Raw genomic sequence first — 56,445 nt, 5'->3', positions numbered from 1 at the left:
AAGAAGTTCAATACGACGGCCAGTCGGGTCGAGCGGGCGATTCGGCATGCGATTGAAGTGGCTTGGAGTCGGGGAAATATGGACTCTATCGGCAAGCTATTCGGTTATACGGTCAGCAACAGCAAAGCCAAGCCGACCAATTCGGAATTCATCGCCATGGTGGCGGACAGGCTGCGGATTGAGCATCATGTAAGTTAATTCTGATACAAACGTGTATGAACGTCTCTTATTCCTTGGCTGTACCTGAAGTCTGGCGAATAAGGGGCGTTTGTTTTTATGTTCTTCGATACGCAGAAAAAAACGGGGAGAGAGTGTTTCCTGAATGGTGTAGTTGCAAGCGGCAGGAAACACGCTCTTCCCCGCATTGAAATCGCTTGGAGAACATGATATTTTTATATTGTTGTTTTAAAGAATTGGAAAGCATAGAGGGGTGAATAGCAATGCGTATGCGAAAAGCGTATATGGTCATTTCCATTATCATCGCCATTTCCCTCGTATTATCCATGGTATTGCCGTTCCTGCAGTAGGATGGGGCCTTCCCTTCAATAGGAACGGAAAACCCGTTGATGCAGGTTCAGCTTGGCGTCAAGCTGCTGGCTAATCTCCACCACATCGGGGTGGGAGAAGTTTTTCTTTTCTCTGGCGAGTTTATACATATTTTCACGCAGCAGGGCAATTTCCTTCTGCAGTGCTTCTAATTGGCTGGTCAGCTTTGAGTCGTTGTGCTCTATACACATGGGTACTATTCTCTGCCCCTCCTTCGCCATGGTAACATTTTAAGAAGATTGAATCACTACTATCTGCTTACCATATATAGGGCTGAATAAAACAAAATATATAACATATTTCTTATTAATTTTTAGTGTATTGTTTTTTGCAATGAATTATGCCGTGATACATAAATTTTTCCTCGTTATAAAGCATGGTGAAGTCTTCATTATATATTTGCAGGCTCAATATAAATCATTGTAACAGTAGGAGGAAATAAGCCGATGGATATACTGAAAGGTAAAAATATTCTGATTATGGGTGTGGCTAATAAGCGAAGCATTGCCTGGGGAATTGCGCAATCGCTCCGTGAAGCTGGTGCCAATCTGATATTCACCTATCAAGGAGAACGGTTGAAATCCGGCGTGGAGGAACTGGCTTCTTCACTTGGCCAAGAACGCACGATTCTTGTCCCGTGCGATGTAACCAACGATGAAGATATCAAGCAAGCGTTTACTGTAATTAAGCAGGAAGTAGGCGTACTCCATGGTGTGGCACACTGCATCGCGTATGCAAAGTCGGAAGACTTAGAAGATGAGTTTGTTTCCACATCACGTGATGGCTTTGCGCTTGCGCACGATATTAGTGCATATTCGCTGGTTGCAGTCACCAATGTAGCCCGCAAATTAATGACAGAAGGCGGCAGCATTGTAACACTAACATATCTCGGAGGAGAACGCGTGATTCCGAATTATAATGTCATGGGCGTGGCAAAAGCCGCTCTGGAAATGAGCGTGCGTTATCTTGCATCCGATCTTGGACAGAATAACATTCGAGTCAACGCAATCTCTGCCGGTCCAATTCGTACGCTTGCAGCCAAAGGCATCCGAAATTTCAACGATTTAACAAAAGGCGTACCTGAGAAAGCGCCGCTTCGCCGGATGGTCGACCAACGGGAAGTAGGGGATGCGGCGCTCTTCTTGTTTAGTCATCTGTCGCGCGGCATTACCGGTGAAGTGATTCACGTGGATGCCGGATATAATATAATGGGGTAGTAAGCCTCATAATACGTAGCAGGCGTACTGTAGAGATTGAACAAAGGTTGTAGAACGAGGTAAGAAGACGGGATGCTCCGGCATACCGTCTTTTCACGTTCGATTCCAATACAAACAGGGGTGACAGTAATGGAAAAAGCAGATCTTCATTCACATACAACAGCGTCGGACGGCACGTTTACCGTCCGGCAGTTAATCGAGCGGGCCAAAGCAAAAGGACTGGCCGCACTTGGAATTACAGACCACGATACGGTAGCGGCGCTGGCAGAAGCGCTTGAAGAAGGAAAGCGCCAGCATATCGAAATCGTGCCGGGCGTGGAGATTAGTTCGGTGCACGAAGGCAAAGATGTACATGTGCTCGGATATTATATTGACATTCAGGATCAGGTGTTTCTTGAGCGGTTGGAAGAGTTGCGTGAAGTACGCGGCCGACGGAACAAAATGATAATTGCCAGATTGAACGAGCTCGGTATTGACATTACCTTAGAAGAAGTGGAAGAAAGAAAAAAAGAAAAAGCCGGCAATATCGGCCGACCGCATATGGCGGAATTGCTCATGGAAAAAGGCGTCGTCTCCTCCATGAAAGAGGCATTCGATAAATATCTGGGATCTACGGGAGCAGCCTACGTAAATCCGCCGCGCATTTCACCCCAGGAAGCAATTGATATCATTCAGGCGGCAGGCGGTGTGGCTGTGCTGGCCCATCCTGGATTATACAAAAATCCTAAATTGGTGAAAAGCTTAATTGAACACGGCTTGCAGGGCATCGAAGTGTATCATCCTGACAATGACGAAGATGACATGCGGCTGTACGGTGCACTAGCAGATGAGCATAACCTGGTAAAAACAGCGGGTTCAGATTTCCACGGCACGCGGAATGATGAAATTTTTCACGCCGACCTGGGCGCCCGCACGATCACAATGGACACGGTGTGCCGCCTTCGCGAACTGAGTAAGAAAGCATAATCCTTCTTGAACTATAAGAGAGAGACGGAAAAGGGAAGGAGTGAGCATAATGATGAAGCCTTTTCTTTTCAACCCAGCGAAAACAAGCGAATCATTAGCTCCTCCCTTTTCCTCTCTTATATTGTTTTTATCATGGCTATGTGCTCGATGTTGGCGTCTATGAATGTGTCGCCGTGCGGTTTGTAGCCGAGCCGTTCGTAAAAAGGCTGGGCCTGTAGTTGTGCATTCAGCTTTAGTGTGCCATAGCCGTTCTCTTTCGCTTCGGCTTCCAGCTTCTCCATCAGCAGACGTCCCAGGCCGTGGCCTCGGCACGAAGACAGTACGGCTACTCGTTCGATTTTTCCTATACCGGGTTTGTATTCACGCAGCCGACCGGCGCCTACCGCTTCTCCCTGTTCATTGGTGGCAAGTATGTGGATCGTAGAGGCATCTAAAGAGTCATGCTCGTCCACTTCCAGCTCTTCCGGCACGTTTTGTTCCTCAATAAAGACGCGGCGCCGGACGTTAAGCGCCCCCTCTTTCTCCGCTTCATTATGTACTCGTTTTACTTTATAGATAGGCATGTGTTTCAACTCCTGTTTCCATGGTTGATTTTTGTAGGATGTCCCCCGGTATATTTCTCATGGTACGGGTAAAACTTATAGCTAATCAAAGCATAAGGAGGGACTTAATGTGGCTATTTTTTATATTGTTATTCTATCTTTGCTTTCTCTTCTCCTGCTCTTTGGGGCAAGTTATCTGGTGGCAGTGATTTTAAACCGATTCAGCTCGGGTACGGAATGGAGTCCGAATCAGGAGTTGGCTCCAGCCGGAAAAGAGCCGGAATATGACCCCGAAGATCGGCCGTAGGGCCGATTTTTTTAATGTATAGGAAAGTATATTTCACTTTATCACTGTAAAGCGAAATATACTTTCCTTCCATTCGTAAACAAGGAAAAACTCGCGAGGCGTGTGCCGACCGTTGCTTTTTCCGTGTGGAGCGTGTGGCCTGAAGGGAGGGAAAGACCGGCAATTGTCTCCCTCTTCGAGGTACCCGGATGTTTTGCCGGTCCGACCGAAGGGCCACAAAGCGGCCGCTTGTCTTCTGTGTGGAAAAAGGACGAGCGGCAATGCCCGCGAGTTTTTTTTAACAATAAATGTTCACAAATCATATACATAATTATAGTTCATTTCTTCGGTGCTGTTGCACCGGATGATAATTTTACCATTATTGGAGATGAGTTGTGATATGATGAACTATATCTGATTCTTTTGTAGTGTTATCGGTTGGGGAAGGAGATAGTAAAGATGAAAAGACAAGTACACAGCAGAGAAGTAAAAAATGCAGCACTGCAGCGTCTTGCCGATAGGGGAGTCACCATCGAAGATATTGCGGATGTGGTATATTTGATGCAGGCGCCTTATAATGTAGGGCTAAAAATGTCCTCTTGCATTGAAAGCGTTCACGCCGTATTAGAAAAAAGGGAGATTCAACATGCGATTCTTGTCGGCACGGAGCTCGACATTCTTGCTGAGAAAGGAATGCTGACAGAGCCGTTGCAATCGATTATTGAGAGCGATGAAGGGTTATTCGGATGCGATGAAACGCTTGCACTTGGTTCCGTATTTGGTTATGGAAGCATTGCGGTAACGACATTTGGCCATCTGGATAAGCAGAAAATCGGTATTATTAAGCGTTTAGATACAAAGCGCGGCAACGGAATTCACACATTTCTCGACGATTTGGTGGCCAGTATTGCGGCGTCCGCATCCAGCCGGATGGCGCATCGTCTGCGCGATGAGGAAGAAGCGGAGCGCGATCGGCAAATGAGCGCCCAACAGAACAGTGAACAGGCAGGATAAGCCCCTGCTTTCTATTTAAAGAGATACTATGTGAAACTACACGTAACAAGTTCCGGAACATTCCGGAGCTTGTTTTTTTGTGCCGAAGAAATTTTTCGGGCGCCGCTTATATTGACCGACCAAGCCCACGGTGCATATAAGGGAAAAGTGGATCGGTTATCCAGCTAAACGCCAATTTGAATCCCGGCAATTTTCCAAATCGCAGAAAGCCATCAGTGAAGGGAAAAACAGAATTGATTGGAACGACTATTCTGTATATTTCGTGATTGGTGGGTCCGTCCTTCTGCTGTTCATTCTTCTGCTGGTTTTACTAGTAATGAGAAGGAGAAGCGAGAAAGCGGACAAATGAAGACATCGCAGAACCTCAGCGTAAAAGTAAGGAGGAGATATAAAAAACAATGATGGAGGAAAAACAAATTGTCCTGCAGCGCGTATAAGTAATAGTAGGCGAAGAATCGGAAAAGAGGTAGACGAATGAAGCGGAAAGTACTAATCCTGCTTACATCCCTGTTACTTTCCGGGGTAGCCATGGCATCCGGCGATGTCTACCGCGGAAAATACCCCGTAGCATCTGTCGAATTCAACGGCAATCCGCTGCAGGATATCAAGCCTCCTCCTCTTGTCATGGATGGTGCCACTGTTGTCCCGTTGCGTGCGATGGCAGAACGTCTGGGAGCATTTGTTGTCCGGGATGAAGAGACTGGAAAAACGAAGGTTACGAAGCCTAATATCAATATGATTGTCGCGGCTGCGGTTGAAGAGACGAACAAGAATAATTATCAGATCGTTTCTCCTTTTATGGTTGTGGATAAAGGCAGCAAAGTTTCGTTTGATGTTTTTGTTGATGTGGATAATGCTCCGAAAGCCGACTCCCTCGTGTTTAAAATTGTGATCCGCAACCCTTTTGGTACCGAAGAGTATGTAAGCTATCCTCAAAGTTATTCCACCGCTCGAAATGGCACAGCTTTTCTATACACGCATAATGTGAAGGGAATGCAGTTTAAAGAGGCGGGCGATTACAAAGTCCAGATGATTATGAAACAGGGAAGTGGCGGGGACTATCAAGTTGTGGGAGAGAACGCCATTCATTCCCGGTAGCACCTTTGCCATCCTCTATTCATATTCCTGCAAAAAGATGATATAATGGGGATATACTACAGGGTGTCGGTAGAAACCGCATACATTTTATTAAAGAAAGGAACGAGAGCAGCGGATGAAAGCAAAGCCTAAGAGGCGTACCTCGAAGACTGACGTAGAGGGACCGAATATACGTGTCGCATGGAATGATACACAGTCGCTCACAGCGTCCTGGGAGATTGATAATCATCACAAGGAGGCTATCGAGCAGCGGTTTGCAATTCCGGTTTCAGAATTGCCGTTTGTAATCCGGTTGTATGATGTAACAGACCGGATGATTAAGAATGATGGCCTTGATACGTATGTCGACTTTGACATCAATTTTCAGGCAGCAAATTGGCTTTTGTATGGAATTGAAAGTACCCGACAGTATTGTGTAGAATTAGGGGTGCGCATGATAGACGGTCGGTATTATTCGCTGAAACGATCCGATCGGATCCTTCCCTATGCGGGATAGGGGGAAGAAGGGCAGAGAAATCTGCTCTTTTTCTGTGAAAATCATGAGAAAAGAAGGAAGGGGAAGAGGAAATGAGATCCGGGGAAGAAAAAGGCGTTCGCCTTTTTCACCATTGAAATCCTCACCTCCTTCTTTCCTCTCTTTTTCTTCGTACCGCAAAAGTCAGCCGTCCCTACCCTCATTTTCATGCCGGGGTTGTGGCTGAGATGCCATGGTGGTTTTTTGTGAAAATCGTGAGGAAAGAAGGAGAGGGAAGAAAAGGGCCTTTGCCTTTTTCCACATTGAAATCATCCCCCCGTTCTTCTCCCTCCTTTTCTTTAATATGTAGGCGGATGTTTATTTTCGTGGGTTATAGTACATGACGCGTCCGTTAAAAAGGTGCAGCTCGGCTTTGTATTGTTTGGCTAAATATTTACAAAATTCATTGGCCTTGCCTTTATCGCCGTGTGTTGATTCAGGAGTCAGTGTAACCTGAATGTAATTTTCCTCTTCGATTGTTGTTACGGTTTGAGTCTGGCCCTCGTTCTCCGGGTCCGGTTGTTTCGTCTGCTTCTCTACTTGACGTGTGCCAACTCCCACCAGAATGTAACGATACAGCTTCTCGTCGGTTCCTTTAAGATAAAACCATTGTCCCTTTGCTTCCGGCTTTTCTTCAATCGTGTACGGAAAAGCGGAGTGGCGATAATCCCAGTCCAGCTGTTGACCGGTTTTGGCGGTCATTTCTGTATAGCGTTTGAACTGCTGTTTAACTTCGTCCAATGTAACCTGTTTTGTAGTTGACCCTTCAACAAATTTTATGTAGGCACTTCTACTCACTTCTATTCACTCCTACCCCGGATTCTAAAGACACTTACCTTTGAGTTTAGCATCGCATCCGGCCTTTGGCAACCGCCAAACCATGTGGATTTTCTGGCATTCTCCATAAAGATTGTGTTGACTAAATTTTTAGAAAAATATACTATTGTATAGTAGATAAAATAAATTTTGTTAAATTCGTTTCACGGAGGGGGAAGGAGAGACTGATTATGGACCTTCAGAATCAATCACAAACTTTACACGAGGTTCTTAATACCTTACGCGCCATTGCTGTCGTCAACAAAGAAGACTGGGAGACGGCCGCACGAAAGCTGGAACTGGATTCAGCGGTTCAGCTGAATATTTTATGGATCGTGTATTGCTATGAAGGAGTGCGTGTCACCCAGATTGCAGAATGGACGTTCTGGCACCCATCTTCTGTTGTTATTCATGTGAAGAAAATGATGGAGAAGAGGCTTGTCACGATCGAAAAAAGTGACAAAGACGGTCGGGTAGTAAATGTATACCTAACCGATAAAGGAAGAAACATTATTGAAGAAAGCAAAGTACAGGCACCTGATGTATTTCGCATCACGCGAGCGCTCGAGAGCTTAGAGGTGCGCTACGGTCGCAATGTGTCCGCACTCTTTTTCGAATGTTTGGACTTTTTGGCAGAAGAGCTGCACGGACCTGATAAAATTCACTGGCTTCGCGAGAGTGAGAATAAGGCAGAACGTGTAGCTACGATATGAATGACGTAAGAAAAGCGAAAAGGAGCGGGGATGTGAACCTTTTCGCTTTTATGCGTTAATCCGCGAAACTCCTCCTCAGGGCAGGAGTCTTCTTTTTGGTATAAGTATATTGTAAAGCGAGATATACTTACCTTCTATTGGAATCGAGCAAAAACGTGCGAGGCGTGTGCCGGCCGTTGCTTTTTCCGTGTGGAGCGTGTAGCCCGAAGGGAGGGAAAGACCGGCAACGCCCGCGCGTTTTTCTTATCATTTCTTTATTGGAAAGATGCTGATTTCGCGCTCAATTTTTTTGCCTTCCTCATTTGTGATGATAATCATAATCGCAGTGTTTTTGCCGATGCTGCCCTGGTCGATCCGGAAGAGCAGGGTTTCACTAGCTACAGAATTCGGCTCCGCTTTTACCCGGGATGGAAGTATGACGTCCCAGCTTTCTGGAACATTTTGATACGTAAGTGTAAAGGTGGCCGGTTTATCCTTAAGATTTTCTATCTGGAGGTTGTACGTGTAAATAATGCGGTTCTCGGCTGGTACACCTTGGAGGTTTTTGCCGATGCTGACCGCAAATCCCGTGTTGGTGAAGATAGAGAACAATAAGATTGAAGTCATGACGGTCATCAACAGCGTAAGTACAAGACCTGCGCCGCGGAACATATTTTTAATGCCGCCGGTGCGGGAGTTCTTGTCGGACAGAATCATTTGCAGCATGCCATATGGGCATGCGCTGCGACAGAAGCTATGACGCAGTCTGTTAATCATGACAAAGAAGAAAACGGTGGCCAGAATGTAAGCCCAAAACGACCAGGCGCCCGTATCAAACGTAATAATTTCTTCGAACAAGTCCTTTGGACTATAGAAATATGCAATCATGCTAAAGCCGATGAGCGGAGCAAAAATAAGCGATAAGCCAATGTCGATGGCATTGCGCAGACCGGCGTTATTGCGCAGCGTCTTGGAGTTTGTAATCTTGGTCAGATATACGGAAAAGGTGTTATGCGGACACATCCACCCGCAGAACTGGCGGCCGAACCACTGAGAAATAGAGACGAAAGTGAAAACAAGCACAAGGACGGTCAACAGCAAAATATATCCGTCATTAAACGAGAAGCTTTTAGTCAAAACATAAAAATGAAGATGAACTAAATCAATCCGGAAAATGTCGAGCAACGGTACGATAAAAAACAGAATAAGAATTGTCGCTTGCAATAGCATTCGCTTACTCATGGACTACACTCCTTTGGGGTTCTCTTCCTAAATTCTCTATAAAGTAAGTGATTACACTGAAATTGTCGCACAGGGGATCTCAGAAGTGAAGTGAATAATTTGTGATTTTTGACCCCTAAAAAAACTGTATTTTAGCGGTATTTCTTCATTATTTTAAACAAAAAACAGGGGAATTTCCCTATAGACAAAACCATGTGTCTCATTTCCTATTTCTTCAAAATGGAATTGTCAGTTCAAATTTTTATGATACAATAAAATAGACAGTAAATTCACGCAAATACAAAGGAGGTTTCTAAAATATGTTCGAGCGCCTTTATGAGACGTCAGAGACGACAAAAGTGAACTTTGTCGGCTTTGCATCTGAGAAAGCCCGCTATGATTTCGGGCTCGTTTACACGAATCAATTTTTTGGAAAGCCTCTGGTGATTTGCATGCAAACAGGGCGATCTTCTTTGCTCTGTGCCGAAGATGCGCAAAACATTGAGGTTCTGAAGCAGAAATTCGCCATTGCTGATGACGAGGAAGCGCATGAGCTTTCCTTGTTCCTGCAAGGTCATCTTCCACATACTGACCATGCATTAACGCAATATTAGTATTTGATTGTCCGGTGGAATGTACACCTCATTATGCAATAAAAACGCATACCCAGACCTTCGGGAGATTCTCCTGAAGGTCTTTTTGATGGGATGAAAGAAATAGTCGTGAAAAAGGGCGAAAATTTTTAGAAAAACCTGTTGACGCAATTAGTATGACATATTATATTAATGACATAACATATTAAAAGCATATTTGATTTATATACATCATTAATTGTTTGAATATATGAACGGAGGATGATAATATGGGTACTATCGTATGTCAACATTGTGAAGAAATTATTGAGCACTATGAGCATGAGAAAGTGGAAGTCCTGTATGCATCTTGCAGCGACTGTCCCACCTGCAAAGAAAGTAAATAATTGACACACACCGCACACCAAAAAAGGGTCTGACCCGAAAGTTCTTTTTTACTTTTAGGCCAGCCCCTTTTAACGTAAAGATGATCTTAAAACATGTTACGCTCGTACAAGTCAGAAACAGTGCGCCATTTGCTATTAATGAAAGCTTGAGAAAGATTGAAGCTTTGACTTATGCCTCGTCCTTCAATAGACATATACGCATCCTTCTTGGAACGCTGCCGAAGACGTTCCATTGTTTGTTGGTACGCTTTTTTATCCAACAAACCTAACTCCCCGGCTCTTTCTTCTACCTGAACAAACAGTTCGCTAGTTCCGTTTGAACGCTTCCAGTTTGCATCTGCTTCAGATGCTTGTTTAACGTTATCTGGATTTATGGGTTCTTTGGCATTTAACATTGCATCCTTAAAATCTTGATATTTTCCCTTATATCCATAGAAAGCGCGAAGAAAAAAGTAACCAGATCTCATTTCTAAATCGGAACGACCATTTAGGTATCCTGTACCCATTTTATACCTCCTTCCCTTAACTGTTTTTCTTACCATTAATAACATCGGATAAATCCAAGTGAATTTTTCGTATTCTTTGGATTTTTTTACTTAAATTTCTAAAAAATGTTATATAATGGTTTTTGTAATCCGTATTAAACCATTTTGGGGGAGGACAAAAAATGAAGAAAAAGTTCAAGCTTTCCATTCTTGCAACTTTAATGTGTTTCAGTATCTCTGGTATTGCCCAAGCTGCTACAAAAATAGAAAAAAAGATAACGCCGATAAGGAACTATCGATAATTGAATGTTTTGAAAAAGATGCAAAGAAGAAATATCCGAACTTGGACATTAAACAGGTAACGCCGGAGGAATCAACTAAAATCAAGGAAGAAATGCGTGCAAAAGCTGAAAAAGAAGTCAGAAAAGAAGTGCAGCCATCTGCTGTTAGTGCATTTGGCTCTGCACCGCCTGTTACAGCTCTATACATTAATCAAATTGCATGGGACGAGCCGAACGGCCATAAGTATATTTATGGCGACTTAACAGCTCCTGCTGTAACAGGATACACTGAAATTGGTGTTGTAGAAGAAGGGTTTGGTTCAGATACTCAATGGTTAGGTAATGAACAAATTACATATGGCAATCCAGACTACTCTTGGAATCAATATTCCATTGATTATGAAGGCGACCGTATTGTAGATGGATTCTTTCATGTAATAGGATTTAATTCCGATTTGAAAATCCCAAGTAAGCAAACGGTTCAATATCGTTTTGAATCGACTTCATACAACTATCCATGGAATACAGCGAAAACTTGGATTAATATTCCACATCAATAGATAGCACTTTAAATGTTATATCTATAAATCGTAAAGGCTGTACTTTTATATAGGAAGGGTACAGCCTTTGTGTTTTTATCCCAATTGTTCGATTTCGTTGTTTTGATGAAATAGTACAGGGGCTGTTTCACCTGCTTATGAAACAGCCCCTGTCTCCTTATTTAATCGCTTGTGTACGTTTGATAACTTTGATGGTTTGAAGCGATTCGTCCTCAGGACCTTGAACCGGGAGACCGGCTTCGATGTTTTTAAGAATGTAGTCAATATTGTCCTGCGTCATGACTTCACCTGGAAGCACAATTGGGATTCCAGGAGGATAGACCATGATGAATTCGGCCATAATTCGGCCTGCTGCTTCGCGAATCGGGATAATCTCAGTCTCCGAATAGAAGGCCTCGCGTGGCGAAAGTGAGAGCGCCGGAATTTTTGGCAGATGAACGGTCAGGGGCTTCATCGAATCCTTGCCCATCTGGATGCGGGCCAACTCACGAAGCGCCTGTACAAGGGTCGTCACTGTCAGAATCGAGTCGCCCGGCGTGATAATACACAGAATGTTGTATAAATCGCTCAGCTCGACTTCAATATTGTATTTTTCGCGCAGCCATACTTCCACCTGATGGCCGGTAAGTCCGATGCCGCGTACACGGATAATGAGCTTGGATAAATCCATATCATACGTGGCGGGGCTGCCGAGAATCTCTTTGCCTACACAGCGAAGGCCGGGGATATCGTTAATCTCATCCCGGGCGTATGCGGCCAGCTCCAGTACCTTGTCCATCATTTCTTTGCCGTGCTCTACCAGTTCGCGGCGTGCCGCATCCAGAGATGCCAGCAACAGATACGAAGTCGATGTGGTCGTCAGCATGCTGATAACCGATTTTACGCGATTGGCTGAGACCAGACCTTCACGCACATTCAGAACGGAGCTTTGTGTCATGGAGCCGCCCAGTTTGTGTACGCTGGTTGCTGCCATATCGGCACCGGCCTGCATCGCGGATAGCGGCATATCGTCATGGAAGTGAATGTGAACACCATGCGCTTCATCGACGAGTACCGGAATACCATACTCATGCACCAAATCCACAATTTCCTTCAAATTGGCGGCAACGCCGAAGTAAGTCGGATTGATGACAAGAACCGCTTTAGCGGTGGGATGCTGCTCCAGTGCCTTGCGTACTGATTCTGTCGTAACACCGTGTGCAATGCCTAAGTCAGGGTCCATAACCGGATGCACGAAAACCGGAATCGCACCGGCAAAGATAATTCCCGAAAGAATCGATTTATGCACGTTGCGGGGGACGATAATCTTCTCGCCCGGTCCTACAACAGACATAATCATTGTCATAATGGCTCCGCTCGTTCCCTGAACGGAGAAAAACGTATAATCGGCGCCGAAAGCTTCTGCAGCCAATTCCTGCGCTTCTTTAATTATGCCTTTTGGATGGTGCAGATCATCGAGCGGGGCGATATTGATTAAGTCGATAGACAGCGCATTCTGCCCGATAAAATCGCGGAACTCTGGAAGCATCCCGCTTCCTTTTTTGTGACCCGGGATGTGAAACTGAATCGGATTTCGCCGGGCGTGTTCCAACAGCCCCGTAAACAGGGGCGTTTTTGATTGGTCCATAAGAGCATTCCCCATTTCTGTATGTGGTGCCGCCTGCTGCGGTGCGATACATCATTACAAACATATTGAGTATATCAAAATGTCTTTCCGATTTAAATCATTCTCTTCCGGCAGAAACAAATTCTTGCGTATTTCTTAAATTTCTACTGTTCATAAAATTTAAAAAGGATTTTTATACAGGGAGCGCGAATAAACACTATAGGCTTATGAACAAAGGAGAGGGAGAGAATACATGAAAACGCGTGTAACCGAAATTTTTGGCATTCAATATCCAATCGTTCAGGGCGGCCTGGCTTACCTGGCGTATGCGGAGCTGGCCGCAGCCGTCTCCAATGCCGGAGGGTTAGGGCAGATTACCGCAATGACGCTCGGTACGCCGGAGAAAGTGAGAGAAGAAATCCGCAAAGTCCGCACATTGACCGACAAGCCGTTCGGCGTTAATTTTGCCATTGGACAGCACGGTCGGCCGTATGAAGAACTGCTGGAAGTGGCTATTGAAGAGAAGGTGCCTGCCATCTCCATCACCGGCGGTAATCCGAAACCGATTTTCGAGAGAATTAAAGGGGAAAATATCCGTACGCTCGTTCTGGTAGCCGGTGTAAGGCAAGCGCAAAAAGCGGAAGAGCTGGGTGCGGATGCGGTTATGGCAGTGGGACAGGAAGGAGGCGGCCATCTGGGACGAGAAGACATCGGCACGATGGTATTGATTCCGCGCGTGGTCGAGTCTGTTTCAATTCCGGTGCTGGCGAGCGGTGGCATCGGTAACGGACGCGGCTTATTAGCAGCGCTTGCACTTGGCGCTGAAGGTATCGAGATGGGAACCCGCTTCATTGCCACTCAAGAATGCGTACATGCAAGCGAAGCGTACAAGCAGGCGATTCTTGCCGGCAAAGAGACGGACACAGTCATCATTAAGCGTACGCTGGGAGCGCCAGGCCGCGTCTTGAAGACGGCTCACGCATTGAACATTATTGAGCGGGAGAAGGAAGGCGCGACATATGATGACTTGAAGGATATGATTAGCGGAAGAGCGAATCGGGAGTATATCTATAATGGCAGCGAAGCGACGGGGTACGGCTGGGCCGGTCAGGTCATTGGCCTGATTAATGATGTGCCAACAGTGCAAAAGCTGTTTGATGAGATGATTGCACAGGCGGAAGAAGAACGCAAACGGTTGGATGCGATTTTCGGCGCCAGGGTGCGCGGATAAGAGAGAAGGGTTGGGAGACGCATTCCCAACTCTTTTTTCCCTCCATTTGTAAGCAAGTTTTTCTTATTATGTCAGAGAAAGCCGATACAGCGGCAGCAGTGTTTCAATTGTACTCTTTGCACTATGTAAAAATTCGTTTCCGTCCTTAAGTATCGGATCGCCCGCCTTTATATGACGTCCAACAAGAAATTCAGCTTTTTTAACGTTACGGAAGCGATCAAGCATCCCTTCAAACTCTTTGCTGCTTACATCGCTTACCGCAACCGCCTCTTTTTTTGTATGGTCAAGCGAAATAACAAAGTCCTTCGGAATGAGCGCTTTTACACTGTCGATATTATCGATAAACTTTTGGGCAATCTCCTTTTTATATGGGAGTTCGTAAATGAACGCCAACCATATGAAAACGTGATCGTCAAAAAGTCCAACTTGAAAATGAGGGTGTGCTTTGTATCCGCGTTTGTTATGAGAAATGGCAAGCCACGAATCTTTCGGAGGGTTCACGGTGCGCCGCGCATGTTTGGCGATATGCAGAAACATTTCGTTTCCTAATGATAATGCAATGTCGTTCTTTAATTCTTCACCGATCGCTCTAAACTTCGGTTGAATCCGTTCCCGAATCGCTGCCATGCGAGCATCAAGGCCCTCGATTGTAAATATAGCAAAATCCTCTTGAGTAAAGCCGTCAAAATTCATAAGTACACATCCTTTCCTGCCAGCGTTTTGCATAGGAGCGGCCAAACTGTTCTCATCGTACCATATGCAGCATAAGATGTTAACAACCCGTATTAACAATAAAAACAAGTTGCTTTTATGCAGAATTTACGATATAATAACTTTAATAAAAATAATATTCTAAAAATTCCGTGAACGGAGGGGTGGCAATGCACGCGTTTGAACAAATTGAGTATAGCGATGTAGCTTTATGGTTTAATGAGAAACAGGTACAGGAACTGGTCGCACTACTCGTCGAAGCGGGCATGAGAGTCGCCTGGAAAGAAACAAAGAAATATTTTACCCTCTCCGTCGAGGCGGAACATGAAACACACTGGCTTACCTTCCGTAGAATCGGCGCGCGCTATCGCTTGCGCGACCGCCATTACAATATAGCCGACCCGCGGTTCGAGAAAGTTCTACAGCATTTCATTGAACAGGCGAAGGGGCACGCGATCGTTAAAGTATTTTCTGGCGGACAATTGGTTGTTCAGAAAATCCGTTACGGGGAGGCCGAACAAATTATCAAAATTTCCGGCGCCTCCAAAGAAGTCATATTTGAAAAGGAGTGCTCTGTTTCTATGGAAGAAGTGATGGCAGCGTTTCGCCGCCGCGACGCTGAAGAACGGATTCCGGTATTGACACTTGAGATTGACTACGAGCTTGCCGTACTGCACGAAGCAATGGATGCGGGAGATGCAGAGACCATTGCCAGATGTAAAGAGAAGCTTGCCGTGCTGCAGCAAGAAATGATTATGCTGGAAGTGTAGCAGAAAGCAGGAAACCGCTTTCCATTTGGAGAATATGTTAAGCATACTTCACTCGAAGTATGCTTTTTTACGTTTTGGTTGTCGCATACTAACAGGGAGTACATTTTGACTTGCGGAGGTAGACCATGAAAGTAAAAATCTCAACGGAAACGATTTCTTCCATTGCAGCCGATTGTCTCATCGTCACATACTGTGAAGATCAGGATACGGTGAAAGGATACGCAAAAACCGTCGATACAGCCCTTGAACACCGCATTTCACAGCTTATTGCGGAAAAAGAAATCCGGGGAACCTTCGGAGAAGTCACCCTACTGCACAACTGGGGTAAAATTCCCGCCAAGCGTACGATTGTGCTTGGGTTAGGCAAAGAAAAAGAGCTGACGGTCGCTAAAGTACGCGATGCTATCGGTATTGCCGCCCGCTATGCACAAAAACGTGGCATCAAAAACATAACGTTTGGCGTCTCGAACTATTACGTAGAAAAACGATTTTGGAATCCGGTCGATATTGTTCAGGGTGTCGTAGAAGGTGTGGAGCTTGGCACCTATACATTCGCGGGCTATAAAAAGCGCGACGAACAGCCTTCCAAAATCGAAGAATTTATTCTGGTCGTTAGTGATGATCTTGAACAAAGCGCCATTCAGGCCGGTCTCGAGCGGGCCGATGTGGCCGCGTACGCAACCAATCTCGCGCGCGATCTGGTCAATGAGCCGGGCAACAAGATGACGCCGGCTATTCTGGCGGAGCGGGCGCGCGAAGTGGCGCATCGCCGTAATATGGAAGTGAAAGTGTTAAACAAAGCGGAGCTTGAAGAGCTTGGGATGGGTGCGCTGCTAAGCGTAGGTCAGGCGAGCGCCAATGAGCCGAAGATGATCGTGATGAAATATAACGGCGCATCCGATAGCAAAGAGGTGCTGGGATACGTTGGAAAAGGAATTACGTTTGATACTGGAGGCATCCAGGTGAAGCCAGACGAAAATATGGGAGAGATGAAAACGGACATGGCCGGGGCGGCCGCCGTTATCGCCGCGATGGACGGTATCGGTGCGCTACAGCCACATGTTAACGTAATCGCCGTAATCCCGACGTGTGAAAACATGATTTCTGGCAATAACTTAAAACCGGCTGATGTCATTACTTCCTTCTCCGGAAAAACGATCGAGGTGGTACATACGGACGCGGAAGGACGCCTTATTCTGGCTGACGGCGTAGCGTATGCAAAGCATCTCGGCGCGACCAAGCTCGTCGATGTGGCGACGCTTACAGGCTCTGTTATCTCCGCCCTCGGATACGCGGCTACCGGCGTCATTACGAATAACGAAGAGTGGCTCGAAGACGTGAAAGCAGCGGCGCGTATCGCAGGAGAGAGGGTATGGCAGCTGCCGAATTTCGAGGAGTACCAGGAATACATTAAGAGTGAAATCGCAGACCTGAAAAATGACGCCGGACGTCCGGCCGGCTGCATTCAGGGAGGAATCTTCATCGGGGCATTCGCCGAGGATACCCCGTGGGTTCACCTTGATATCGCAGGTACGGCCACGACAGACAAGGACAAAGGGCATAATCCGGCCGGCGCTACCGGCGTAGCGGTGCGTACGTTGATTCAACTTGCGATCCGTTTCTGAGGAAAATAAGAAAAAGAAGCGGCTTATCGGTCGCTTCTTTTTTGATGCGTATCGTTTTCTTTTTTGAACTGCTCCAGCCCTTTTTTGAATAGTTCCAATAAGACATCATGCTGCGTTTTACTTTTAACATAACTGCGGATTACGTTAATTTCCTTCACTAATTCGGCATCCAGATGCAAGTTTACGGTCTTTCCTTTTTCTTCATTCAGGATTTCGAAGCCATTTGCAAGCGGTTTGAGAATTCCGTTTACTTTTACTTCGCTTGTAAGGAGCGCTTTGTCGGGAATCGTTAATTTTTCCCCCTCAATCACGATGGTCCTGTTGTCTTCCGTAAATTTTAAATTAAATCCGTCTACTGACCCTTTATTTGCATCCCTTATTTTTCTTGCAATTAAGATATTTTCGTTTGTGTTTTTGATTTCAATACTCACCATCGTTTTCCGCACCTTTCAATTGCTTCTCGTCAATATTGTCGATTATCGTGTAATCCTGTAGCTGAATTTTGTATAAAAATTGTCCGTTTTCCATACGAACATCTATTACCACAGCGGAGAAGGAAGCGTTTTCTGTAGAGTACAGAACTTCATCCAATACATTGTAATAAGGAGCGATGTATCCCCTGTTATATAAAAAAGAAAGTACTGTTGATTTTCTATACAGATTTCGCTTTTTCCCCTGTTTGGTTTTTAAGGCCCAGAAATGTTCACGCTCGTCAATGACTTCGCCGAGATACCCTTCGTCCGTCCAGCGTTTAATGGTTGACATATTGATGAGTTTTCCGGAGCGGTTTTCTACATAATCGATAATTTCTTTGGAGGACATATATTGTTTTCGGCGTTCTTGTTGATTTTTGTACTCGGTTAATTTTTCTTCAAGTTCTGCAAGCAGGTTCTGTTTTTCTTTGATTTCTTGCTTAAGGTTTTCGATACGAACTTCTAAGTCCATTTTACGGTATCCTTTCGCAAATGCCGATATTCTGGAAACCCAATGGTATTCCCTCTTTATTTTATCAAAGATTGCCTTTCCCTCAACCTCATTTCCTGTTTACCGGATAATAATCTGAACACCTATTAAAATATTTATAAAAGCAATCAAAAATGTTGATAAATTATTTTTGGTATAATATTATTAATATAAAGTTCTGAATATTTAGCCAAAATATGAACTTATTTTACAAGGAGGAGAGCATATTGAATCATCACGCCTCTATTTCCACCGAGAAGCTCAAAAGAAACTTTCAGGAAGTTGTTCCCGGTTTGCGAGAGAAAGATGCAATGGATGAAGCCACTCGTTGTCTTTATTGTTATGATGCTCCTTGTATTAAAGCTTGTCCTACCGGTATTAATATTCCTTCTTTTATTAAAAAGATTGCCTCCGGAAATATGAAAGGTTCTGCCCGCGTCATTATGGAGGCAAACCCGGTAGGTGCAAGCTGCGCAAGAGTTTGTCCCACTTCGGAGCTCTGTGAGGGAGCCTGTGTGCTGAATCACGCTTCTTCTCCAATTATGATCGGTCAGCTCCAGCGCTATGCCACGGATTGGGCGATGAAGAATCGTGTGACATTATTCGAAAAGGGAGAAAGCAATGGAAAAACCGCAGCTGTAATTGGAGGTGGACCAGCTGGACTGTCTGCGGCCAGGGAGTTGGCCCGGCTAGGCTATAAGGTGACGATATACGAATCAAAAGCGCAAGCGGGAGGGCTGAATACGTACGGCATTGTGTCGTTCCGTTTGCCGCAGCAGGTTGCCCTGTGGGAAGTTGAACAGGTAGAGAAGCTTGGCGTTACCATTCTTACCAATATAACTGTAGGAAAAGATATTCAGGTAGATGAAATTGTGAATGAGTATGACTACATTGTGTTAGCCGTAGGCCTTGGCAAAGTGCCTTCCCTCGGAATTGAAGGAGAAGAATTGGATGGCGTATACGATGCCATTCAGCTTGTTGAAGATACGAAAACCAGGCCTCTCGAGACACTTTCAGTCGGCAAGAGAGTGGTCGTTATCGGTGCGGGAAACACCGCAATTGATGCGGCTACGTGTTCACGTCGTCTTGGAGCAGAAAGAGTAACCATGATGTATCGCCGGACAGAGAATGAAATGACAGCTTACGATTTCGAGTACGAGTTTGCCAAGCAGGAGGGTGTCGAGTTCAGGTGGCTTGTAACGCCTAAGCGCATTATTGGGGACGAGAACGGAAGGGTAAAGGCACTTGAATGCGTACGCATGGAGCTTGGCCAGCCTGATGAGTCGGGACGTCCGCGCCCGATAACAGTCGAAGGATCGGAGTTTACAGTTGAAGTTGACAGTGTAATTAAGGCGATTGGACAGAATAAGTTGCTTCCTCTTATTGAAGCGATAGGCCTTGAACATGTTCAAGGAGTGGTTAAAGTCAACGATAATCATCAGACATCCAATCCGAAAGTCTTTGCGGCCGGTGATTGCATTTTCGGTCTGGGAAACGCCGAAGCCATGGTGGTTGATGCGGCGGAGCAGGGCAAGAAGGCTGCGTACGGAATTCATAATGTGTATCTGTCTACAAAAAAAGAAGCCACGGCATAAAACTACATTTGATTAAAATCAGGGGGTATCTTTATGGCTGATTTACGGATTAACCTTGGAGGAATTCAGGCGCCGAACCCGTTCTGGCTCGCTTCGGCCCCGCCGACCAATACCGGCTACCAGGTTGAAAGAGCATTCGAGGCAGGGTGGGGTGGGGCGGTCTGGAAAACGCTCGGCGACCCGATTATCAACGTAACTTCCCGTTTTGCTGGTTTAAAGTACAACGGACAAACGATCGGATTTAATAATGTTGAATTAATTACCGACCGTCCGCTGGAAGTGAATCTGAAGGAAATGAAAGAGGTAAAAAGAAAGTTTCCGAATCATGCGCTCGTTGCTTCATTGATGATGGAACCAAACCGTGAAAGGTGGCATGAATTGGTCAAAGCGGTGGAAGACGTCGGGGTGGACGGACTGGAGCTGAATTTTGGGTGTCCGCACGGCATGGCTGAGCGCGGTATGGGTTCAGCAGTCGGCCAGCACCCGGAGTTGGTACAGTTGCAGACCGAATGGGTGAAGGAAGTGGCGCAAACCCCGGTCATCGTGAAGCTGACGCCGAACATTACGGACATTCGGTATACGGCACGGGCAGCCAAGCAGGGCGGGGCGGATGCTATTAGCATGATTAATACGATTAATAGTCTTATGGGGGTCGATATCGATACGTGGAATCCTATTCCGCATATTGATGGAAAGGGGGCGCATGGCGGATATTGCGGTCCTGCGGTTAAGCCGATTGCGCTGAATATGGTGGCAGAATGCGCCCGTGACCCGCAGGTTAACCTTCCGATTTCCGGTATTGGCGGTATTTCGAACTGGCGCGATGCCGTCGAATTCATGCTGATGGGTTCGTCGGGTATCCAGGTATGTACTGCCGCTATGCTGTATGGTTTCAGAATTGTTGAGGATATGATTGAAGGGCTGAACAATTATCTAGATGAACGGGGCATCGAATCAGTCATGGAGATCGTCGGAAAATCAGTGCCGCGCTATTCCGAATGGGGAAATCTAAACCTTAACTACAAAGTGGTGGCCCGTATTGATGAAGAATCCTGTATCAACTGCAATCGATGCCATATCGCTTGCGAAGATACATCTCACCAATGCATTGATATTATACAGGCGGAGGATGGCCGCGAAAAACTGACCGTGCGGGAAGAGGATTGTGTAGGATGCAACTTGTGTTCGATAGTCTGTCCGATCGAAGACTGTATTACGATGATAGAGATACCGAGTAATCAGCCGCCGCTTACATGGAGAGAGCACACAGCCTTAATGAATTCGGCGCAATAGAAAAGGGGGAGTAGCGAATGGCAAAAGTAATTAAAGGGGGAACTGTCGTTACCGGTTCGGACATTTATGAAGCAGATATTTTAATTAAGGGGGAAAAAGTTGTTTCGATCGCCAGCAATATCGAAACATATGGAGCCGAAATCATCGATGCGAAGGGATGCTATGTGTTTCCAGGAGGAGTTGATCCGCATACTCACTTAGATATGCCATTCGGTGGAACGGTAACGGCGGACGACTTTGAAACGGGGACGCGCGCCGCTGCTTTTGGCGGCACGACTACGATTATCGACTTTTGTTTGACGCAAAAAGGAAAACCGTTAAAAAATGCGGTGAATGCCTGGCATAAGAAAGCGGAACAAAAGGCCGTCATCGATTATGGCTTCCACCTTATGATTAGTGAAATGAACGATAATGTGCTAAGCGAACTGCCGGCCATTATTCAGGAAGAGGGGATTACTTCCTTAAAGCTGTTTATGGCCTATAAAAATGTATTTCAGGTCGATGACGGAACGCTTTTTCAAACGCTCACAAAAGCGAAGGAACTGGGTGCACTGGTACAGGTTCATGCGGAAAACGGGGATGTCATCGAGTTACTGGTGCAAAAAGCGCTGGAACAAGGGAATACGTCTCCTTATTACCATGCGGTAACCCGTCCACCGGAAGTGGAGGCGGAGGCGACGGGAAGAGCCATTGCGATGGCCGCGCTTGCCGATGCTCCGATTTATGTCGTACACGTATCGTGTGCGGCCGCAGCAAATAAAATCAAGGAGGCACGGGATCAAGGGCTAAAAGTGTGGGGGGAAACATGCCAGCAATATCTTGTCCTTGATGTGACAGACTTACAAAAGCCCGAATTCGAAGGCGCGAAATACGTCTGGTCGCCACCGCTCAGAGAGAAGTGGAATCAGGAAGAACTGTGGGCGGCTTTGCGCAACGGAAGTTTGCAGACGGTAGGTTCGGATCAGTGCTCTTTTAACTTCGAAGGCCAAAAGGATCTCGGAAAGCACGACTTTACCAAGATTCCGAACGGAGGGCCGCTTATTGAAGACCGTTTCTCCATTTTATATTCGGAAGGCGTGCACAAGGGAAGAATCGGATTAAATACCTTTGTAAACACGGTATCCACCAATGCCGCAAAATTGTTCGGTCTCTTTCCGAAGAAAGGAACGATTGCCGTGGGAAGCGATGCCGATATCGTTGTCTTTGACCCGAAGGTGGAACGTACGCTTTCCGCCTCTACCCACCATATGAATGTAGACTATAACCCTTTCGAAGGAATGAAAGTGGTAGGTGAGCCGGTCGTTGTCCTTTCCAGGGGAGAAATCATTGTCAAAGACAAACAGTTCCACGGTCAAAAGGGTAGAGGACAATACGTAAGCAGACAACAATTCAAGCAATATTAACGATATTCCATATCAGGCGATTCAAGGAGGGGTTATCATGTCTAAAGAGGTTGTCATCGGTCTGATTCAAGCGAGTCATGATGTACACGGGAATGAACCGGTGGAAGTGCATAAAGAAAAGGCGGTTGAGAAGCATCTGGCGCTTATTGATGAAGCGGTAGCCAAGGGAGCGCAAATCATCTGCTTGCAGGAGATTTTCTACGGGCCTTACTTTTGTGCCGAACAGACAACAAAATGGTATGCATCTGCAGAGCCTATTCCGGATGGGCCTACGACGAAGCTGTTTCAAGAAATCGCGAAGAAAAACGACGTGGTCATCGTACTGCCCATTTATGAAAAGGCGGCAGAAGGCGTCTATTACAATACAGCCGCCGTCATTGATGCCGATGGAAAGTACCTTGGGAAATATCGCAAGAAGCATATTCCCCATGTGGCGGCAGGTGAGGGGGGAACAGGCTTCTGGGAAAAATATTATTTTAAGCCGGGCAATGAAGATTATCCGGTATTTAACACGAAATACGCAAAAATCGGTATCTATATTTGCTATGATAGGCACTTCCCTGAAGGAGCTCGTCTCCTTGGATTAAATGGAGCGGAAGTTGTTTTTAACCCTTCCGCAACCGTAGCGGGCACATCGGAATATTTGTGGAGACTGGAGCAGCCCGCACATGCGGTTGCTAACGGATTTTATGTTGCGGCCATTAACCGCGTCGGTTTTGAAGCACCATGGAATATGGGAGAGTTCTACGGGCAGAGCTATCTGGTCAATCCGCGTGGGGAGTTTGTGGCAATGGGAAGCCGGGACAAAGATGAAGTAATTATCGGGATAATGGATCGCAATGTTATTCACCAGGTGCGAGATCAATGGCAATTTTACCGTGATAGGCGTCCGGAAACCTATACCAATCTTACCGCTCAAATATAATATAGAGGGACTAGAGGGAAGCGGTTTCCGCTTCCTTTTATTTATTTGAAAATAAAATAATTTCGTAAAATACTGAATTGAGATGAGGGGAATTTTGTGTTATAGTTTTTTCAGATTTTTTATAATTGTATAGTGGGAGCTTGTTTTGAGAGAGTTCATCATCTTCTGCGTAAAGAGAGATACAGACAGGTAGGAGGAATGAATGTGAGGTGTTCTTACTCTGATACGAAGGAGGAGAACAAGGAATGGAAGAACGTGTAGTTGCCTATAGGGGAATCTGTCTGTCGGAAGCTATGGAAGTCATTAGGAACCAGAGGTACTTTGCCGCAGAAGAAAGGAAGTTTTGTAATAACATTGAGATTAAGGCGGTATTCGGGCCGGGTGTATATCTCGTCAGCGATTATACGGTTGCTGCGGAGTACGCATATTGCCATGCGGAAGCAAATGGCGATAAAGGAAGTGTGGTCCGCCAGTTGCTTTGTCTGCAAAATCCGTTGTGGCTGGATGGTCATTTCGGCGAAAAGGAGGTACGAACCCTCGCGCTGGCATGGAAATATCCAGACGGAACGCCGGATGAGGAGATCTTGACGCAGGATAGCACCGAGCTAAACCGCCGGACCGGAAACGTAATCCGGGAGTATGTTATGGAACTTGGCCATGATGGAATTGTCTACAAAATCGACGATAACCTAACGTATTATATCGCTTATTGTCCGGATGAACAGATTAGTGCTGTACAATTAGATTTTGTTTACGAGATCGAAGAACTTCAGGCCTGTACGTTTTCTGATTTGCGGATTCGGTACCGGAGAGATGCCGAAGAAACGCAAGTCTAAGAATAAAAAGCCTCCCTGGACGCATTTCAGCGAACCGGGGAGGCTTTATGTTTCGTGTTATTTTACGACCGCTTCTGTGTTAGCGGCGGGAGAAGAAACAGAAGTTTCATTTGTAAATTGAGTAATGGCCTCGTATTCCTCTTTGCTTAGCACACTCTTGTCATTTCTCATGAGATACACATACGCGAAAATGGAAATGAACAGACCGAATGTCCATGCGTTCTCCCACATAAAACGAAGCGGAGGGATAAATAGTCCCAGAACGGGGATGGCAACCCCGATAAGGAGAGCGTACACGCCGTTCATATTGAAACCGGACGTATAATTATAGCGGCCGTCAGGCATGTACAGATCTTTCAGCGCCATTCGTCTGCGGCGCACGAGCCAGTAATCGGCAATGGCGATCCCGTCGATCGGCCCCAGAAGCGCTCCATATGTTCCAAGCCAGCCGAAGATGTAGTTGCCGAAGTTGGACATGATGTACCAGGGCTGCATTAAGATGGCGAATAAACCGGTAATGATAGCCCCCATGGCAAAGGTGATGCGCTTCGGATAGAGGTTTTCAATGGCGCGGGCCGGCGCTACTACATTGGCTCCTATGTTAATCGTGATAGAGGAGATAACAATGACCAGCGTTCCCAAAAAGATAATAAACGGAGGGAACTTGGCGAGCAAAAGAACCGGGTCCCAAATCGCTTCACCGAAAATCACCAGCGTAGTGGAAGTTACGGCAATGCCGATGAAAGAGAATAGGCCCATGGTAATGGGGAGCGAAAGACTCTGCGACACAATTTGCGCCCTTTGGCTTTTGGCGTAGCGGCAGAAATCCGGGATGTTTAACGCCATGGTGGCCCAAAAGGCGATGACGCCGGTCAAAGAAGGGAAAAAGTACGTTAAGAATTCGCCGGTGGAGGTAAACTTGGAGGGCGCGGACAGCATAGGTCCCCAGCCTCCCGCCGAAGTGAATGCCCAGATGAGCAGAATGATCGCCGAAACACCCAGAACGGGAGCGGCAATACTGCTTAGTATTTTAATCGCTTTCGGTCCTTTATAGGCGATTCCTATATTTAATAACCAGAATAAAGCAAACACGATGGCGGTATGAAAAGGAATCCCCTGCCAGAGGGAAAAGGAGGCGGATAATAACGTATCGATCGCTCCTGCTCCAATCCATACATTGATGCCAAACCATCCGGCAGCGACGATGGCCCTGGCCATTGCGGGAATATGCGCCCCTTTTGCACCGAACCAAAGCCGGGCAAATACGGGGTAAGGAATTCCGAACTTGGTCCCGGCATGAGAATTAAGCAGGATGGGGATGAGCACAATCACATTGCCGAGGAAAATGGTGAAGATTGCTTGATACCAGTTCATGCCGAGGCTAATCATTCCGCTCGCCATCGTATAGGTGGGGATACAGAGACACATGCCAATCCATAAAGCGGCGAAGTTAAATCCTCTCCATGAATGTTCTTCGGTCGTAGTGGGACGCAAGTCTTCGTTCCATAGCGGACTGTTTTTCATTTGCTGTGAGACTTCAGGGGGCAGCGTAACGATACCGTTTGTTTCGATTTGTGTTTTCATGATTCTCCTCCTTTACGGAATATATAAAGAAAGGCAAAAAGGAAATAGGGGAGAAGATATAGAGTGTTTGGATGGTTGATTCCTCCTTTCATATTTATAAAGCAATTAAAAATTAAGGATATATTTTTTTATTGCTTAAAAAATATATCCTTCAGGTTCGATTATAAGTATTCAGTTAGGCGTGGTCAACTAAATATTCTAAAAATTTAAACAAATAATGAGAGATAATCTACCCGTCTTTCTTTCTCAATAGGTCATAGAATAGTATGGCCGTTTCAATACACAGGCGTTTCTCCTGTGTTAAATAATCGTCGCCCAGCAGTTCCCGGCATTTTTCCAAACGATGGTATAGCGTTTGCCGGTGAATGAATAACTCCTGCGCCGCCGATTGCTTGGAGCCCATGTGCTTTAAATAAACGCGCAGCGTTTCGAACAATTGAGCGTTGTTGCTTTTATCGTAGTCTAACAGTGTTCCGATATGATTGGTGATAAAATCTTGAAGGAACACCTTGCTTGTGACTTTAGAAGCGATTTGGTACATGCCGAGGTCTTCATAGAAATAATGGCCAGAAATTGTTTGGTTTATCTTAAGTACCTCTTTCGCTTCTTCAAAACTTTCTTTTCCTTTTGTTATTTGTGCTTTTGCTTGACCGAATCCGATTGCCGCCTGTACGTCGCCTTCAAACATATGCAGCATTGCCTGTTCGAACTGTCCGATGAACTCCTTTACCCGTTCTTTCATTGAGTACCTGCCGGGCGGTTTCGTCGTCAGGCATAGCATATATAATTTTTTTTCTTCCAGCATGAGAAGTGCTTGCAGTTCCTGTTTTCGTAAAAGGGAGCGAACGAGTAACACGATATCCTGATATATCGATTCTACGCTTTCCCCTTCATAGCGGAGCGTGGCGTGATTTATGCTGGCGATGCCTGCCATACAAAGAAGCGAACCGGCAGGAGAAACGGGTATGCCGATTTGCTCCTGCGCTTGTTCTTCGTCGCTAATCGTGCCCTGCAGAAGATTGATAAGAAATCGTTTTTGTCCTTCCTGTCTTTTTTCTTCCAAAAACAGACGGCGCAGCAAGAAATTTGTTACAGATTTTACCGTATAGTCAAGAGACATCAATAATGATTCGGAGACTTTCTTTCCGCTGATTAATAGACCGATATAGGAAACGGTTTGTCCCAGGAAGGTGACGGGCTGGGAAAGGATGAAACGATGCGCATTCAATTGCAGCACGCCCGCCTGACGCGAAGAAAGGGGGGCCTTGGCCAACGCTTCCCGGTATAAGGTAACAATATCCTCAGCTTCCGACGGACTGCTGATTGGCGCAAATAAACTTTCACCGGAGGGGGAGTAATAGACAACCTGATGCGAAGTATGCCTGTGCAGAGCGGCAAGAATGGGCCTTATGCCCGCCACCTGCACTGTGAGCCGCTGCAGCTCCTGTGAGAAGGCGGTAAGATTCCGAAGGGTTTCCAGTTGATGGTTTACCAGAAGGGAATGAATCTCCTGGGTAATCTCGACAAAACGGATGCGCTTAGTAAAGACGATAAGAGGAAAGTCGTGCTGGTTTGCAATCGTCAGCATGTCCGGCGGAAGCTGCGAAAAGTAGTCGCCGAGTTCGATACACAGTCCGGCAACTCCGTGCTGGATTAATTCTTTTAGGTATTCTTCCCGTTCTTTTTCATTCGTTCCAACAAGCCCGAGACCTGTAGATAAGATTAAGTCATCCTTATTAATATATAGGCCGGCATTTTTGATATCGACAATGTGCACCCAGCCTATGTTACGTATTGTGCCGTTTTGCCCGGCAACAACTTTAGCATGTCTGAACAGTGGGCGCTTTAGCACTTCCGCGATGCTAATCATCACTTTCCGCTCCTTTCCCCGGATTGATTTTACACTTTGTATAACTACTCTGTATATTATCAGACAAAGTGTATAATGAAAATTTTCTGAATTATCATTAATATTAAATATAGCAATAAAAAAAGGAGTGAAAACAAAAATGAGTACACAGCAGGTAGAAACCTTCTTACTTAAAAATTTTATAAACGGGAGCTGGGTTGATGCCCGAACCGATCGATTTGAAGAAGTAATCAATCCTGCTACTGACGAAACCATTGCCAAAACTCCGCTTTCTTCGCGTGAGGATGTTGCACAGGCGGTGGCGGCTGCTAAAGCCGCATTTGAGGGATGGAGAGAGACCCCCATTACCGAGCGCAGCAAGCTGATGTTTAAGCTTCATGCCCTTTTGCTGGAACATCAAGAAGAATTAGCCGAGCTAATTACAAAAGAAAACGGAAAAACGTACCATGAGGCGTATGCGGAATTGCTTCGCGGTTTTGAGTCGGTTGAATTTGTCTGCGGTCTTCCGACGCTGATGATGGGAGACAATCTTTTGAACGTGTCCCGGGGCATCGATACGCAGATGGTGCGTTTTCCGCTTGGCGTAGTAGCGGGCATTACCCCGTTCAATTTTCCGGGAATGCTTCCGCTGTGGATGTTTCCGCTGGCAATTGCCTGCGGCAATACGTTTGTTTTAAAACCATCGGAGAAAACGCCGTTGAGTGCCGTGCGTATCGTGGAGCTGGCGCAAAAAGCAGGCGTGCCGGATGGTGTTATCAATATTGTGCATGGCGCGCATGATGCGGTGAACGGTCTGCTGGAACACACGGACGTCAAGGCGGTTTCTTTTATCGGCTCCCAGCCAGTGGCGGAATATATCTACAAAACGGCTTCGAAGCACGGCAAGCGCGTACAGGCACTGGCAGGCGCAAAAAATCACCATTTGGTTATGCCGGACGCAGATTTGGACAAGACAGCGGAAATTCTGGTAAATTCGGCATTCGGCTGTGCGGGCGAACGCTGCCTGGCCGCGAGTGTGGTGGTGGCCCATGAAGCGATCGCCGATAAACTGGCGAAGAAAATCGTTCAGTATTCCGACAGGCTGGTTATGGGGCCGGGAGAAGACCGCAGGAATGAGATGGGACCGGTCATTCGCCAAAGCCAATTGGAGCGAGCGCACAGCTACATTCAACAAGGAGAAGAGAGCGGAGCTAAACTTATCCGGGATGGCAGGGAGGAAGGGGCAAGAATTGGCAAAGGCTATTTTCTTGGACCGACCGTGTTCGATTATGCCCATCCGGATATGAGCATTATTAAGGATGAAATTTTCGCCCCGGTTCTTAGCATGGTGCGGGTTCAAAGCTTCGATGAAGGCATAGAAACGATAAGCAAATCCCGTTTTGGCAACGGGGCCTGCGTCTATACGAACAGCGGTGTATACGCAAGGGATTTTGTACAACGAGTGGAAGCGGGTATGGTCGGAGTCAACATCGGCTTACCGGCCCCGATGAGTTTTTTTCCGTTCTCCGGATGGAAAGATTCTTTCTACGGCGATTTGCATGCGAATGGAAAAGACGGGGTGGAATTCTATACCAAGAAAAAAGTAGTGACAACACGCTGGTATAAAGGGGATGAAAACTCAATCGGCCAGAAACGGGACTTTGTAAAATAAACGATAGACTAAAGAAAGGAAGGAGCAATATGGATAAAGAGCAGAACTCCGTACCTGCAGCCGGAACATGGAATAAAGAAGAACTGCTGGAAAAGGACCGGGAAAGGTTGTGGCATCATATCTCCCCCCACAATCCAAATCCGGTTATCGCGGTGGCGGGAGAAGGAAGTTGGATTACCGATATTGACGGAAACCGTTTCCTGGATGGCATGTCCGGTCTATGGTGCGTAAATGTAGGACACGGAAGGGAGGAAATTGCAGAAGCGGCTGCAGAGCAGATGAAGACGCTCGCATTTTTCCCGCTGAACCAAAGTCATGTTCCCGCTATCCGGTTGGCCGATAAAATCGTTGAATGGCTTGGGGGAGATTACCGCATTTTCTTCTCAAATTCCGGGTCTGACGCTAATGAAGTCGCCTTTAAAATCGCCCGCCAGTACCATAATCAAAACGGAGAACCGACGAGGCACAAATTCATCTCCCGACATCGGGCCTATCACGGAAATTCCATGGGTGCGCTCGGAGCTACAGGACAGGCGAACCGTAAAATTAAATATGAGCCGCTCGGAACAGGATTTCAGCATGTACCTCCACCGTATTGCTACCGCTGTCCGTTCGGCAAAGCGTACGGAGAATGCAGCATCGATTGCGCGCGAATCTACGAAGACGTCATCAACTGGGAAGGGGCGGAAACGATAGCCGGAGTTATTCTCGAACCCGTGATTACTGGAGGAGGCGTGATTGTACCGCCGCCGGAGTATTTATCCAAGGTGCGGGAGATTTGCGACAAATACGGTGTACTATTGATTGTTGATGAAGTCATTTGCGGATTCGGCCGCTCCGGAAAAAGGTTCGGCCACCAAAATTACGGCGTGGAGCCGGATATCGTCACGATGGCCAAGGGAATTACTAGCGCCTACTCACCGCTTTCTGCCACGGCTGTTCGGGCCGGATTGTATGAAAGCTTTAAGGAACAGGGGAAAGACAATCACTTCCGCCATGTGAATACCTTCGGCGGAAATCCGGTTTCCTGTGCTGTAGCATTGAAAAACATCGAGATTATTGAAGAAGAAAAACTGGTAGAGCGCGCGGAGTATTTAGGAATGCAATTGGAGCATAAGTTAAATGCGCTGCTGGAATGCCCCAATGTGGGCGATATTCGTACTTTCGGATTCATGGCCGGCATCGAAATGGTCGAGAGCAAACAGACAAAACAGCCGGCTGCGCCCGCAAAAGTCGCGCAGGTGCTGGCCGAATGCAAAAAAAGAGGGTTGATGATCGGAAAGAACAGTGATACCGTACCGCAATATGAAAATGTTCTGACTTTATCGCCGCCTTTCGTAACAACGGATAAGGAATTGGATTTCATTGTGGCAACTTTGAAAGAGGCGTTTGCGACGCTGTTGATAAAAAGCAGCACCGTATAGGTTGTTTCAGGCAATCAATATAGGGAAGCGGGGAAAAGAATTGATAAATATATGCAGCGAACGATTGGAGAAACGGATTAGCGAGCTGGCGAAAATTGGCCGGATCGAAGAAACGGGGGTTTGCCGGCTTGCGCTATCCAAAGAAGACAAACAAGCTGTGGAAGCCGTAAAGCAATGGATGATCGAAGCCGGGATGACCGCACATGTTGATCATTTTGGAAATCTCATCGGACGGCTGGAAGGGAAAAATCCTACCGCCCCTGTCCTTATGATCGGTTCACATATTGACTCTCAACCGTATGGAGGGCGGTTTGATGGAGTAATCGGAGTGCTGGGCGGCATTGAAGTGGTGCAGACGATGGTTGAAAATGGAATGATTCCCGATGTTCCGATTGAAGTAGTGGCATTTTGTGATGAAGAAGGGTGCCGCTTCAACAAAGGGCTGTTCGGTGTTCGGGGAATTCTTGGCAAGCTGGAGCCGGGAGAATTAGAGCGCAAAGATAAAAACGGGGTGACAAGAAGGCAAGCTCTTATGGAATTTGGCTGCGATCCCTCCCGCTTTCATGAATCGGAATATCCAGCGGGCAAAATCGGCGCATATCTGGAATTGCACATTGAACAGGGGCCGGTACTGGAAGCGCTCGATTCCCCTATTGGCATTGTAACCGGAATTTCCGGGCCGCTGTGGCTTACGGTGGAAATGGTGGGGTTCGCGGGACATGCGGGATCGGTCCCGATGCCGATGCGCCGGGATGCGCTGGTCGGCGCCGCCAAAGTGATTACCCGCTTACATGAAATCGCATCCCGTGATCCCGAGAACCCGACGGTTGGAACTGTAGGAAGCCTTCAGGTATTTCCGGATTCACGCAACATAATTCCGGAACGGGTTGTTTTTACGGTTGATTTGCGGGACATTAACATCGAGCGTCGTGACCGTTATGAGGCTGAATTAAGGCAGGCAATTGAAGAAATCGCCCGCGAACACGATTTAGCTTATACGATTCAGGAGGATACCAATAGCGAGCCTCGTTACTGCGCCGAATCGATAATGGAGATAATGCGTGCGGCATGCAGAGAAATAGGGGTTGACGCACCGGAGTTAATGAGCGGTCCGTTTCACGACGCGCTGGCCATGTCCTATGTATGTGACTACGGTATGATTTTCGTGCGCTGTAAGGAAGGCATAAGCCACAATCCGAAAGAATTCTCCACTTATGAAGATATTACCCTCGGAGTGGAGCTGCTGTATAAAACCGCGTTAAGAATGGCCGTTTCCGGCGTTATGCTTGACCGCTGACACTATTGTGTCGGCGTTTTTTTGTTGGTTAAAGTAGAACCAATTGCAAAAAAGCGTAACATCGTTATGGTCATGAGGGTTTTCCTGAGATAAAATAAATTCGTTATGGATTTATTGCAGTGAAAGGATGGGTACAACCTTGGAGGTATGGTTCACGAAAGAAATCGTCGCCGGCATCTTCGGTCTTCTTCTGATTCTGTTCCTTGTGCTGTTTATTTGGAACATTATCCTTAGCGTGAAATTCGGTCGACTAAAGAAGCGATTTAGACGGATGGCGCAGGGAACATCGAAAGATAACCTGGAACAAATGCTGGAGAAGCTGTTCGATCGGATGGAAGCTCTTGAAGCATCCCAGCAGGAAGTGGAACGCTTGACGGAAATCATGCATACAAAGGTGAGGGAGCAGAAAGGACGACTCGGCATCATTCGTTTCTCCGCCTTTGAGAACGAGGGCAGTGATTTGAGTTTCTCGCTTGCGCTGGTGGATGACAATCAAGATGGGATGGTAATGACGAGCATTTACGGTCGCCACGAATCCCGTGTATACGCCAAACCGGTAGAAAAGGGATCTTCATTGTACGCGCTATCGGAAGAAGAACGGCAAGCGCTTGCTATGGCGGTAAAAAATAACGTAAATCCCGAATAAAAAAAGTATTGCATGTTGGTCACATTCGTGTTATTTTATTTCTCGTTAAGTAAAGTTTATCTTAGATTAGGAACCAGGATTCACTTAAAGGGTGGGAATGTTCATCCCTCACTCGCCCCCGTGGTGAATGACGTAGGTCCTAGCGATGTTTACACTACTCATCCTAGGAAGGGGGAGCTGGAAGATGGAATACTCAACTTTCGGCAGACATGTGGCAATTGATGTTTGGGGAGTCGACTTCGGGCTTTTAAACAACGCGGATTTTCTGAAGAATCATATGGTGGAAGCGGCAGAAGCGTGCGGCGCAACCGTTCTGTCCGTGCAAGCAAAGCAATTTGAGCCACAAGGCGCTACCGTATTGGTTATGCTTTCAGAAAGCCATATCTCCATTCACACGTATCCTGAGCGAGGTTTTGCTGCCCTTGACTGCTACACATGCGGTGAGACGGTGGATCCGCAGATTGCCATTGATTACATGGTTTCCGTTTTGCAACCGGAAAAATACTATGCGAAGAAACTGATTCGCGGTGTAGGCGAGATGGAAGTCGCTACACCGGAAGTAAATCGCAATTATGTTCACGCGTAATAAAATTAAGCGGAAAGAGAGGCTAAGCGCCTCTCTTTTTTTCTGTGAAAATCGTGAGAAAAGAAGGAGGGAAAGAGGAAATGAGATCCGGGGAAGAAAAAGGCGTTCGCCTTTTTCCTCTTTAAATCGTACCTCTACTCTCTTGTTTCTGTATCCTGGCTATTTCTACAGTTGTTTTTTTCTGGGAATATGGGGTAAGATGAAACATATCTACACTACGTTATGGGAGATATGCGATGTATATAGAATTTATTCTGATTTTTTTATTAACGGCGGCGACATACGAACTCGGATTTGCGCAGAAGCTGCCTGTTTTTAAGAAAGCGGCGGCGTACGTACTGCTTTTAGTGGGGACTTTTCCGCTGGCGATTTTGAATGCGATGGGTTTGCCGATGATCCCGGCACTTTGTGTGGCCGTCGTCGTTCTGCTATTTGCCCGGCTGCGACGGAAAGATGTCAAATCGATGCGCGAAAAAGAACAGAAAGGGTGAGTGCATGTTGTGGCTGACACCGGTACGGCAAACCGAACATGGTTGGGTGTTACACGAAGAACGGATTGCTTACAAAGAATCAGAATTGGCTCCTGTATTAACCGCGCTGCGTGAAGTGCATCCTCGCTTGCTGCCTTTAGTGAAAGCGGCCATTCTGCCGGACGAACCGGAGGCAGAGGAAGAAGAAGCGCTTATTTGCGGTACAGCGGCCGATTTTGATCTTTCTGTGCCAGGCCATATTATATTTGACGGTATGCGATGGCGGCTGTCTCACTGCGGGGAAAGCTTTTTCCGTATGCTTCTTCCCAAAGATGAGGCAGTGAGGCTGTTATCATCTGTTGTCCAGGTTCAAGGAGATATTGTCGGGCAAATCACCGATTGGGTAAAACAAGGAATGTATGCAGTTGTCATAAAGGAATAATCATGAGAGGTGGCCACATGACGAAGCAATTCGAGAATGCGTTGTTTGACTATTTGCAGATTAAAGTCGTCTCAGACGCCAGACCAGAGGACGACGCGGCAAAAAAGACAAGTGATTTTTTCTATTCCATTCTGGAAGAGGATCATAAGCTGGAGCATTTGGAATACACCAAAGACGAGACAATGTACCATGTCAAGTATACGGCAGATGGAAAAACGAAAACCCAGTTTTACGACAGGGAAGCCATTGAGCAGCTGCTTAGCGCCATCGAGGCAGAGCCGCGCTATGGTCGGTAAAAAATACGTAAGGGTGCAGAGAAACGCTGAGTTTTTCTGCACCTCATTTTTTTTGCGTGGAAAACATGTTTAAAAATAATGCGTAAGAATATATGATGAAAGGAAAGAGAGGGAAGAAGAAATAAGATCCGGAGAAGAAAAAGGCCTTCGCCTTTTTCTACATTAAAATCATCTCCTCGCTCCCTTCTCTCTTTTCCCTCATGCCGCAAAAGTCAGCCGCCCTTCTCATGATTTTCATGTCGGGGTGGCGGCTGAAAATCCATGAGAATTTTGTTAGGAGTAGACGGAATGAAAGTACGAGATTACATGACCGCAAACCCAATTGTTCTATATAAAGAGGAAACGATTAGCCGTGCCGCTTCCCTTCTGCTCGAAAACCGAATTGACGGTTTGCCGGTGGTGGATGAAGCGTACAAGCTGATTGGGCTGCTGACCAAATCGCATGTATTTCGTGCGATGAAAAACCATCTGCCCGAGGAAACGCCGGTAGGAACGTTAATGCAGACCCGCCTGGTTACGCTGTACGATGATCAGCAGATTTATGAGGATTGGGACGAAGAGTTGGAAGCGGGACGCCTTCCGGTCATTGACCGCTCCGGTACACTGGTCGGTATTCTGACGAGAACGGATATTCTCCGTGCTTTTGAGCACCAGACACGGAAAACGATTTCTCAACTGGACGCGATTCTGCAGTCTACATATCACGGGATCGTAGCAGTTGACTTAAAGGGTCATGTGCTGTCCATTAACCAGGCTGCAGAGCGCCTGCTCGGCATCTCCTCGCAGAAAGACATGCTCCGTACATCCATCGATGAGCTTGTATCTGATAAGCCGTTGTTAAATCTGCTGCTTTCTCTTGAAAAAAAACAGATGGTCCGGCTTGATTATGACGGTCGCAAACTGCTGATTAACCATACGCCGATCGTAACCGACGAAGGCAAAAAGATTGGAATGGCAAGCGTTATGCAGGATATTACGGAACTTGAAGTGATCTCTGAAGAGCTTACGGCTGTCCAGAAGCTGAACCGGGAACTCGATACGATTATCGAATCGTCCCATGACGGGATTGTCGTTACGGATCGCAGCGGAGTAATCCGTCACTTCAATCAAGCATTCAGCCGTATGACAGGTGTACCGGCACACGAAGCGATCGGCAGGCAGGAAGAAGAGTTGGAGCGGCGGGGCATTATTTCCCAGGCAGTGAGTAAGCTGGTGGTTGAAAAGAAGAAGCGCGTCAGCGTTATCCAGCATGTGGCGAACGGCAGCGTACTGCTCTCGACAGGAACGCCGATTCTAGACGATGAGACGGGCGAGATTTTGCAGATTGTAATGAATTGCCGCGATTTAAGCCAATTGAATCAAGTAAAGGCGGAACTGGAAGAAGCGAAGCAGCTATCTGAGCGATACCATTCGGAGCTGGAAGTGTTGCGCGCACAGCAGATGGAAATCGAAGGCGTGGTCGCGGAAAGTGAGGAGATGCGTAATATTCTTCAAATGTGCATGCGCATCGCTCCGGTAGATACGTCTATCCTTATCCTTGGAGAATCGGGTGTCGGCAAGGGTGTATTGGCCAAATTGATTCACCAGCGAAGCGACCGGGCCAGGGGGCCTTTCATCTCCATTAACTGCGGTGCCATTCCCGGTAATTTGCTTGAGTCTGAACTGTTTGGCTACGCGCCCGGAGCTTTTACGGGTGCACAGCAGAAAGGGAAACCAGGTTTAATTGAGCTGGCAGACGGAGGAACGCTGTTTCTGGATGAAATCGGGGAGCTGCCGCTGGATTTGCAGGTTAAACTGCTGACAGTGCTGCAGGAAAAGCTGGTCACCCGTATCGGAGATGTAAAGGAAAGAGCGGTAGATTTTCGCCTGGTTGCAGCGACAAACGCCAACCTCCTTGAGCGGGTGCAGGCCGGAACATTTCGTGAAGATTTATACTACCGGATTAACGTCGTTCCGATCGAAGTACCTCCGCTGCGTAAGCGCAAAGAAGATCTATTTCCGATGATTCGGTATTTCCTTGGGAAATTTAATGCTAAACACCATGTAGATAAGCGGATTTCCTATGAATCGCTGGAGCTGATGCAAGCGTATGCGTGGCCCGGTAACGTCCGGGAGCTGGAGAACATCATTGAGCGGCTGGTTGTGACCACGGTCGCTCCGGTTATTGATGTACAGCATCTGCCCAAAATGATGCTCGATGGGCAGACTCCGTCTGTTGCATTTCCGGTGGAACGGCGGCAAGAAGCAGGGCAAGCGGATGAAAAAACTGTATACAGTACGGCAAGCGTGCCTGCTACGCCGGCTCAAGAGAAGGAGCGGTTGTTGTCGTTATATGAAAAATATCAGAGCACGCGAAAGGTCGCTAAAATCTTGGGGGTTCATCAATCCACTGTTGTGCGCCGGTTAAATAAGTATGGGATTCGAAAGAAAAATGATGCATAATGGATGCGAGAAGTGTTTTTGATGCGATTTTGATGCAGATAAACGATGCGTATGCATCGGATTTGCCATATGTACCCCGTCATTTGCATCATTTTAGCTGTTAGAAAAACTGGCATAGTACTTGCAATGTTAAAAAGACGGAGAGAATGAATTAATGGACTATCGCAAGACTTCGGCAGGAGAGGCCGAATCAATAGAGAAATCATACAAATAATAAAAATAAAAACCATACATTATACAAATAAAAAGGGTAAAAAACCCGCAGTTGAGTGGAGAGCAACCGAAACGTGCGGATATATTTCTTGCGATAGTTCATTTCCATTCCATCCAGCCTGCCCGCTTGCCGAGATGCATTGCCTGCCGTTTGTGAATTGATAGTTGAGGATATGCTTTTTTCCGGTGTACAATGGAAATATCCTCATATGTAAGGAGGTTTTGCTTATGGCGGAAGTTGTGGCACAATCTCTAAGCCAGGATTTGCTGGCATTGTTGCAAAATGAACGGTTTGCCATGCTGTCCACGGTGAACAAACAATCTGGAGGGCCGTATGTAAGCGCGATTTCTTGGGTATACGCGCCGAATGTGTCTACGATTTTATTTGCTGTCAATAGCAAGTCGGTCATCGTCGACAACATCCAGCACAACAGCCATGTTGTGCTTAATGTGTTTGCGGGTGGGTCCGTCTATTCCATCAGCGGTCATGGACATGTGAAAGCGGAACAAATGGAAAATGTACCGTTAAAGCTGACTATGGTGGAAATAATGATTGAAGAGGTGCGTGATGTGATGTTTTATGGATCACGCATTTCCATTGAACCGCGTTTTGAGAAGACGTATGATGAACGAGCGGCGAAAAAACTGGATAATCAAGTAATGGAAGCGCTTAAAAATGCCTAGTCATATGATCTGTGACCAGGCATTTTTTTGTGGTATAGGAGAGTATATGTCACTTTACATTGAGAAAGCGGTATATACTTTCCCTTCATTGTAATCAAGGAAAAACGTGCGAGGCGTGTGCCGGCCGTTGCTTTTTCCGTGTGGAGCGTGTAGCCCGAAGGGAGGGAAAGACCGGCAACGCCCGCGCGTTTTTCTTATCTGTTTTTATGTGTATGTTACCGGCCTTGCGTAGTTGGCCGTTGATTTCGTACAGGTTCCTGATGGGGAGCCTGCGGAACAAGGCGGCCTGCAATGTCAGCCAACTCTTCGGCGAATCCGGCTACAGGCCGGCCACGGCGAATATCTTCGTTCATTTCCCGGAGCCGCTGTACGATATCGGGATCGGCGGTTACCAAGGCACGGGCACCCTGCGGATCTTTTCGCATCGCTTCAGCCACAGAATATTTAATGGTGCCTACGCGTGCACGGTCAAGCTTTGCGTCAACATTAATGCCGACAATGGCGACCTTGCCGAAAACAACGGCGGTTGCTCCCCTTACATGAGGGACCTCCGCAGCCAGTCTGGCCAACCTATCGGCGGTCGCCTGTGCGTTCTGCGGCTGCGCCGATTCTGGTGCTGTTTGTTTCACGCGTTGTACTTCCGTTTTTCCCTGGGCCTCGGGTTTGGCCGGCGTATTCGGGCCACATCCGGCAAGCATGAGGACGGCAAGCAGTGATAGTGTGCGTTTCTTCATTCTGTCACATCCTTTCTCGTATCAACTGCACATTCTTTACCCGTAGTGTTGCGCAAAAGGAGGGAAGGCATACGTGATTTTTTCTTCTAGAATATTTTTTGTAACATACACTAACAACAAACCTCCATAAACCATAAAGTAAAGTAAAGCGAACGTATTGCCGATCATCCTTTATCCGCACCTCCGTAAGTTGCAAGCTTCGGCAAACGCTTTAGCGCGATTGCCGTTAGGATAAGCATCCATATACATTGCCCGGGAGGCGAGACATTGAAAAAAATCTATGTCTTAGATACGAATGTGCTGCTGCAGGATCCGCTGGCGATTTTCTCATTTCAAGATAATGATGTGGTATTGCCGGCTGTTGTGCTTGAGGAAGTGGATTCAAAAAAACGTTTGATGGATGAAATTGGAAGGAACGCGCGTCATGCGGCCAGGCTGCTAGACGGATTGCGTGCCAGAGGACATCTGCACCATGGGGTGGAGTTAGATAGTGGAGGACGGCTGCGCGTCGAGTTGAATCACCGGTCATTCGCGCGCATGCAGGAGCTGTTTCACGATATGACGAATGATAATCGCATTCTCGCGGTTGCCATGAATCTGCATACAGAAGAGCAGCAGAAAGAATCGCCGCGCGCCGTCATCCTTGTTTCAAAAGATGCGCTTCTGCGCGTGAAAGCGGACGCAATCGGACTTGCGGCGGAAGATTTCCTGTCCGACCGCGTCGTGCACGAGTTCTCCAATCTCTATAAAGGATATGCAACCATCCAGGTTCCGTTTGATACAATTCAAAAATTTTATGGTGCAGGGCCGTTCGAACTAAAGAACTTCCTGCCCAACCGAACGTTTTTGCCGAATGAATTTCTCATTTTAAAAGACGAGCTTGGGTCGTCTGCCTCGGCGATAGGCAGGATAAGCGGGAATGGAAAGCATTTGCTTCCGCTTATGTTTGGTGATGAAATTGTCTGGGGGGTAAAAGCGCGTAATGCCCAGCAAAAAATGGCAATGGAGCTTCTGCTTAATAAGGACATTCCGCTTGTCACCCTGACAGGAAAAGCGGGGACAGGCAAAACGCTGCTGTCGCTTGCCGCCGGTTTGATGCAGACAGAAGATGAGCATGCATACAAAAAGCTGTTGGTGGCACGTCCGATTGTGCCGTTGGGCAAAGACATTGGATATTTGCCAGGGGAGAAAGAAGAGAAATTGCGCCCCTGGATGCAGCCGATTTACGACAATTTGGAATATCTATTTAATACAAAGCAATCCAGGGATTTGGATAAAATTTTGGCCGGCCTGGGCAGCATTCAAGTCGAAGCGCTGACATATATTCGTGGAAGAAGCATCCCTGAGCAATTCATTATTATCGATGAGGCGCAAAATTTAACAAAGCATGAAGTAAAGACCATTCTGACGAGGGTTGGTGAAAACAGCAAAATTATTCTGATGGGAGACCCGCAGCAGATTGACCATCCGTATCTCGACGAGGTCAACAATGGATTAACCTATGTGGTTGAGATATTTAAGAACGAAAAAATGTCAGGCCATATTACGCTTCAGAAAGGCGAACGTTCATCGCTGGCGCAATTGGCCGCCGACTTATTATAAGAAACGCAAATAGAAAGCTCCGCTTATATGGGTGGAGCTTTTCATTTTCGTTTTATAGGGAATGATGGTACACTAAGGAAAACACGACATAGGAGGCGAGGCAGGTGCGTATTCATACTTTTCCTCTAGGACCGTTGCAGACAAATTGCTATATTGTTACGAATGAAGAAACGAAAGAAGCTGTTATTATTGATGCGGGCATGCATCCAGGTGAGTTGTTGAGACAGGCGGCAAACTATCAGGTGCGTGCGATTTTGCTGACGCATGCACACTTTGATCATATGGGAGGATTGGATCAAATCCGGAAGAAAACCGGTGCTCCGGTTTATATTCATCATAGCGAGCAGGAGTGGTTGACCAATCCTGATCTAAACGGTTCTTCCCGCTGGCCGATGATTGGCGGGGCGATGACAGCCGAGCGTGCCGAATACGAAATAAAAGAAGGAGATGTGCTTGTCCTTGCAGGCTTAAACATCCGGGTTCTAGAGACGCCGGGGCACACACCGGGCGGCGTGTCGTTTTTGATTGATAATGAATTGTTCAGCGGAGATACGCTGTTTGCCCATTCGATCGGCCGGACCGATTTGCCGGGCGGCAACTATGAGCAGTTGATTCAAAGTATTCAGGATAAATTAATGCCTCTACCGGAAGACACACGCGTCTATCCGGGGCACGGACCGGATACGACAATCGGATTCGAAAAGCTGCACAATCCGTTTATTGCCTAAACATTGCGGTAATACTAAGTTTGTCACATTTTTTTCACACCGTGGGGAGATAAAAGCAACACGCAACTTAAAAAGGTTGTTAAACTAAGAAGTAGAATCTAACGCGAATAGGGTGTTTTGTTTTACTTTTACGAAAAGGGATGATGAATCAATGCTTTTTGGATATTCCATCGGAACATGGATGCTTCTTACGATCATGATTTGTTTCTCCGGTTCGGCGCTGCTCATCTGGTATGCTGCAAAATCCAGCGGGCAATTTGACGATGTGGAAGGCGTAAAGTATCGGATGCTTGAAGAAGAATCCGCGGTTGATGTACCGATTGATGCCAAGAGATAAGAGAAAGCATACTCGTTCGGAGTATGCTTTTTTATCATTCGTTTTCTGTGAAAATCATGAGGAAAGAAGGAAGGGAAAGAGGAAAGAAGATTCAGGGAAGAAAAAGGCGTTCGCCTTTTTCTACATTGAAATCATTGTCTCGTTCTCTTCTCTTTTTCCCTTCATACCACAAAAAGCCAGCCGCCCTTCTCTTTATTTTCATGGCAGGACTTGTGGCTAATCGACCATAGTGCTTTTGTTTAATAAATGTGTAGAATTAAGAAAAAAGAGAATGGTTTTTGAAGCTGGGGTGAGGTAGTTGGGATGAGCCACGAAGTTTCCTTGGAACAGGCCGAGCGGCATATTCGCCTGCTTCGCCTGCTAAATGAAGTGAATATGTATATTGCCGGGACAACGGAATTGGAAGCGGCGCTAAACTTTGTAGGAGAGACGATTCGGCGGGCATTTGGTGCCGGTACATGTATATCACTAGTGGAAGAAGAAGAGCAGAATTTACAGGTGTGGATGGACACGGATCGAAAAGAAAGTCGCTATTGTTACGTGTTTTCACCCGGGTCGGTGGAGTGGGAGACGGTAGAAACGCATAAGCCGCAACTGTTATACCCAAAGAAGACCGCCCTTAACCTTACACTTCTTCCGCTGCAGAATTATGGTACGCTCTTCCTGTTTCCGATTCGATACAAAGAGAGTTTGCAAGGCATATTATATGTGTTCCATGAGCAAGAAATCATGGTAGAGCCTTATTTGTTAGAGTTTTTAGAAGGTGTTTCCGCCCGTCTTGGTGTCGCGGTATACAACTGGCAGCAGCAAGAAGATTTGCAGTATCAGAGGCGTAAGCTGCAGCTTCTGTTCGATATGATGGCGGTGGCAGCGGATGCGGATAAAGATCTCGAAGATGTACTAGAGCTTGTGCATCGCCAAATTGCCGATACATTTCACTGGTCGCGAGTCATGATTGGACTGGTGGATGAAGAGAAGAGAAGAATCGTGCTGTCCAACACGACAGGCCCGGTAGCACCGGAATGGGCTGCATCGCTTACAATTCCGGCTTTATCCGGATGCGATCAAAGGCATGAAGAGGCGTTTCGTACAGGTTTGCCGGTTGTGGTGCAGGATGGACAGCATGATGAGCGATGCGGGGTTACTTCGCGCCTGCCTGATCTTTATAGCGCAGTCACGGTGCCCATTATGTACAAGGATAAGCCGCTTGGCATTATTTATGCAGATAACAAAGATTATCGGCGCTTTACTGATATGCAGCTGCAGTTTTTGATCGCAATCGCCCGCCAATTGGGAACGGTCGTTATGAACGTGCGTCAGTATGAGCATATTAAGAAGCTGGCGATTACCGACGGATTGACGGGGCTGCATACACGGCAGTACTTTTCAGAGCGATACGCGGAAGAGTATGCGAGCGCGGTACGGTATAATACGCCGTTCTGTCTGATTATGATTGATATTGATGATTTTAAGAAAATTAATGACACATACGGGCATATTACAGGCGATGAGGTGCTGACTGCGGTGGCCCGAGTAATTCAGCAGCAGGTACGGACATATGATATTGTGGCCCGTTACGGAGGCGAAGAGTTGATTCTCCTGCTGCCACGCACGAGATTAAATGACGCGTTCCGTATCGCTGAGAGAATTCGGGCATCGTTCCGTACGCTTGAGTTTCCTTTCCCTGTCACCGCAAGCATCGGTTTAGCCGTCTATCCGAACCATGCAAAAGACAAAGAGGATTTGCTGATGCTTGTTGACGATGCTATGTACCGCGCTAAGCATCAGGGCAAGAATCGTATTAAGATTGCACGCGGCAAGTCTAGCTAAAAACAGGTCGCATGCCGAAGGATTTCTTTTCTGCGAAGATGCTGAAACGTCCGTATGGAAGCGCCCGAACGGGAACCGCCAAACATCTGGGTGTTTCAGTGATGGAGACAATGGCGGTTCTTTCTTCCGTTCGGACACTTCCATACTGGGTAGAAAAGAAAAATATCGGCGCTGCGACCTGTTTATTCACGATTATGATGAGACAAAGATAAACACCACCTTGGGGTAAAGGTGGTGTTTAGGGGGAGGATTAGAATTTAGAGTTAAACTAATAGGGTGGGGCATTGCCCCTGGGTTTTACATATGGGATGTTAATTACATAATAAATCTCTTTTTAAACTATGTCAATAGTGTTAAACAGAAATTTTATACCGTAAAATTCAGCCGCTCTTCCCCTCATTTTCATGGCAGGACTTGTGGTTAATCGGCCATGGTGGTTTTCTATGCATGCTATAATGAAAAGAACGAATAGAGAGAGGAAGAGAAAACGTGGATGTGATTACAACCATTCAGCGGATTATCCGTAAAGCACCGGAGCGGATGATTCCGTTTCGCATCTATATGGAGCATGCCTTATATTCTCCGGAGGGCGGATACTATCAACAAGAGAAGCCTAAAGTCGGCAAGCAGGGTGATTTCTACACGAATGCCTCGGTCGGCTCTGTTTACGGAGAAGTAATAGCCGACGTGCTCTGGGAGATGCTCGGCAAATTACCTGGTCATAACAGTAAGACAATCGTAGAAATGGGGGGCGGAGCCGGACAGCTCAGCGCGCACATCCTCCGTTATCTTCAAGAGACGGGCCGACTGGCTGACATGCCGGAGCCGCTGCCATATATTATGATTGAAACGAGCGCTTACCACCGCTCGCTTCAGCAGGAAGCTCTCTCCGCTTTCAGAGAGGCCGTTGACGTGCGCTGGTATGAAAGTATCAAGGAGGCTAAAGCCGAATGGGGAGAACTGCATGGTGTATTTTTTTCCAATGAGCTTCCGGACGCATTTCCCGTTCACTTGATTGAATATCGTGACGGAAGCTGGCATGAAGTCTATGTGACAGAAGAAGAGGAGGGAGAGGAAAGACGCTTGTTTTCCGAGCGGCTTGGTCCACTCTCAACCCCGATGCTTGCCGATTATATCAAAGACGAGTGCATTCCTCCGTTGGAAGGCTACCGCACCGAGGTAAACCTGGAGAGTCTTCGTTGGATGGAAGACGTAGCAGGATGGCTAACCAGGGGCTATATACTAACCGTTGATTATGGATATGAGCGCGGTGTCCTGTATGCGCCCTCGCGAAAGAACGGAACCCTGCTGTGTTACCGTTCGCATACAATAAGCGAAGATCCGTATAAAGCCCCCGGTGAAAGTGACATAACGTCTCACGTGAATTTTTCGGCGCTTATCGATAAAGGTGAAGTATGCGGGCTTAAGACGCTGGGGTTTTATACACAACAGCAATTTCTGATGCAGGCGGGGATAGTGGCGCGTTTGCAGTCGCATACGGGAGGCGATCCGTTCCGCAATGAAGCTGCGAAGCGAAATCGTGCCATCCGACAGCTTATTGTGCCGGAAGGGATGGGACATGCGTTTCGTGTGCTTATCCAGGCAAAGGGAGTAGAGAGTACGCTAACCTGCTGTACACCCTGGTCATTGCAGATGTAGAGAACACAGAAGGAAAAGCAATAGATGCTAAATAAAAAAACGGAGGGGACGAAATTCCGCTCCGTTTTCGCATGTATTATAGGAATGAGGACAGCGTGTTTACTACAGCACTTGCATGCTCTCCGTCAAGGTTCTTCGGATAATCGCCGAAGAAAGCGTAGAACATAAAGCCGGTAAACGCTAACAGCAGGTAAGTCATAAAAATTGTCATGTATGTTCTTTCCGAAAGTTCAACAAAGCTCAAAGCCAGGAACATGCCCGTTTGAGCAAAGAATAACAGTGCCATTGCTTGCAGTCCACCCCATAACCCCATTAGCGCAATGACCAGGCAAAAAAATGCCAGTACACGATACATGCGTGCCATCTCTAATTTCCCTCCTTTTGCTGCTGTTCTAGATAAAACTGTAAATCATTCTTATTATAATCCAGTCATTAAAGCCTGTAAATGTAAAGGTTTGTCCATTGTATGACACATCAGGAAAGGCGTAACATTGTATAGTCGCAGGACTTACAACCTGCCAGCATAGAATTTTCTTCAATTAGGGAAATATTCTCGCCGAAGTATGTTTCGAAAATGCCAAGCAGCAGCGCATGATGCATCCGGCAGATGCTTTCCGGATTTTTCACGGCTGTTTCTTTGAATGTGCAGTTATACACGCGGAAACGGAGATGTTGTTCATCAATGAGTTCGATTTCCGGATTGAGTCCTTGAGCCAACACCAGGCGATGGATCGAAGCAATTTTTTCTTCTGTCTTCATTCCGGTAAAACCGACACGCTCTTTCTCGATTGCCTGTCTTGCAGCTTCATGGCCGAATTTACGCCCCATTTCATACAACGCTTTCTGTCCCGCCTCACCTAAAGAAAGAAGCGTTTCAATAGCGATATTAGCCAAAAGCTGGTAGTCACGCGGCGGGAACTGCAGGCTGATAACCTCATCAGACAAAGAGTACAAACGGCTAGGACGTCCGCCTTTTCCGGTTTTTTCTGAGGTGGAATTCAACAGGTTTACGTCCTCAAGTTTTGTTAAGTGCAGGCGCGCGACGTTTGGATGAATATCGAATTGTTCGGCAATTTCTTGCACGGTGACGGCACGATGACTGGACACAATGTATTGATAAATGGAAAAACGAGTAGGGTCAGCAAGAACGCTGGTTAATTTTAAGGTTTCATTTTCCATCGGGAGTCCCCCTTTTTATTTCTTATATCTGGGGTTAATTATAGTACAAATAAAAGAAAGGGTAAATGAAACTTTTGTAAACACTATTGACATAGAAATAAATGCAATAATATAATTAAGTTAATTAAAAGGTAGGAATTCCTATTCTTTATTCACTTTACATTTTTTATAAGCTATACATTTGTCATAGATAAATAACATTTGAATAGTTGACAAGGAGATGACCGGGGATGAGTGAGCACCATTTAACATTCTATACTTATCCAAGCTGTACCTCTTGCCGCAAAGCGAAAGCATTCCTGAAAGAAAAAGGAATCGAGTATGATGAGCGTCATCTGTTTAAAAATCCTCCTTCATCTGAAGAATTGTTAGAAATTATCAAAATGACTAACAATGGAATTGATGACATTTTATCAACGCGCAGCCGCAAGTTTAAAGAATTGGACAAAGATATCGAAGACATGACTGTTTCCGAGCTCTTGGAGATGGTGAGTGAGGAGCCGCGACTGCTTCGTCGGCCGATTATTTTTGACGGAGAAAACTTGATTATCGGCTATAACCGCACCGCCATGCAGGATTTGCTGGCATAGCGCCGTATATTGTTTTGCTGAGAATAAGGACGACGGGCATTCCCGTCGGCTTTTTGTGTACGTATAGGAAAGTATATGTTGATTTACAGTTCTAAAGCGACATATACTTTCCCTCTATTTTGTGTATACGGGGGAGCAATTCCGATCTTTGCAATATAAAAAGGTTCTATCTTTCATTACATAAGTATGGTATAATGACTTACATAATATTGAATATGTTTGTTTTTGGAGGAGTCTGTCACCAGAGGCTTATCTATGTCTAAAAGGAGCCTGTGGTCACAGGCTCCTTTTTCTATTTTGTAACGGTTTTTTAGACAAAATATCATTATATAAAAGAAGAAAGGCGGAGAAAATATGCTTATTTTTCAGTTAGCTATCATCTTATTTGCTTCTAAAATAGCGGGGGACATTAGCGTACGTTTAGGTCAACCAGCTGTATTAGGGAAGCTGCTTATCGGGATTGTTTTAGGACCAGCGGTCTTAGGAGTGATAACGGATACAGAGATTTTAGGTGAGCTAAGCCAAATTGGTGTCATTCTTCTTATGTTTATTGCCGGTCTCGAAACCGACGTAGATGATTTTAAGCGAACAGGCAAGGCCTCTACTTATGTTGGGGTCGTAGGCATTATTGTCCCTTTAGCAGCAGGCTATCTTGCCGGTATGATTTTAGGTCTTGCCCCCCTGCATTCGCTCTTCCTTGGCCTGTTGCTGTCAGCTACAAGCGTAAGCATCTCGGTTCAAGCGTTAAAAGAGATGGGAAAGCTCAATTCTAGAGAAGGAACAACCATTCTGGGAGCTGCGGTAATTGATGATCTTCTTGTCATCATTGCGCTGGCTTTCCTTATGAGTTTAGCCGGTGGTGATGTACATCTTGGAGCGGTTATTCTGAAGAAGGTAGTTTTCTTTGCCGTTGTTATCTTGCTTAGCTGGAAATTGGTCCCGTGGATACTGAAACAATTTGCTCCGCTTCGCGTTACGGAATCGGTCATATCTGCAGGGTTAATTATCTGTTTTCTTTTTGCTTATCTGGCAGAGTATGCAGGAGTTGCGGCGATTATTGGCGCTTACATCGCGGGGATTGCCATTGGTTTTACTGACTATAGAGACGAGGTTTCCGAAAAGATAGAAACCATAAGCTATGCCGTTTTTGTGCCTGTATTTTTCACCTCCATTGGTGTTGCTGTAGAATTTAGCGGGATTGGAAACCAGTTGGGATTAATTCTAGGTTTTAGCATAGTAGCTATTGTAACGAAATTGGTTGGCGGGGCCTTTGGTGCGATGGCGGCTGGATTCAACTGGCGAAACTCGCTGGGGATTGGCTCAGCCATGGTATCCCGTGGCGAAGTGGCTTTAATTATTGCAGGAATTGGCCTTGAGACAAGTATGCTTGATAAAGAGCTATTTTCAGTGCTTGTAGTGGTGGTTTTGGTTACGACAATTGTGACGCCTCCCATGATGAAATGGTTCTTTACGGATAAAGGCGCCGAAAAAGTGGGTGTTAAAAAGGAAACGTAAATCAAATCATTTACAAAAGAGAACGGTCCATGTACATGCTTTTAGTTGGGAGGGTGAACAACTGTGATATAATTACACCAGTGAAATGAACGGAGGAGATTATGCTTGCCAGACTCTAATTTAGTATTGCTTGTTGACGGAATGTCTTTATTGTTCCGCGCTTATTACGCGACTTCTTATAATGGATATATTATGAAAACTAGCTCAGGCGTACCAACAAATGCTATTTATGGTTTTGTGAAGTATTTTTGGGATGCCGTTCAGACATTTAAGCCTAGTCATGTAGTTTGCTGCTGGGATATGGGAAGTAAAACGTTTCGGAGCGATTTATACGTTTCCTATAAGGCGAATCGATCAGAACCGCCAAATGAATTGCTTCCGCAGTTCGATTTAGTCAAAGATGTAGTAAGTAGCTTTGGGGTTCCTAATGTTGGTGTAAAGGGATACGAAGCGGATGATTGTATCGGCACTTTATCTCGTTGCTATGGCAGTGAAGCAGATGTTAGAATTTTAACGAGCGATCGGGACAGTTTACAACTAATAAATGATCGTGTTCATGCGGTAATCATGAAAAAAGGGTTGTCTAACTATACTGTTTATACTCCTGAATTGCTAATGAGTGAAATGGGAATCACTCCTGAACAGGTTATTGATTTAAAAGCTTTAATGGGTGATCCGAGCGATTGTTATCCAGGGGTAAGGGGGATTGGAGAAAAGACCGCTTTAAAGTTGTTGAAAGAACATCAAACAATCGAAGGGATTCTAGAGAATATATCTTCCCTTTCCGCTGGACTTCGAAAAAAAATTGAAACAGATATAGACATGCTTCACCTTTCCAGGCAGTTGGCCAGAATTAAAACAGATGTTCCAATTACGTGCTCACTTAACGAGTGTGGCTGGAAAGTCGATTATGATAAGGTAAAAGAGCAATTTGAAGCATTGGAGTTCAAGGGTCTTACGAAATTAATTTTAACTTGAAAATACGTTGCTGAATTTGAGATTCACCGCCTGCTAAATAGGCTGGCTGAGTATACTATGTAAACCAAGTGAATGAGGGGAGAGAGAAGATGAGCACAGTTTTAATAGAAAAGCAGGACGGGATCGCTCTCGTAACATTGAACCGCCCGGAAGTCCGAAATGCGATTAGTTTTGAAATGGTAGAAGAGCTGGACGCATGTCTGGATGATTTATCCGCTGATAACGAAGTAAAAGTAGTTATTTTTACAGGTGCCGGAGATAAAGCATTCGTGTCGGGAGGAGATCTCGACCAGTTCCTATCAGTACGCACGAAGGACAAGTCTTATCCGATGCTTATGCGGGTGGCTCGTCTGCTTAGCAAGATTGAGCGGTATCCGAAGCCAACGATCGCCATGATGAACGGGGCGGCCATCGGTGGCGGCTGTGAATTCGCCACCGCCTGCCGTTTCCGTATGGCGAGTGACAGAGCGAAGATGGGATTCGTACAAATCGGCATGCACATTATTACCGGGTGGGGAAGCGGCACTCGACTTATGGAGAAAATCGGCACAAACAACGCGCTTACGCTGTTGTTGACGGGAGAGTTGTTCGACGCTGCATACGGTAAAGAGATTGGATTTATTGATCGTGTGTTTCCGCATGAGACACTGCGCGAAGAGGTGTTTGCCTTCGCTGCAAAAATTGCCGATAAACCGCTTGCAGGCATCGAAGCATACATGAAAGTCGCCAAAATGGTTGATTCCGGCCTGGCGCGCGACGTATGCATCGAAGAAGAGATTGATCTCTGCTCCTCGCTTTGGGGATCGGACGCTCATTATGGCGTAGTTCAGAAATTTTTGCAAAAAAAATAAAAGAAACCGAAAATCCCTGCGTTTAAAACTTTCAATGGCTGGACATACTATTTTACTAGAAAATCAGTCTATGAAATCTAGCAAGTGCATAAAAATAGTGATAACAAGGCAAATTGCAAAGTAAACGGAGGGATTCATATATGACGGCAACACGACAGGATGCATGGACACCGGATGATGATTTGTTGCTGGCTGAAGTGACACTGCGCCATATCCGCGAAGGAAGTACACAACTGTGCGCATTCGAAGAAGTAGGCGAGCGGCTCAGCAGGACGGCAGCGGCGTGCGGGTTCCGCTGGAACAGCACCGTGCGCAAACGCTATGAGGACGCGATTCAAATCGCCAAGGCTCACCGTCAGGAGCGGAAGAAAGCGAAGCGGAAGCTCAAAAGCGTAGCTTCTCTTTCCCTGGTAGAAGAGGCAAGTCTAGTAGAAGAGAATAACCAGACTAATGGAAAAGAAACGGTGGCTTTGCGGCATCAGGAGATGCAGGAAGAGCTTTCGTTCGATGTGGTCATTCGCTTCTTGCGCGGTCAGAAGGATGTATTCAAGCGTATGAAGCAGTTGGAAAAAGAAGCTGAGGATAGCCGCAGAGAGCTGGAAGAATTGCGCGCCGAGAATGAGAGTCTGAAAGAAGAGTTGTCTTTAATGAAGTCGAACTATCAAGTTGTCAATGACGATTACAAAGCGCTGATTCAAATTATGGACCGTGCGCGGAAAATGGCGTTTCTCGGCAGCGAAGAAGACGTGGATGTCAAGCAGCGTTTTAAGATGGATGCCAACGGTAACCTCGAGCGTGTCGATTACCGGTAGAGTAAAAAAGAGGGACAGATCAGGGCAGGGCATAGGCTTTGCTCTTCTGTCTCTCTTTTTTTATACTGCACAATTAAAAAAATTTCGAAAGTAAAAAGGTATTTTTGAGCGTTTGTAGAAACTAATAAGATATAGCAACCTATTTTTACATATTGTGCATGAAAGGGTGAGCGAATGGAAATTAGAACGGTCCTCATTGCGAATCGGGGCGAAATTGCCCGTCGAATCATACGAACGTGCAAAGCAAAAGGAATTCGTACGATTGCGGTTTATTCCGAGGCCGATGCCACCATGCCTTTTGTGCGTGAAGCGGATACAGCGGTTTTAATTGGTCCGCCGCCGGTGGCGCAGAGCTATTTGAATATGGAAACGATTTTACAGGCCGCCAAAGAACATGGTGCCGATGCCATCCACCCGGGCTACGGCCTGCTGTCCGAGAATGGACGCTTTGCAAGACGGTGCGCGGAAGAAGGGATGATATTCATAGGTCCACGTCCGGAAGTGATGGAAGATATGGGCGCCAAAATTCGTGCACGCAGCAAGATGATAGAAGCAGGTGTGCCGGTCGTTCCAGGCTATAACGGCAACATTTTAGATGCAGAAGAAGCGTGCCGCGTCGCAGCAGAAATCGGGTATCCGGTCATGCTGAAAGCCAGCGCAGGCGGCGGTGGTATCGGGATGCAGATTTGCCGCGATGACGAAGAGGTTAGAAAAGCATTTCAATCTGCCAAAGGACGTGCGAAAGCATACTTCGGTAACGATGATATGTTTATTGAGAAATATATTGACAATCCGCATCATATTGAGGTCCAAATTGCCGGCGATGAGCATGGCCGTATCGTGCATTTGTTCGAACGTGAATGTTCGATTCAGCGTCGCCATCAGAAAGTAATCGAAGAAAGCCCTTCTCCTTTCCTCGACGAGACGACACGGGGTCTGATTTGTGACGCTGCTGTACGGGCGGCGCAAGCCGTTGAATATACAGGGGTTGGCACCGTCGAATTTATTATGGACGGGAATAAAGAATTTTTCTTCCTGGAGATGAATACACGCCTGCAGGTAGAGCACCCGGTCACCGAAGCGGTAACGGGGCTTGATTTGGTAGAGCTGCAGCTTACAATCGCTGAAGGGAAAGCGCTGCCATTTACACAGGAAGACATAACACAGCAGGGGCATGCGATGGAGCTTCGCATCTATGCCGAAGATCCGGTTACATTCATGCCGTCTCCCGGTACGATTTCCCGCTATGAGCAGCCGGAAGGTGAAGGGATTCGCATCGATGACGCAGTCGAGTCCGGCTCGGTGATTACACCGTTCTATGACCCGATGATCGGCAAGCTCATTGTCAGCGGCAACACGCGGGCGGAAGTGATTGCACGGGCTGAGGACGCGCTTGCTCAATATGCGATCGAAGGCATTAAAACAAACATCTCAATGCTTAGCGAGGTGCTCGGTGATGAGGAATTTGCCGCTGGTATATATACGACGCAATTCGTCCAGCAAATGAAAAGAATGACCAACAAATAGGGGGAAGAGAGCGTATGAAACAAATTGTAGCAAATATGGCAGGTACAGTAATCAATATATTGGTGAATGAAGGAGACGAAGTGCAGGCAGGCGCTGACGTCGTTATGCTCGAATCCATGAAAATGGAAGTGCCGGTAGCGGCGGAAGTGTCCGGAAAAGTAACCGCCATTAAAGTAAATATCAGTGATTTTGTCAATGAGGGAGATATATTGATCGAGCTTGAAGGATAAGGAGGTAGCATGATGGATAACCGGGTTACGCTCTTTGAAGTCGGCCCGCGCGACGGGTTGCAGAACGAAAAAGACAGCGTTCCTACTTCTGTCAAGGTTGAACTGATTGAGCGATTAGTCAGTGCAGGGATCCGTCATATCGAGGCGACTTCCTTTGTTAATCCGAAGTGGATTCCACAGCTGGCCGATGCGGTTGATGTGCTGAATCAACTGCATCGGGAAGATGATGTCGTCTACAGTGCGCTTGTGCCCAATCTTAAGGGATTGGAACGAGCCAGACAGACTGGAATACGGGAAATTGCCGTGTTCATGTCGGCCAGTGAATCGCACAACAAAAGCAACATCAATAAAACAATTGAAGAAACGTACCCGGTCCTGCAGGAAGTGGTTGAGGCAGCCATAGCGGAAGGGATGCGTGTGCGCGGCTATGTGTCCACTGCATTCGGGTGTCCGTACGAAGGAGAAGTGTCTCTTTCGGCAGTGGCTCGTGTAACGGAGAAGCTGCTGCGCATGGGCGTCTATGAAGTCTCCATCGGAGACACGATCGGCGTGGGTACGCCAGGCCAGGTGAAGGAGCGATTTATTTCCCTTATCGAACAATTTGGTGCAGCGCGGCTCGCCGGTCATTTCCACGATACGCGCGGCACGGGACTCGCGAACGTCTATGCAGCGCTTGAAGCGGGCATTCGCACGTTTGACAGCTCGATTGCAGGGCTTGGCGGCTGCCCGTATGCTCCGGGCGCATCCGGCAACATCTCGACGGAGGACCTGGTGTATATGCTTCATGGTATGGGGATAGAGACGGGCGTGCAACTGGAGAAGCTGGTGGAGACAGGCGCGTTTATGGAACGTGTGCTGAACCGCACACTGCCTTCACGGGTACTGCAGGCAATGAAAAAAACAGGCAAGGAAGGGGAATGCGGCAATGAGCAATACACAGCAGGCAAGTAAAGCGCTTACAGATACGCTTCGTGAACGAGTTGAGCAGATACAGGCCGGCGGCGCCGAGAAATACCATCTCAAAAACAAAGAACAGAATAAGCTTTTTGTACGTGATCGACTGAAGCTGTTATTTGATGATGAATTTCAACTTGAGGATGGCCTGTTTGCCAATTTCATGGCTGGCGATTTGCCTGCGGATGGCGTGGTCACTGCTATTGGCAAAGTAAATGGTCAGACAGTGTGCGTCATGGCAAACGACTCCACTGTCAAAGCCGGGTCTTGGGGCGCACGTACGGTTGAGAAGATTATCCGCATTCAAGAAACGGCTGAAAAGCTGCGTGTGCCGATGATTTATCTCGTTGATTCAGCAGGGGCGCGCATTACGGACCAGATTCAAATGTTTCCGGGCCGTCGTGGTGCCGGCCGCATTTTCTACAATCAGGTGAAGATGTCCGGTATGGTGCCACAGGTATGCGTATTGTTCGGACCTTCTGCGGCCGGCGGCGCATACATCCCGGCATTCTGCGACATCGTTATTATGGTGGATGGCAATGCCAGCATGTATCTGGGCTCGCCACGCATGGCCGAGATGGTCATCGGAGAGAAGGTTACGCTTGAAGAAATGGGAGGTGCCCGCATGCACTGCTCTGTTAGCGGTTGCGGCGACGTATTGGCCGCTTCTGAGCAGGAAGCGATTGAATCCGCACGTCAGTACCTCTCTTATTTTCCGGCTAACTTCCAGGAGAAACCGCCGGTACGCAAGGCGAAAGCGCCGAAGGCAGGCGTGCGCAGCGTAGAAGAGATTGTCCCGACCAACCAAAACGCGCCGTTCAACATGCATGAGTTGATTGAGGCCATTGTAGACGAAGGCTCTTTCTATGAGATGAAAAAGTTATTCGCAGCAGAATTGGTAACCGGATTCGCGCGTATGGACGGTAAGCCTGTCGGCATCCTTGCAAACCAGCCGCGCGTGAAAGGCGGCGTACTCTTTGTCGATTCGGCAGATAAAGCAGCGCGTTTCATCAACCTGTGTGATGCCTATAGCATTCCATTACTGTTCCTTGCTGATGTCCCTGGTTTTATGATTGGTACGAAAGTAGAGCGTGCAGGTATTATTCGCCACGGCGCCAAGATGATTTCGGCGATGTCGGAAGCGTCTGTACCAAAGATTTCCGTGATTGTGCGCAAGGCATACGGTGCAGGTCTGTACGCAATGGCAGGTCCTGCGTTCGAGCCAGATTGCTGCTTGGCACTCCCGACGGCACAGATTGCGGTAATGGGTCCTGAAGCAGCCGTGAATGCGGTGTACAGTAACAAGATTAACGCAATCGAAGACCCGCAGGAACGCCAAAAGTTCGTTATGGAAAAACGAAAGGAATACCAGGAAGACATCGATATCTATCGCCTCGCTTCCGAGCTTATTATCGATGGAATTGTAGAAGGAAACCAACTTCGCAAAGAGCTGATTGGCCGTCTTGAAGTTTATAGCAGCAAACAACTGACCTTCTCGCATCGCAAGCATCCGGTCTATCCAGTATAAGCCCTTGGTGATGGCGAGTCGGCTACACACCGCTCCTCGATTGGCGTTTTCGAATGTATGCGGATGTGTTATGATGGAACATATTGATAGCGATTGAGGAGCAAGAACATGAGTCATTCCTTTCAACAGCGTATTCTAACGGCTGCGCACAAGATTTTCATCGAAAAAGGGTACCGGCAGGCCGATATGCGCTCTATCGCCAAAGAAGCGGGCATTGCCGTCGGTACCATTTATAACTATTATCCGAATAAAGCGGTGCTGTATCAGGCGATACTGGTCCAGCAATCGGACGAACTCGACCACCGGATTTTCCAGATTACGCGGGATGAGGAACAGACGTCCATAGAGAAGCTACAATCGATTACCGAGCTTCTGCTCGCATTCGCTGCCAGTCATTCCAGCTTCTGGCGCGAAATTGTTGAAGATCCGCAGCGGAACGCAGAAATGCGGGATGAAGGCCACAAGGCACAGATGCAGGCCCACGAGCAGCTTAAAAAGCACTTGCTCAGTGTATTTGCCGAGTTTACCGCACAATCTGCATGGACGGAGCGTCATGTACTGACGTATATGGCAGCGGTAACGCATATTGGCTTCTTTTTTCCGGATCAGCAGGAAGAAAACCGGAGGTATGTAATGGGGCTTGTGCAGCACATGATTGACCAATCAGCCTTTGAGGATAAGGCAGAGAAGCATATTCACGAGTGAAGGAGACAAGATAGATGGGAGGCTAACTTCTCATCTATCTTTTTTCTTTGAAAATCATGAGAAAAGAAGGAAGGGGAAGAGGAAAGAAGATCCGGAGAAGAAAAAGGCCTTCGCCTTTTTCTGCATTGAAATCACTGTCTCGTTCTCTTCTCTCTTTTCCTTCGTACTACGAGCGTTGCTCGATCACTTGTTCATTTTCACGGCAGGGCTTGTAGCTAGATAAGTGATGGTGATTTTGTGTTATACTTATTTTAAATAAGCAAAGAAAGGATGAACCGTGTGCAACTGCAAAAGGTACGATTACTACCCGGCCAAGCGATTGTGCGTGATTACATACATAACTATGAGAAAGTGAAAGAGTTTTATTTATATAGACCATACGAGCAGGCCAGCATTGAGAAGCGTCTCAGTTGGCTTGCTGCGCATCCGGCATCGAACCGGCCGGAACTGGTAGACGGACTGCTTGCGTTTAACAGGGAAATCGGCAATCATGCGCATGCCTTACAGAACATCGAGAAGCTGCGCCAACCGGATGCGTATGTGACGGTGGCGGGCCAGCAGGCGGGTGTGCTCACCGGTCCGCTCTATACAATTCATAAGGCGATTACCATCATTCGGCTTGCGGAAGAGCAGGAAGCAAAGCGGGGCAAGCCGGTCGTTCCGGTATTCTGGATTGCAGGCGAAGACCATGACTATGAAGAGGTCAACCATACGTATGTACAAACGCGCGCGTCTGAAGTGAAGAAAGTAAAGCTTGGGACAGAGCACGCAGGACGGACGTCCATCTCACATTTGCCGGTAGCTCCGGATGAAATACGTACCTTTATTGACGAGTATTTCGCCGAACAAATCGAGACCGAATTTTCCGGGGAAATAAAAGAAACATTGTACCGGTTTGCCGAAAGC

At 46.8% G+C, this 56,445-nt stretch carries 61 protein-coding genes (2 of these 61 running past the window's edge); 47 read left to right on the top strand and 14 right to left on the bottom strand.

Annotated elements, in window-relative coordinates; translation table 11 throughout:
- A protein-coding gene (gene spo0A, locus ADA01nite_RS01400; RefSeq protein WP_146808104.1) for a sporulation transcription factor Spo0A crosses the window boundary here: on the top strand, window positions 1–198 show its final stretch. 582 nt of this gene lie to the left of the window's left edge; only the last 198 of its 780 coding nucleotides appear in the window; the start codon falls outside the window, past its left edge; its stop codon occupies window positions 196–198.
- Window positions 199–542: 344 nt separating this feature from the next.
- On the opposite strand, the gene ADA01nite_RS01395 is transcribed toward spo0A, so the two are convergent.
- On the bottom strand, window positions 543–737 hold the full coding sequence (locus ADA01nite_RS01395; protein WP_146808103.1) for an aspartyl-phosphate phosphatase Spo0E family protein: 195 nt from the start codon (window positions 735–737) through the stop codon (window positions 543–545).
- Between the two features lie 255 nt (window positions 738–992).
- On the opposite strand from ADA01nite_RS01395, the gene fabI reads away from it, so the two are divergent.
- Both fabI and ADA01nite_RS01385 read left to right on the top strand, forming a co-directional pair.
- Window positions 993–1,763: an enoyl-ACP reductase FabI gene (fabI, locus tag ADA01nite_RS01390; RefSeq protein WP_146808102.1), complete on the top strand. Its 771-nt coding sequence runs from the start codon at window positions 993–995 to the stop codon at window positions 1,761–1,763.
- Window positions 1,764–1,892: 129 nt separating this feature from the next.
- Complete coding sequence (locus ADA01nite_RS01385; RefSeq protein WP_146808101.1) at window positions 1,893–2,729, top strand: PHP domain-containing protein; 837 nt, start codon at window positions 1,893–1,895, stop codon at window positions 2,727–2,729.
- A 116-nt stretch (window positions 2,730–2,845) separates the two neighbouring features.
- On the opposite strand, the gene ADA01nite_RS01380 is transcribed toward ADA01nite_RS01385, so the two are convergent.
- Window positions 2,846–3,292 carry a GNAT family N-acetyltransferase gene (locus ADA01nite_RS01380; protein ID WP_146808100.1) on the bottom strand — a complete coding sequence of 149 codons (447 nt, stop codon included), beginning with the start codon at window positions 3,290–3,292 and terminating at the stop codon, window positions 2,846–2,848.
- Window positions 3,293–3,401: 109 nt separating this feature from the next.
- On the opposite strand from ADA01nite_RS01380, the gene ADA01nite_RS21855 reads away from it, so the two are divergent.
- The 5 genes from ADA01nite_RS21855 to ADA01nite_RS01365 all read left to right on the top strand — a co-directional run bounded on the left by ADA01nite_RS21855 (window position 3,402) and on the right by ADA01nite_RS01365 (window position 6,165).
- Window positions 3,402–3,578, top strand: a complete 177-nt coding sequence (locus ADA01nite_RS21855) for a hypothetical protein (protein WP_170230067.1) — start codon at window positions 3,402–3,404, stop codon at window positions 3,576–3,578.
- Between the two features lie 438 nt (window positions 3,579–4,016).
- Window positions 4,017–4,571, top strand: a complete 555-nt coding sequence (locus ADA01nite_RS01375) for a phosphatidylglycerophosphatase A family protein (protein ID WP_146808099.1) — start codon at window positions 4,017–4,019, stop codon at window positions 4,569–4,571.
- 130 nt (window positions 4,572–4,701) lie between these two features.
- Window positions 4,702–4,920, top strand: coding sequence for a GGIII-like transmembrane region-containing protein (locus tag ADA01nite_RS22985; RefSeq protein WP_371863522.1), 219 nt, complete (start codon window positions 4,702–4,704; stop codon window positions 4,918–4,920).
- A 125-nt stretch (window positions 4,921–5,045) separates the two neighbouring features.
- Entirely contained in the window at window positions 5,046–5,669 is a 624-nt protein-coding gene (locus ADA01nite_RS01370) for a stalk domain-containing protein (protein ID WP_146808098.1), read from the top strand.
- Window positions 5,670–5,784: 115 nt separating this feature from the next.
- On the top strand, window positions 5,785–6,165 hold the full coding sequence (locus ADA01nite_RS01365) for a DUF4912 domain-containing protein (RefSeq protein WP_146808097.1): 381 nt from the start codon (window positions 5,785–5,787) through the stop codon (window positions 6,163–6,165).
- A 336-nt stretch (window positions 6,166–6,501) separates the two neighbouring features.
- Here ADA01nite_RS01365 and ADA01nite_RS01360 read toward each other — a convergent pair whose 3' ends face one another.
- Window positions 6,502–6,981 carry a DUF1885 family protein gene (locus ADA01nite_RS01360; RefSeq protein WP_146808096.1) on the bottom strand — a complete coding sequence of 160 codons (480 nt, stop codon included), beginning with the start codon at window positions 6,979–6,981 and terminating at the stop codon, window positions 6,502–6,504.
- Between the two features lie 209 nt (window positions 6,982–7,190).
- Here ADA01nite_RS01360 and ADA01nite_RS01355 point away from each other — a divergent pair, with 209 nt between their 5' ends.
- Entirely contained in the window at window positions 7,191–7,712 is a 522-nt protein-coding gene (locus tag ADA01nite_RS01355) for a MarR family winged helix-turn-helix transcriptional regulator (RefSeq protein ID WP_146808095.1), read from the top strand.
- A gap of 246 nt (window positions 7,713–7,958) precedes the next feature.
- Here the strand turns inward: ADA01nite_RS01355 and ADA01nite_RS01350 are convergent, their stop codons facing one another.
- Window positions 7,959–8,933, bottom strand: coding sequence for a 4Fe-4S binding protein (locus ADA01nite_RS01350; protein WP_146808094.1), 975 nt, complete (start codon window positions 8,931–8,933; stop codon window positions 7,959–7,961).
- 299 nt (window positions 8,934–9,232) lie between these two features.
- Here ADA01nite_RS01350 and ADA01nite_RS01345 point away from each other — a divergent pair, with 299 nt between their 5' ends.
- Window positions 9,233–9,526 (top strand): DUF3055 domain-containing protein, encoded by a 294-nt coding sequence (locus tag ADA01nite_RS01345; RefSeq protein ID WP_146808093.1) that lies wholly within the window; start codon window positions 9,233–9,235, stop codon window positions 9,524–9,526.
- 248 nt (window positions 9,527–9,774) lie between these two features.
- Window positions 9,775–9,891 (top strand): GapA-binding peptide SR1P, encoded by a 117-nt coding sequence (locus tag ADA01nite_RS01340; protein WP_146808092.1) that lies wholly within the window; start codon window positions 9,775–9,777, stop codon window positions 9,889–9,891.
- 86 nt (window positions 9,892–9,977) lie between these two features.
- Here the strand turns inward: ADA01nite_RS01340 and ADA01nite_RS01335 are convergent, their stop codons facing one another.
- Window positions 9,978–10,397, bottom strand: a complete 420-nt coding sequence (locus ADA01nite_RS01335; RefSeq protein ID WP_146808091.1) for a hypothetical protein — start codon at window positions 10,395–10,397, stop codon at window positions 9,978–9,980.
- 115 nt (window positions 10,398–10,512) lie between these two features.
- Here ADA01nite_RS01335 and ADA01nite_RS01330 point away from each other — a divergent pair, with 115 nt between their 5' ends.
- Entirely contained in the window at window positions 10,513–11,217 is a 705-nt protein-coding gene (locus ADA01nite_RS01330; protein WP_146808090.1) for a DUF4879 domain-containing protein, read from the top strand.
- Between the two features lie 157 nt (window positions 11,218–11,374).
- Here the strand turns inward: ADA01nite_RS01330 and ADA01nite_RS01325 are convergent, their stop codons facing one another.
- On the bottom strand, window positions 11,375–12,844 hold the full coding sequence (locus ADA01nite_RS01325) for an aminotransferase class I/II-fold pyridoxal phosphate-dependent enzyme (RefSeq protein ID WP_146808089.1): 1,470 nt from the start codon (window positions 12,842–12,844) through the stop codon (window positions 11,375–11,377).
- Window positions 12,845–13,076: 232 nt separating this feature from the next.
- Between ADA01nite_RS01325 and ADA01nite_RS01320 the strand changes: the two genes are divergently transcribed.
- Entirely contained in the window at window positions 13,077–14,054 is a 978-nt protein-coding gene (locus ADA01nite_RS01320; protein WP_146808088.1) for an NAD(P)H-dependent flavin oxidoreductase, read from the top strand.
- A 66-nt stretch (window positions 14,055–14,120) separates the two neighbouring features.
- On the opposite strand, the gene ADA01nite_RS01315 is transcribed toward ADA01nite_RS01320, so the two are convergent.
- Entirely contained in the window at window positions 14,121–14,747 is a 627-nt protein-coding gene (locus ADA01nite_RS01315) for a YktB family protein (RefSeq protein ID WP_146808087.1), read from the bottom strand.
- 188 nt (window positions 14,748–14,935) lie between these two features.
- Between ADA01nite_RS01315 and ADA01nite_RS01310 the strand changes: the two genes are divergently transcribed.
- Both ADA01nite_RS01310 and ADA01nite_RS01305 read left to right on the top strand, forming a co-directional pair.
- A complete protein-coding gene (locus tag ADA01nite_RS01310; RefSeq protein WP_146808086.1) occupies window positions 14,936–15,535 on the top strand; it encodes a YkzI domain-containing protein in 600 nt (199 codons plus the stop codon).
- Window positions 15,536–15,660: 125 nt separating this feature from the next.
- Window positions 15,661–17,160, top strand: coding sequence for a leucyl aminopeptidase (locus ADA01nite_RS01305; protein ID WP_146808085.1), 1,500 nt, complete (start codon window positions 15,661–15,663; stop codon window positions 17,158–17,160).
- 23 nt (window positions 17,161–17,183) lie between these two features.
- Here the strand turns inward: ADA01nite_RS01305 and ADA01nite_RS01300 are convergent, their stop codons facing one another.
- Both ADA01nite_RS01300 and ADA01nite_RS01295 read right to left on the bottom strand, forming a co-directional pair.
- Window positions 17,184–17,594, bottom strand: coding sequence for a hypothetical protein (locus tag ADA01nite_RS01300; protein WP_146808084.1), 411 nt, complete (start codon window positions 17,592–17,594; stop codon window positions 17,184–17,186).
- Window positions 17,581–18,105 carry a hypothetical protein gene (locus ADA01nite_RS01295; protein ID WP_146808083.1) on the bottom strand — a complete coding sequence of 175 codons (525 nt, stop codon included), beginning with the start codon at window positions 18,103–18,105 and terminating at the stop codon, window positions 17,581–17,583. Before ADA01nite_RS01295 ends, ADA01nite_RS01300 begins: the two co-directional genes overlap by 14 nt.
- 215 nt (window positions 18,106–18,320) lie before the next feature.
- Here ADA01nite_RS01295 and ADA01nite_RS01290 point away from each other — a divergent pair, with 215 nt between their 5' ends.
- From ADA01nite_RS01290 to ADA01nite_RS01270, 5 genes are all read left to right on the top strand, one after another.
- Window positions 18,321–19,718 carry an NAD(P)-dependent oxidoreductase gene (locus ADA01nite_RS01290; RefSeq protein WP_146808082.1) on the top strand — a complete coding sequence of 466 codons (1,398 nt, stop codon included), beginning with the start codon at window positions 18,321–18,323 and terminating at the stop codon, window positions 19,716–19,718.
- Window positions 19,719–19,751: 33 nt separating this feature from the next.
- Window positions 19,752–21,011: an NAD-dependent dihydropyrimidine dehydrogenase subunit PreA gene (preA, locus tag ADA01nite_RS01285; protein ID WP_146808081.1), complete on the top strand. Its 1,260-nt coding sequence runs from the start codon at window positions 19,752–19,754 to the stop codon at window positions 21,009–21,011.
- 17 nt (window positions 21,012–21,028) lie between these two features.
- Window positions 21,029–22,414, top strand: coding sequence for a dihydropyrimidinase (gene hydA / locus ADA01nite_RS01280; protein WP_146808080.1), 1,386 nt, complete (start codon window positions 21,029–21,031; stop codon window positions 22,412–22,414).
- A 37-nt stretch (window positions 22,415–22,451) separates the two neighbouring features.
- Window positions 22,452–23,339 carry a nitrilase-related carbon-nitrogen hydrolase gene (locus ADA01nite_RS01275; RefSeq protein WP_146808079.1) on the top strand — a complete coding sequence of 296 codons (888 nt, stop codon included), beginning with the start codon at window positions 22,452–22,454 and terminating at the stop codon, window positions 23,337–23,339.
- Window positions 23,340–23,584: 245 nt separating this feature from the next.
- The gene (locus ADA01nite_RS01270) at window positions 23,585–24,175 is read left to right on the top strand and encodes a hypothetical protein (protein ID WP_146808078.1); all 591 of its coding nucleotides are present in this window, start codon (window positions 23,585–23,587) and stop codon (window positions 24,173–24,175) included.
- A 57-nt stretch (window positions 24,176–24,232) separates the two neighbouring features.
- Here ADA01nite_RS01270 and ADA01nite_RS01265 read toward each other — a convergent pair whose 3' ends face one another.
- Together ADA01nite_RS01265 and ADA01nite_RS01260 are read right to left on the bottom strand one after the other, a co-directional pair.
- On the bottom strand, window positions 24,233–25,759 hold the full coding sequence (locus tag ADA01nite_RS01265) for an NCS1 family nucleobase:cation symporter-1 (RefSeq protein ID WP_146808077.1): 1,527 nt from the start codon (window positions 25,757–25,759) through the stop codon (window positions 24,233–24,235).
- 229 nt (window positions 25,760–25,988) lie between these two features.
- Complete coding sequence (locus ADA01nite_RS01260; protein WP_170230065.1) at window positions 25,989–27,629, bottom strand: PucR family transcriptional regulator; 1,641 nt, start codon at window positions 27,627–27,629, stop codon at window positions 25,989–25,991.
- Between the two features lie 139 nt (window positions 27,630–27,768).
- Between ADA01nite_RS01260 and ADA01nite_RS01255 the strand changes: the two genes are divergently transcribed.
- The 10 genes from ADA01nite_RS01255 (at window position 27,769) to ADA01nite_RS01210 (ending at window position 37,780) form a co-directional block, all read left to right on the top strand.
- Complete coding sequence (locus tag ADA01nite_RS01255) at window positions 27,769–29,280, top strand: CoA-acylating methylmalonate-semialdehyde dehydrogenase (protein WP_146808075.1); 1,512 nt, start codon at window positions 27,769–27,771, stop codon at window positions 29,278–29,280.
- 29 nt (window positions 29,281–29,309) lie between these two features.
- The gene (locus ADA01nite_RS01250) at window positions 29,310–30,704 is read left to right on the top strand and encodes an aspartate aminotransferase family protein (protein WP_146808074.1); all 1,395 of its coding nucleotides are present in this window, start codon (window positions 29,310–29,312) and stop codon (window positions 30,702–30,704) included.
- A 43-nt stretch (window positions 30,705–30,747) separates the two neighbouring features.
- On the top strand, window positions 30,748–32,001 hold the full coding sequence (locus ADA01nite_RS01245) for a M20 family metallo-hydrolase (RefSeq protein WP_146808141.1): 1,254 nt from the start codon (window positions 30,748–30,750) through the stop codon (window positions 31,999–32,001).
- A gap of 139 nt (window positions 32,002–32,140) precedes the next feature.
- Window positions 32,141–32,647 (top strand): DUF4446 family protein, encoded by a 507-nt coding sequence (locus ADA01nite_RS01240; protein ID WP_170230063.1) that lies wholly within the window; start codon window positions 32,141–32,143, stop codon window positions 32,645–32,647.
- Window positions 32,648–32,831: 184 nt separating this feature from the next.
- Window positions 32,832–33,233 (top strand): adenosylmethionine decarboxylase, encoded by a 402-nt coding sequence (speD, locus tag ADA01nite_RS01235; protein ID WP_146808072.1) that lies wholly within the window; start codon window positions 32,832–32,834, stop codon window positions 33,231–33,233.
- Window positions 33,234–33,469: 236 nt separating this feature from the next.
- Window positions 33,470–33,724, top strand: a complete 255-nt coding sequence (locus tag ADA01nite_RS01230) for a YlaH-like family protein (protein ID WP_146808071.1) — start codon at window positions 33,470–33,472, stop codon at window positions 33,722–33,724.
- A gap of 4 nt (window positions 33,725–33,728) precedes the next feature.
- Window positions 33,729–34,145: a hypothetical protein gene (locus ADA01nite_RS01225; protein WP_146808070.1), complete on the top strand. Its 417-nt coding sequence runs from the start codon at window positions 33,729–33,731 to the stop codon at window positions 34,143–34,145.
- A gap of 17 nt (window positions 34,146–34,162) precedes the next feature.
- The gene (locus ADA01nite_RS01220) at window positions 34,163–34,441 is read left to right on the top strand and encodes a hypothetical protein (protein ID WP_146808069.1); all 279 of its coding nucleotides are present in this window, start codon (window positions 34,163–34,165) and stop codon (window positions 34,439–34,441) included.
- A 288-nt stretch (window positions 34,442–34,729) separates the two neighbouring features.
- On the top strand, window positions 34,730–36,883 hold the full coding sequence (locus ADA01nite_RS01215; protein WP_170230061.1) for a sigma-54-dependent Fis family transcriptional regulator: 2,154 nt from the start codon (window positions 34,730–34,732) through the stop codon (window positions 36,881–36,883).
- 441 nt (window positions 36,884–37,324) lie between these two features.
- Window positions 37,325–37,780 carry a pyridoxamine 5'-phosphate oxidase family protein gene (locus ADA01nite_RS01210; RefSeq protein ID WP_146808067.1) on the top strand — a complete coding sequence of 152 codons (456 nt, stop codon included), beginning with the start codon at window positions 37,325–37,327 and terminating at the stop codon, window positions 37,778–37,780.
- A 215-nt stretch (window positions 37,781–37,995) separates the two neighbouring features.
- On the opposite strand, the gene ADA01nite_RS01205 is transcribed toward ADA01nite_RS01210, so the two are convergent.
- Complete coding sequence (locus ADA01nite_RS01205) at window positions 37,996–38,514, bottom strand: YhcN/YlaJ family sporulation lipoprotein (RefSeq protein ID WP_146808066.1); 519 nt, start codon at window positions 38,512–38,514, stop codon at window positions 37,996–37,998.
- 267 nt (window positions 38,515–38,781) lie between these two features.
- On the opposite strand from ADA01nite_RS01205, the gene ADA01nite_RS01200 reads away from it, so the two are divergent.
- The 6 genes from ADA01nite_RS01200 to ADA01nite_RS01175 all read left to right on the top strand — a co-directional run bounded on the left by ADA01nite_RS01200 (window position 38,782) and on the right by ADA01nite_RS01175 (window position 44,670).
- Window positions 38,782–40,116, top strand: a complete 1,335-nt coding sequence (locus ADA01nite_RS01200) for a PhoH family protein (protein WP_146808065.1) — start codon at window positions 38,782–38,784, stop codon at window positions 40,114–40,116.
- 104 nt (window positions 40,117–40,220) lie between these two features.
- Window positions 40,221–40,844 carry an MBL fold metallo-hydrolase gene (locus tag ADA01nite_RS01195; protein ID WP_146808064.1) on the top strand — a complete coding sequence of 208 codons (624 nt, stop codon included), beginning with the start codon at window positions 40,221–40,223 and terminating at the stop codon, window positions 40,842–40,844.
- 151 nt (window positions 40,845–40,995) lie between these two features.
- Window positions 40,996–41,181, top strand: coding sequence for a cbb3-type cytochrome oxidase assembly protein (locus ADA01nite_RS01190; protein ID WP_146808063.1), 186 nt, complete (start codon window positions 40,996–40,998; stop codon window positions 41,179–41,181).
- Window positions 41,182–41,484: 303 nt separating this feature from the next.
- Window positions 41,485–43,011, top strand: a complete 1,527-nt coding sequence (locus ADA01nite_RS01185) for a sensor domain-containing diguanylate cyclase (RefSeq protein ID WP_146808062.1) — start codon at window positions 41,485–41,487, stop codon at window positions 43,009–43,011.
- Between the two features lie 38 nt (window positions 43,012–43,049).
- Window positions 43,050–43,223 (top strand): hypothetical protein, encoded by a 174-nt coding sequence (locus tag ADA01nite_RS01180; RefSeq protein ID WP_218029518.1) that lies wholly within the window; start codon window positions 43,050–43,052, stop codon window positions 43,221–43,223.
- Window positions 43,224–43,500: 277 nt separating this feature from the next.
- On the top strand, window positions 43,501–44,670 hold the full coding sequence (locus ADA01nite_RS01175; RefSeq protein ID WP_146808060.1) for a class I SAM-dependent methyltransferase: 1,170 nt from the start codon (window positions 43,501–43,503) through the stop codon (window positions 44,668–44,670).
- A gap of 76 nt (window positions 44,671–44,746) precedes the next feature.
- On the opposite strand, the gene ADA01nite_RS01170 is transcribed toward ADA01nite_RS01175, so the two are convergent.
- Together ADA01nite_RS01170 and ADA01nite_RS01165 are read right to left on the bottom strand one after the other, a co-directional pair.
- Window positions 44,747–45,034 carry a DUF2626 family protein gene (locus ADA01nite_RS01170; protein ID WP_146808059.1) on the bottom strand — a complete coding sequence of 96 codons (288 nt, stop codon included), beginning with the start codon at window positions 45,032–45,034 and terminating at the stop codon, window positions 44,747–44,749.
- Window positions 45,035–45,144: 110 nt separating this feature from the next.
- Window positions 45,145–45,849, bottom strand: a complete 705-nt coding sequence (locus ADA01nite_RS01165; protein WP_146808058.1) for a helix-turn-helix transcriptional regulator — start codon at window positions 45,847–45,849, stop codon at window positions 45,145–45,147.
- A gap of 230 nt (window positions 45,850–46,079) precedes the next feature.
- Between ADA01nite_RS01165 and ADA01nite_RS01160 the strand changes: the two genes are divergently transcribed.
- The 11 genes from ADA01nite_RS01160 to bshC all read left to right on the top strand — a co-directional run.
- A complete protein-coding gene (locus ADA01nite_RS01160) occupies window positions 46,080–46,439 on the top strand; it encodes a Spx/MgsR family RNA polymerase-binding regulatory protein (protein ID WP_146808057.1) in 360 nt (119 codons plus the stop codon).
- Between the two features lie 354 nt (window positions 46,440–46,793).
- Window positions 46,794–47,954 (top strand): cation:proton antiporter, encoded by a 1,161-nt coding sequence (locus ADA01nite_RS01155; RefSeq protein ID WP_146808056.1) that lies wholly within the window; start codon window positions 46,794–46,796, stop codon window positions 47,952–47,954.
- Between the two features lie 105 nt (window positions 47,955–48,059).
- Complete coding sequence (locus tag ADA01nite_RS01150; protein WP_146808055.1) at window positions 48,060–48,932, top strand: 5'-3' exonuclease; 873 nt, start codon at window positions 48,060–48,062, stop codon at window positions 48,930–48,932.
- Window positions 48,933–49,021: 89 nt separating this feature from the next.
- A complete protein-coding gene (locus ADA01nite_RS01145; RefSeq protein WP_146808054.1) occupies window positions 49,022–49,783 on the top strand; it encodes an enoyl-CoA hydratase/isomerase family protein in 762 nt (253 codons plus the stop codon).
- A gap of 140 nt (window positions 49,784–49,923) precedes the next feature.
- A complete protein-coding gene (locus ADA01nite_RS01140) occupies window positions 49,924–50,595 on the top strand; it encodes an RsfA family transcriptional regulator (protein ID WP_146808053.1) in 672 nt (223 codons plus the stop codon).
- A 180-nt stretch (window positions 50,596–50,775) separates the two neighbouring features.
- The gene (locus ADA01nite_RS01135; RefSeq protein ID WP_146808140.1) at window positions 50,776–52,122 is read left to right on the top strand and encodes an acetyl-CoA carboxylase biotin carboxylase subunit; all 1,347 of its coding nucleotides are present in this window, start codon (window positions 50,776–50,778) and stop codon (window positions 52,120–52,122) included.
- A gap of 14 nt (window positions 52,123–52,136) precedes the next feature.
- Entirely contained in the window at window positions 52,137–52,352 is a 216-nt protein-coding gene (locus tag ADA01nite_RS01130; RefSeq protein ID WP_146808052.1) for an acetyl-CoA carboxylase biotin carboxyl carrier protein subunit, read from the top strand.
- Window positions 52,353–52,364: 12 nt separating this feature from the next.
- Window positions 52,365–53,303 (top strand): hydroxymethylglutaryl-CoA lyase, encoded by a 939-nt coding sequence (locus tag ADA01nite_RS01125; protein WP_146808139.1) that lies wholly within the window; start codon window positions 52,365–52,367, stop codon window positions 53,301–53,303.
- Entirely contained in the window at window positions 53,278–54,834 is a 1,557-nt protein-coding gene (locus ADA01nite_RS01120) for an acyl-CoA carboxylase subunit beta (RefSeq protein WP_146808051.1), read from the top strand. The genes ADA01nite_RS01125 and ADA01nite_RS01120 overlap by 26 nt, the downstream gene beginning before the upstream one ends.
- 108 nt (window positions 54,835–54,942) lie before the next feature.
- The gene (locus tag ADA01nite_RS01115) at window positions 54,943–55,539 is read left to right on the top strand and encodes a TetR/AcrR family transcriptional regulator (RefSeq protein WP_146808050.1); all 597 of its coding nucleotides are present in this window, start codon (window positions 54,943–54,945) and stop codon (window positions 55,537–55,539) included.
- 279 nt (window positions 55,540–55,818) lie between these two features.
- Window positions 55,819–56,445, top strand: the 5' portion of a protein-coding gene (gene bshC, locus ADA01nite_RS01110) for a bacillithiol biosynthesis cysteine-adding enzyme BshC (protein WP_170230060.1). Its footprint extends 1,005 nt past the window's final position; 627 of the gene's 1,632 nt are visible here — the first part of the coding sequence; it begins with the start codon at window positions 55,819–55,821; the stop codon falls past the right edge of the window.

The organism is Aneurinibacillus danicus (assembly GCF_007991215.1).
Classification (GTDB): domain Bacteria; phylum Bacillota; class Bacilli; order Aneurinibacillales; family Aneurinibacillaceae; genus Aneurinibacillus; species Aneurinibacillus danicus.
This window is presented reverse-complemented; position numbering and strand designations above follow the sequence as displayed.

Bases quoted from the DNA above. Each gene is read 5' to 3' on its own strand.
- ADA01nite_RS01305 (WP_146808085.1), top strand. From the start codon at position 15,661: ATGAAAGTAAAAATCTCAACGGAAACGATTTCTTCCATTGCAGCCGAT.
- ADA01nite_RS01380 (WP_146808100.1), bottom strand. From the start codon at position 3,292: ATGCCTATCTATAAAGTAAAACGAGTACATAATGAAGCGGAGAAAGAG.
- ADA01nite_RS01145 (WP_146808054.1), top strand. From the start codon at position 49,022: ATGAGCACAGTTTTAATAGAAAAGCAGGACGGGATCGCTCTCGTAACA.
- ADA01nite_RS01205 (WP_146808066.1), bottom strand. From the start codon at position 38,514: ATGAAGAAACGCACACTATCACTGCTTGCCGTCCTCATGCTTGCCGGA.
- ADA01nite_RS01165 (WP_146808058.1), bottom strand. From the start codon at position 45,849: ATGGAAAATGAAACCTTAAAATTAACCAGCGTTCTTGCTGACCCTACT.
- ADA01nite_RS01275 (WP_146808079.1), top strand. From the start codon at position 22,452: ATGTCTAAAGAGGTTGTCATCGGTCTGATTCAAGCGAGTCATGATGTA.
- ADA01nite_RS01190 (WP_146808063.1), top strand. From the start codon at position 40,996: ATGCTTTTTGGATATTCCATCGGAACATGGATGCTTCTTACGATCATG.
- ADA01nite_RS01355 (WP_146808095.1), top strand. From the start codon at position 7,191: ATGGACCTTCAGAATCAATCACAAACTTTACACGAGGTTCTTAATACC.
- ADA01nite_RS01375 (WP_146808099.1), top strand. From the start codon at position 4,017: ATGAAAAGACAAGTACACAGCAGAGAAGTAAAAAATGCAGCACTGCAG.
- ADA01nite_RS01155 (WP_146808056.1), top strand. From the start codon at position 46,794: ATGCTTATTTTTCAGTTAGCTATCATCTTATTTGCTTCTAAAATAGCG.
- ADA01nite_RS01340 (WP_146808092.1), top strand. From the start codon at position 9,775: ATGGGTACTATCGTATGTCAACATTGTGAAGAAATTATTGAGCACTAT.
- ADA01nite_RS01320 (WP_146808088.1), top strand. From the start codon at position 13,077: ATGAAAACGCGTGTAACCGAAATTTTTGGCATTCAATATCCAATCGTT.
- ADA01nite_RS01325 (WP_146808089.1), bottom strand. From the start codon at position 12,844: ATGGACCAATCAAAAACGCCCCTGTTTACGGGGCTGTTGGAACACGCC.
- ADA01nite_RS01115 (WP_146808050.1), top strand. From the start codon at position 54,943: ATGAGTCATTCCTTTCAACAGCGTATTCTAACGGCTGCGCACAAGATT.
- ADA01nite_RS01370 (WP_146808098.1), top strand. From the start codon at position 5,046: ATGAAGCGGAAAGTACTAATCCTGCTTACATCCCTGTTACTTTCCGGG.
- ADA01nite_RS01225 (WP_146808070.1), top strand. From the start codon at position 33,729: ATGTTGTGGCTGACACCGGTACGGCAAACCGAACATGGTTGGGTGTTA.
- ADA01nite_RS01185 (WP_146808062.1), top strand. From the start codon at position 41,485: ATGAGCCACGAAGTTTCCTTGGAACAGGCCGAGCGGCATATTCGCCTG.
- ADA01nite_RS01160 (WP_146808057.1), top strand. From the start codon at position 46,080: ATGAGTGAGCACCATTTAACATTCTATACTTATCCAAGCTGTACCTCT.
- ADA01nite_RS01350 (WP_146808094.1), bottom strand. From the start codon at position 8,933: ATGAGTAAGCGAATGCTATTGCAAGCGACAATTCTTATTCTGTTTTTT.
- ADA01nite_RS01230 (WP_146808071.1), top strand. From the start codon at position 33,470: ATGTATATAGAATTTATTCTGATTTTTTTATTAACGGCGGCGACATAC.
- ADA01nite_RS01330 (WP_146808090.1), top strand. From the start codon at position 10,513: ATGGTTTTTGTAATCCGTATTAAACCATTTTGGGGGAGGACAAAAAAT.
- ADA01nite_RS01220 (WP_146808069.1), top strand. From the start codon at position 34,163: ATGACGAAGCAATTCGAGAATGCGTTGTTTGACTATTTGCAGATTAAA.
- ADA01nite_RS01125 (WP_146808139.1), top strand. From the start codon at position 52,365: ATGGATAACCGGGTTACGCTCTTTGAAGTCGGCCCGCGCGACGGGTTG.
- ADA01nite_RS01335 (WP_146808091.1), bottom strand. From the start codon at position 10,397: ATGGGTACAGGATACCTAAATGGTCGTTCCGATTTAGAAATGAGATCT.
- ADA01nite_RS01210 (WP_146808067.1), top strand. From the start codon at position 37,325: ATGGCGGAAGTTGTGGCACAATCTCTAAGCCAGGATTTGCTGGCATTG.
- ADA01nite_RS01395 (WP_146808103.1), bottom strand. From the start codon at position 737: ATGTGTATAGAGCACAACGACTCAAAGCTGACCAGCCAATTAGAAGCA.
- ADA01nite_RS01270 (WP_146808078.1), top strand. From the start codon at position 23,585: ATGGAAGAACGTGTAGTTGCCTATAGGGGAATCTGTCTGTCGGAAGCT.
- ADA01nite_RS01120 (WP_146808051.1), top strand. From the start codon at position 53,278: ATGAGCAATACACAGCAGGCAAGTAAAGCGCTTACAGATACGCTTCGT.
- ADA01nite_RS01295 (WP_146808083.1), bottom strand. From the start codon at position 18,105: ATGGACTTAGAAGTTCGTATCGAAAACCTTAAGCAAGAAATCAAAGAA.
- hydA (WP_146808080.1), top strand. From the start codon at position 21,029: ATGGCAAAAGTAATTAAAGGGGGAACTGTCGTTACCGGTTCGGACATT.
- ADA01nite_RS01260 (WP_170230065.1), bottom strand. From the start codon at position 27,629: ATGATTAGCATCGCGGAAGTGCTAAAGCGCCCACTGTTCAGACATGCT.
- ADA01nite_RS01300 (WP_146808084.1), bottom strand. From the start codon at position 17,594: ATGGTGAGTATTGAAATCAAAAACACAAACGAAAATATCTTAATTGCA.
- ADA01nite_RS01345 (WP_146808093.1), top strand. From the start codon at position 9,233: ATGTTCGAGCGCCTTTATGAGACGTCAGAGACGACAAAAGTGAACTTT.
- ADA01nite_RS01310 (WP_146808086.1), top strand. From the start codon at position 14,936: ATGCACGCGTTTGAACAAATTGAGTATAGCGATGTAGCTTTATGGTTT.
- ADA01nite_RS01255 (WP_146808075.1), top strand. From the start codon at position 27,769: ATGAGTACACAGCAGGTAGAAACCTTCTTACTTAAAAATTTTATAAAC.
- ADA01nite_RS01180 (WP_218029518.1), top strand. From the start codon at position 43,050: ATGCTGAAACGTCCGTATGGAAGCGCCCGAACGGGAACCGCCAAACAT.
- ADA01nite_RS01385 (WP_146808101.1), top strand. From the start codon at position 1,893: ATGGAAAAAGCAGATCTTCATTCACATACAACAGCGTCGGACGGCACG.
- ADA01nite_RS01265 (WP_146808077.1), bottom strand. From the start codon at position 25,759: ATGAAAACACAAATCGAAACAAACGGTATCGTTACGCTGCCCCCTGAA.
- ADA01nite_RS01130 (WP_146808052.1), top strand. From the start codon at position 52,137: ATGAAACAAATTGTAGCAAATATGGCAGGTACAGTAATCAATATATTG.
- speD (WP_146808072.1), top strand. From the start codon at position 32,832: ATGGAATACTCAACTTTCGGCAGACATGTGGCAATTGATGTTTGGGGA.
- ADA01nite_RS01170 (WP_146808059.1), bottom strand. From the start codon at position 45,034: ATGGCACGCATGTATCGTGTACTGGCATTTTTTTGCCTGGTCATTGCG.
- ADA01nite_RS01290 (WP_146808082.1), top strand. From the start codon at position 18,321: ATGAACTTATTTTACAAGGAGGAGAGCATATTGAATCATCACGCCTCT.
- fabI (WP_146808102.1), top strand. From the start codon at position 993: ATGGATATACTGAAAGGTAAAAATATTCTGATTATGGGTGTGGCTAAT.
- ADA01nite_RS01365 (WP_146808097.1), top strand. From the start codon at position 5,785: ATGAAAGCAAAGCCTAAGAGGCGTACCTCGAAGACTGACGTAGAGGGA.
- ADA01nite_RS01250 (WP_146808074.1), top strand. From the start codon at position 29,310: ATGGATAAAGAGCAGAACTCCGTACCTGCAGCCGGAACATGGAATAAA.
- ADA01nite_RS01215 (WP_170230061.1), top strand. From the start codon at position 34,730: ATGAAAGTACGAGATTACATGACCGCAAACCCAATTGTTCTATATAAA.
- ADA01nite_RS01140 (WP_146808053.1), top strand. From the start codon at position 49,924: ATGACGGCAACACGACAGGATGCATGGACACCGGATGATGATTTGTTG.
- ADA01nite_RS01315 (WP_146808087.1), bottom strand. From the start codon at position 14,747: ATGAATTTTGACGGCTTTACTCAAGAGGATTTTGCTATATTTACAATC.
- preA (WP_146808081.1), top strand. From the start codon at position 19,752: ATGGCTGATTTACGGATTAACCTTGGAGGAATTCAGGCGCCGAACCCG.